The 57,671-nt window shown below is 64.7% G+C and carries 45 protein-coding genes, 2 tRNA genes and 2 pseudogenes (2 of these 49 cut by a window edge); 26 read left to right on the forward strand and 23 right to left on the reverse strand.

The genetic code is table 11. The annotated features are described in order from the left end of the window. Positions 1-273 carry the 5' portion of an RluA family pseudouridine synthase gene (locus AB870_RS18710; RefSeq protein WP_047905852.1) on the reverse strand. 732 nt of this gene lie to the left of the window's left edge, so the window shows 273 of its 1,005 coding nt (coding positions 1-273); its start codon is at positions 271-273; the stop codon falls past the left edge of the window. 621 nt (positions 274-894) lie between these two features. Between AB870_RS18710 and AB870_RS18715 the strand changes: the two genes are divergently transcribed. From AB870_RS18715 to AB870_RS18745, 7 genes are all read left to right on the forward strand, one after another. Then, positions 895-4,230, forward strand: coding sequence for an Rne/Rng family ribonuclease (locus AB870_RS18715; protein ID WP_047905853.1), 3,336 nt, complete (start codon positions 895-897; stop codon positions 4,228-4,230). 406 nt (positions 4,231-4,636) lie between these two features. Beyond that, the gene (moaA, locus tag AB870_RS18720; RefSeq protein ID WP_047905854.1) at positions 4,637-5,764 is read left to right on the forward strand and encodes a GTP 3',8-cyclase MoaA; all 1,128 of its coding nucleotides are present in this window, start codon (positions 4,637-4,639) and stop codon (positions 5,762-5,764) included. Positions 5,765-6,067: 303 nt separating this feature from the next. Further along, a complete protein-coding gene (locus AB870_RS18725; protein WP_064674869.1) occupies positions 6,068-6,832 on the forward strand; it encodes a hypothetical protein in 765 nt (254 codons plus the stop codon). A 39-nt stretch (positions 6,833-6,871) separates the two neighbouring features. Beyond that, positions 6,872-7,609, forward strand: coding sequence for a molybdenum cofactor guanylyltransferase MobA (gene mobA / locus AB870_RS18730; protein WP_047905856.1), 738 nt, complete (start codon positions 6,872-6,874; stop codon positions 7,607-7,609). Positions 7,610-7,707: 98 nt separating this feature from the next. Then, complete coding sequence (gene moeA / locus AB870_RS18735) at positions 7,708-8,991, forward strand: molybdopterin molybdotransferase MoeA (RefSeq protein WP_047905857.1); 1,284 nt, start codon at positions 7,708-7,710, stop codon at positions 8,989-8,991. A 131-nt stretch (positions 8,992-9,122) separates the two neighbouring features. Then, positions 9,123-9,407 carry a hypothetical protein gene (locus AB870_RS18740; protein WP_047905858.1) on the forward strand — a complete coding sequence of 95 codons (285 nt, stop codon included), beginning with the start codon at positions 9,123-9,125 and terminating at the stop codon, positions 9,405-9,407. A 94-nt stretch (positions 9,408-9,501) separates the two neighbouring features. Next, positions 9,502-9,990 carry a GNAT family N-acetyltransferase gene (locus AB870_RS18745; protein ID WP_047905859.1) on the forward strand — a complete coding sequence of 163 codons (489 nt, stop codon included), beginning with the start codon at positions 9,502-9,504 and terminating at the stop codon, positions 9,988-9,990. Here AB870_RS18745 and AB870_RS18750 read toward each other — a convergent pair. The 5 genes from AB870_RS18750 to pncB form a co-directional block, all read right to left on the reverse strand. After that, positions 9,987-11,450, reverse strand: a complete 1,464-nt coding sequence (locus tag AB870_RS18750) for a DNA recombination protein RmuC (RefSeq protein WP_047905860.1) — start codon at positions 11,448-11,450, stop codon at positions 9,987-9,989. The genes AB870_RS18745 and AB870_RS18750 overlap by 4 nt on opposite strands. A gap of 120 nt (positions 11,451-11,570) precedes the next feature. Beyond that, positions 11,571-12,560 (reverse strand): 2-hydroxyacid dehydrogenase, encoded by a 990-nt coding sequence (locus AB870_RS18755; protein ID WP_157112382.1) that lies wholly within the window; start codon positions 12,558-12,560, stop codon positions 11,571-11,573. Between the two features lie 41 nt (positions 12,561-12,601). Beyond that, a complete protein-coding gene (locus AB870_RS18760) occupies positions 12,602-14,020 on the reverse strand; it encodes a sodium:proton antiporter (protein WP_047905861.1) in 1,419 nt (472 codons plus the stop codon). A gap of 252 nt (positions 14,021-14,272) precedes the next feature. Then, positions 14,273-14,935 carry a LutC/YkgG family protein gene (locus AB870_RS18765; RefSeq protein WP_047905862.1) on the reverse strand — a complete coding sequence of 221 codons (663 nt, stop codon included), beginning with the start codon at positions 14,933-14,935 and terminating at the stop codon, positions 14,273-14,275. Between the two features lie 191 nt (positions 14,936-15,126). Beyond that, a complete protein-coding gene (gene pncB / locus AB870_RS18770; RefSeq protein ID WP_047905863.1) occupies positions 15,127-16,320 on the reverse strand; it encodes a nicotinate phosphoribosyltransferase in 1,194 nt (397 codons plus the stop codon). A gap of 403 nt (positions 16,321-16,723) precedes the next feature. On the opposite strand from pncB, the gene fdxA reads away from it, so the two are divergent. The 3 genes from fdxA (at position 16,724) to AB870_RS18785 (ending at position 17,391) form a co-directional block, all read left to right on the forward strand. Continuing rightward, positions 16,724-17,047: a ferredoxin FdxA gene (gene fdxA, locus AB870_RS18775; RefSeq protein ID WP_047905864.1), complete on the forward strand. Its 324-nt coding sequence runs from the start codon at positions 16,724-16,726 to the stop codon at positions 17,045-17,047. Positions 17,048-17,153: 106 nt separating this feature from the next. Then, positions 17,154-17,229: transfer RNA gene (locus AB870_RS18780), tRNA-Asn, on the forward strand. 86 nt (positions 17,230-17,315) lie between these two features. After that, positions 17,316-17,391 (forward strand) — tRNA-Asn (locus AB870_RS18785). A gap of 153 nt (positions 17,392-17,544) precedes the next feature. Here the strand turns inward: AB870_RS18785 and oxlT are convergent. Together oxlT and AB870_RS18795 are read right to left on the reverse strand one after the other, a co-directional pair. Beyond that, on the reverse strand, positions 17,545-18,870 hold the full coding sequence (oxlT, locus tag AB870_RS18790; protein ID WP_047905865.1) for an oxalate/formate MFS antiporter: 1,326 nt from the start codon (positions 18,868-18,870) through the stop codon (positions 17,545-17,547). A gap of 1,014 nt (positions 18,871-19,884) precedes the next feature. Then, positions 19,885-20,763: a FadR/GntR family transcriptional regulator gene (locus AB870_RS18795; protein WP_053059435.1), complete on the reverse strand. Its 879-nt coding sequence runs from the start codon at positions 20,761-20,763 to the stop codon at positions 19,885-19,887. 428 nt (positions 20,764-21,191) lie between these two features. Between AB870_RS18795 and AB870_RS18800 the strand changes: the two genes are divergently transcribed. The 8 genes from AB870_RS18800 to AB870_RS18835 all read left to right on the forward strand — a co-directional run bounded on the left by AB870_RS18800 (position 21,192) and on the right by AB870_RS18835 (position 30,456). Continuing rightward, entirely contained in the window at positions 21,192-22,667 is a 1,476-nt protein-coding gene (locus AB870_RS18800) for an FAD-linked oxidase C-terminal domain-containing protein (RefSeq protein ID WP_157112383.1), read from the forward strand. Beyond that, the gene (gene glcE / locus AB870_RS18805) at positions 22,667-23,800 is read left to right on the forward strand and encodes a glycolate oxidase subunit GlcE (protein ID WP_047905866.1); all 1,134 of its coding nucleotides are present in this window, start codon (positions 22,667-22,669) and stop codon (positions 23,798-23,800) included. Before AB870_RS18800 ends, glcE begins: the two co-directional genes overlap by 1 nt. Positions 23,801-23,817: 17 nt before the next feature. Next, positions 23,818-25,077: a glycolate oxidase subunit GlcF gene (glcF, locus tag AB870_RS18810; protein ID WP_047905867.1), complete on the forward strand. Its 1,260-nt coding sequence runs from the start codon at positions 23,818-23,820 to the stop codon at positions 25,075-25,077. Between the two features lie 234 nt (positions 25,078-25,311). Next, positions 25,312-25,716 (forward strand): DoxX family protein, encoded by a 405-nt coding sequence (locus tag AB870_RS18815; RefSeq protein WP_047905868.1) that lies wholly within the window; start codon positions 25,312-25,314, stop codon positions 25,714-25,716. Between the two features lie 79 nt (positions 25,717-25,795). Further along, positions 25,796-26,623: a dioxygenase family protein gene (locus AB870_RS18820; protein ID WP_047905869.1), complete on the forward strand. Its 828-nt coding sequence runs from the start codon at positions 25,796-25,798 to the stop codon at positions 26,621-26,623. Positions 26,624-26,706: 83 nt separating this feature from the next. Then, positions 26,707-27,618, forward strand: coding sequence for a LysR family transcriptional regulator (locus AB870_RS18825; RefSeq protein ID WP_047905870.1), 912 nt, complete (start codon positions 26,707-26,709; stop codon positions 27,616-27,618). A 208-nt stretch (positions 27,619-27,826) separates the two neighbouring features. Further along, the gene (locus AB870_RS18830; RefSeq protein WP_047905871.1) at positions 27,827-29,176 is read left to right on the forward strand and encodes a hemolysin family protein; all 1,350 of its coding nucleotides are present in this window, start codon (positions 27,827-27,829) and stop codon (positions 29,174-29,176) included. Positions 29,177-29,313: 137 nt separating this feature from the next. Beyond that, a complete protein-coding gene (locus tag AB870_RS18835) occupies positions 29,314-30,456 on the forward strand; it encodes a helix-turn-helix transcriptional regulator (protein WP_047905872.1) in 1,143 nt (380 codons plus the stop codon). A 69-nt stretch (positions 30,457-30,525) separates the two neighbouring features. Here the strand turns inward: AB870_RS18835 and AB870_RS18840 are convergent, their stop codons facing one another. The 3 genes from AB870_RS18840 to AB870_RS18850 all read right to left on the reverse strand — a co-directional run bounded on the left by AB870_RS18840 (position 30,526) and on the right by AB870_RS18850 (position 32,742). Continuing rightward, on the reverse strand, positions 30,526-31,293 hold the full coding sequence (locus tag AB870_RS18840) for a flagellar brake protein (RefSeq protein ID WP_047905873.1): 768 nt from the start codon (positions 31,291-31,293) through the stop codon (positions 30,526-30,528). A gap of 378 nt (positions 31,294-31,671) precedes the next feature. Beyond that, complete coding sequence (locus AB870_RS18845) at positions 31,672-32,319, reverse strand: LysE family translocator (RefSeq protein ID WP_047905874.1); 648 nt, start codon at positions 32,317-32,319, stop codon at positions 31,672-31,674. Positions 32,320-32,538: 219 nt separating this feature from the next. After that, positions 32,539-32,742 carry a cold-shock protein gene (locus tag AB870_RS18850; RefSeq protein WP_044456973.1) on the reverse strand — a complete coding sequence of 68 codons (204 nt, stop codon included), beginning with the start codon at positions 32,740-32,742 and terminating at the stop codon, positions 32,539-32,541. A gap of 503 nt (positions 32,743-33,245) precedes the next feature. Between AB870_RS18850 and AB870_RS18855 the strand changes: the two genes are divergently transcribed. After that, positions 33,246-34,013 (forward strand): peptidoglycan DD-metalloendopeptidase family protein, encoded by a 768-nt coding sequence (locus AB870_RS18855; protein ID WP_047908420.1) that lies wholly within the window; start codon positions 33,246-33,248, stop codon positions 34,011-34,013. 87 nt (positions 34,014-34,100) lie between these two features. On the opposite strand, the gene mdoH is transcribed toward AB870_RS18855, so the two are convergent. The 3 genes from mdoH to AB870_RS18870 form a co-directional block, all read right to left on the reverse strand. Beyond that, positions 34,101-36,527: a glucans biosynthesis glucosyltransferase MdoH gene (gene mdoH, locus AB870_RS18860; RefSeq protein WP_418304014.1), complete on the reverse strand. Its 2,427-nt coding sequence runs from the start codon at positions 36,525-36,527 to the stop codon at positions 34,101-34,103. 215 nt (positions 36,528-36,742) lie between these two features. Further along, on the reverse strand, positions 36,743-38,296 hold the full coding sequence (locus AB870_RS18865) for a glucan biosynthesis protein G (RefSeq protein WP_053059436.1): 1,554 nt from the start codon (positions 38,294-38,296) through the stop codon (positions 36,743-36,745). A gap of 356 nt (positions 38,297-38,652) precedes the next feature. Then, positions 38,653-39,303 (reverse strand): LysE family translocator, encoded by a 651-nt coding sequence (locus AB870_RS18870; protein WP_047905876.1) that lies wholly within the window; start codon positions 39,301-39,303, stop codon positions 38,653-38,655. A gap of 173 nt (positions 39,304-39,476) precedes the next feature. On the opposite strand from AB870_RS18870, the gene AB870_RS18875 reads away from it, so the two are divergent. Beyond that, complete coding sequence (locus AB870_RS18875) at positions 39,477-40,364, forward strand: LysR family transcriptional regulator (protein WP_047905877.1); 888 nt, start codon at positions 39,477-39,479, stop codon at positions 40,362-40,364. A 26-nt stretch (positions 40,365-40,390) separates the two neighbouring features. Here AB870_RS18875 and AB870_RS18880 read toward each other — a convergent pair whose 3' ends face one another. From AB870_RS18880 to AB870_RS18910, 6 genes are all read right to left on the reverse strand, one after another. Continuing rightward, entirely contained in the window at positions 40,391-41,932 is a 1,542-nt protein-coding gene (locus AB870_RS18880) for an MATE family efflux transporter (protein WP_084663877.1), read from the reverse strand. Positions 41,933-41,939: 7 nt separating this feature from the next. Then, on the reverse strand, positions 41,940-42,728 hold the full coding sequence (locus AB870_RS18885; RefSeq protein WP_047905878.1) for an alpha/beta hydrolase family protein: 789 nt from the start codon (positions 42,726-42,728) through the stop codon (positions 41,940-41,942). A gap of 353 nt (positions 42,729-43,081) precedes the next feature. Then, positions 43,082-44,380: a cyanate transporter gene (locus tag AB870_RS18895; RefSeq protein ID WP_064674871.1), complete on the reverse strand. Its 1,299-nt coding sequence runs from the start codon at positions 44,378-44,380 to the stop codon at positions 43,082-43,084. Then, complete coding sequence (locus AB870_RS18900) at positions 44,377-45,585, reverse strand: amidohydrolase family protein (protein WP_047905880.1); 1,209 nt, start codon at positions 45,583-45,585, stop codon at positions 44,377-44,379. Before AB870_RS18900 ends, AB870_RS18895 begins: the two co-directional genes overlap by 4 nt. After that, on the reverse strand, positions 45,582-47,057 hold the full coding sequence (locus AB870_RS18905; protein WP_047905881.1) for a sodium:solute symporter family protein: 1,476 nt from the start codon (positions 47,055-47,057) through the stop codon (positions 45,582-45,584). The genes AB870_RS18900 and AB870_RS18905 overlap by 4 nt, the downstream gene beginning before the upstream one ends. Then, the gene (locus tag AB870_RS18910) at positions 47,054-47,320 is read right to left on the reverse strand and encodes a DUF3311 domain-containing protein (RefSeq protein ID WP_084663879.1); all 267 of its coding nucleotides are present in this window, start codon (positions 47,318-47,320) and stop codon (positions 47,054-47,056) included. The genes AB870_RS18905 and AB870_RS18910 overlap by 4 nt, the downstream gene beginning before the upstream one ends. 454 nt (positions 47,321-47,774) lie before the next feature. Between AB870_RS18910 and AB870_RS18915 the strand changes: the two genes are divergently transcribed. From AB870_RS18915 to AB870_RS27565, 5 genes and pseudogenes are all read left to right on the forward strand, one after another. Next, on the forward strand, positions 47,775-48,575 hold the full coding sequence (locus AB870_RS18915) for a GntR family transcriptional regulator (RefSeq protein WP_237169988.1): 801 nt from the start codon (positions 47,775-47,777) through the stop codon (positions 48,573-48,575). Positions 48,576-48,745: 170 nt separating this feature from the next. Continuing rightward, positions 48,746-50,047, forward strand: a complete 1,302-nt coding sequence (locus tag AB870_RS18920) for a UDP-N-acetylglucosamine 1-carboxyvinyltransferase (RefSeq protein WP_047905882.1) — start codon at positions 48,746-48,748, stop codon at positions 50,045-50,047. A 444-nt stretch (positions 50,048-50,491) separates the two neighbouring features. Next, positions 50,492-51,280, forward strand: coding sequence for a response regulator transcription factor (locus AB870_RS18925; protein WP_237170144.1), 789 nt, complete (start codon positions 50,492-50,494; stop codon positions 51,278-51,280). A gap of 266 nt (positions 51,281-51,546) precedes the next feature. Further along, positions 51,547-53,346: pseudogene (locus tag AB870_RS27560) on the forward strand (sensor histidine kinase); the annotation flags it as partial. A gap of 204 nt (positions 53,347-53,550) precedes the next feature. Further along, positions 53,551-54,090 (forward strand): annotated as a pseudogene (locus AB870_RS27565) (response regulator); the annotation flags it as partial. Between the two features lie 49 nt (positions 54,091-54,139). On the opposite strand, the gene AB870_RS18935 reads toward AB870_RS27565, so the two are convergent. The 3 genes from AB870_RS18935 to AB870_RS18945 form a co-directional block, all read right to left on the reverse strand. Beyond that, a complete protein-coding gene (locus AB870_RS18935) occupies positions 54,140-55,489 on the reverse strand; it encodes an MFS transporter (RefSeq protein ID WP_084663881.1) in 1,350 nt (449 codons plus the stop codon). Between the two features lie 55 nt (positions 55,490-55,544). Continuing rightward, positions 55,545-56,198: a DUF4286 family protein gene (locus AB870_RS18940; RefSeq protein WP_047905883.1), complete on the reverse strand. Its 654-nt coding sequence runs from the start codon at positions 56,196-56,198 to the stop codon at positions 55,545-55,547. A 207-nt stretch (positions 56,199-56,405) separates the two neighbouring features. Further along, positions 56,406-57,359, reverse strand: a complete 954-nt coding sequence (locus AB870_RS18945; RefSeq protein WP_047905884.1) for a LysR family transcriptional regulator — start codon at positions 57,357-57,359, stop codon at positions 56,406-56,408. 292 nt (positions 57,360-57,651) lie between these two features. Here AB870_RS18945 and AB870_RS18950 point away from each other — a divergent pair, with 292 nt between their 5' ends. After that, positions 57,652-57,671: the start of a hypothetical protein gene (locus tag AB870_RS18950; protein ID WP_064674872.1), read on the forward strand. Its footprint extends 193 nt past the window's final position; the window shows 20 of its 213 coding nt (coding positions 1-20); its start codon is at positions 57,652-57,654; the stop codon falls past the right edge of the window.

A 57,671-nucleotide genomic window follows, 5' to 3' on the forward strand; every position in this document is an offset into this window, starting at 1 on the left:
GTCGAAATCGGGTGTCGCCGTTCGAACCGGCGGAATGCGCACGATATCGCCAAAGACGAGTCGATAGGCTGCGTCTACTCGCCCTTTGTTCACGCGGACTTCACCGCTACGCAAAATGCGGTAGACGTGGCTTTTCGGTACGCCTTTGCACTCGCGCAGGAGGAAATTATCGATGCGCTGACCGGCCGAACCATCGTCAACCTCGACGAGCCTGACCTGCGGCGCGGACGCCGGCGCAACCATTTTCTGCCGACTTTTGCCTAACTCATTCATTATGAATATAATTTGTCCGACAGCGGTGGTGGTAGCGGGAATCATGCCAAATCCCCATCGCTGTCCGGTGCATACCCCAAAACGGTATTTTACTTGCACCCCGGGCAGGCTGCTCGTCCGGTGACCCTGGAGCAGCGAGCGCACGCACGTCACGCAGCGACGGCAGGAAGTGGGCCCATAGGCCGCTTCGGCCGCAGCGCGCGGGACGCGGATAGAGTTGGTGGTTATAGAATTTTTTGGCGATCAGCCCGGGCGACATTGCCCGAGCTGATCGCTTTGTGAATATCGTTCGCGCAAGAAGTCGAAGTGAGGCGCCGTCACAAGAAGAATAAGTGTCGACAGGCGCCCCGAGAAAACCCTGATGAAGTTTCTCGTCCAGTTTCTATTGGTAAGGACTGCAAGCCCGAAGTGATCCGCGCCGAGCCGGGGTTTTCCGGTGGCCCGGCGGATCCGGGTGAGCGCGAAAACGTATTCCTGGCGCCATAGCGTCCGTTGGCCTCATCGCCCGGACCCCCCGGCAATTCTTCCACTCCCGGCTCGAACCTCGCGTGTTGGATAACTCGAGTGATACATGCCCGACGCACTGCGCATTGGCAACTGCGGCGGGTGGGAGTCGTTTTCATGAAACGCATGTTGTTCAACGCCACGCAGCAGGAAGAACTGCGCGTGGCAATCGTCGATGGGCAGAAACTCATCGACATCGATATCGAGACGGCCGGACGCGAACAGCGTAAAGGCAATATCTACAAGGGTGTTATCACCCGTATCGAGCCCTCTCTCGAAGCCTGCTTCGTCAACTACGGTGAAGGCCGCCACGGCTTCCTGCCGTTCAAGGAAGTCGCCCGTGCGTACTTCCGCGAAGGTGCCGATGTGCGCAATGCGCGCATTCAGGACGCCCTGTCCGAAGGTCAGGAACTCATCGTTCAGGTCGAAAAGGAAGAGCGCGGCAACAAGGGCGCCGCCCTCACGACGTTCATTTCGCTGGCCGGCCGCTATCTGGTGCTGATGCCGAACAACCCGCGCGGCGGCGGTGTTTCGCGTCGTATCGAAGGTGAAGACCGTCAGGAACTGCGTGAGACGATGGGTCAGCTCGAACTGCCGGAAGGCATGAGCATCATCGCCCGTACCGCCGGCATCGGCCGCTCGGCCGAAGAACTCCAGTGGGACCTGAACTACCTGCTGCAACTGTGGCACGCCATCGAAGGCGCCGCCCACAACATCGAACTGCCGCGCGACTCGGCCCTGATCTATCTCGAGTCGAGCCTCGTCATTCGCGCCATCCGCGACTACTTCCAGCCGGACATCGGTGAAATCCTCATCGATACGGAAGAAATCTCCGAACAAGCACGCAACTTCATGCAGGTGGTCATGCCCGACCACCTCAACCGCGTGAAGCAGTATCGCGACGACGTGCCGCTGTTCTCCCGTTTCCAGATCGAACACCAGATCGAGACGGCCTACTCGCGTCAGGTGCCGCTGCCCTCGGGCGGCGCGATCGTGATCGATCACACCGAAGCGCTCGTTTCCATCGACGTGAACTCGGCACGCGCCACCAAGGGCGCCGACATCGAAGAAACCGCCCTGCGCACTAACCTGGAAGCCGCGGACGAAGTCGCGCGCCAGTTGCGTTTGCGTGACCTCGGCGGCCTGATCGTCATCGACTTCATCGACATGGAGTCGGCCAAGAGCCAGCGTGAAGTCGAACAACGTGTGAAGGACGCGCTCAAGCACGACCGTGCACGCGTGCAGATGGGCAAGATTTCGCGTTTCGGCCTGATGGAGCTGTCGCGTCAGCGCCTGCGTCCGTCGCTGTCCGAAGGCACGCACGTGACGTGCCCGCGCTGCAACGGCACCGGCCACATTCGCGACGCCGAATCGTCGGCGCTGCAAGTGCTGCGCATCATCCAGGAAGAGGCGATGAAGGAGCACACGGCAGCGATCCACTGCCAGGTGCCGGTTGAAGTCTCTGCGTTCCTGCTCAACGAAAAGCGTCAGGAAATCAACAAGATCGAAGCCCGCTTCAAAGTTGGCGTGCTGCTGATCCCCAACAAGCACCTCGAAACACCGCATTACAAGCTCGAACGTCTGCGCTTCGACGATCCGCGCCTGGACGCCCCGAAGGCCAGCTACGCGCTCGCCGAAGAGGCTGCGCGTTCGCTGGAAGAAGATCCTGCCGGCTACAGCAAGAAGAAAGAAGACGCACGCCCGCGTCAGGAAGCTGCGGTCAAGGGCATCACGCCGGAGCAGCCGGCACCGGCGGCCCAGCCGCGTCCGGAACCGGTCGCAGTCGCGGCCCCGGCTGCTGCCGCACCGGCAAACGGGGGAGGTTTCTTCGGTTTCATCAAGCGCCTGTTCGGCATCGGCGCTGCCGCACCGGCACCGGTCAAGGCCGAAGAGCCGGCCAAGCCGACGGCCCGCCCGCCGCGTGAGCGCCACGAACGCCCGCATCAGCAGAACCGCAATCGCCGTGGCAATGTCCGCGACGACAACAAGTCCGGCAAGGACAACGCCGGCCAGCCGGCGCGCGAGGGCCGCGATGGCCGTGGTGCACGGCCTGAACGAGCTGAACGTGCAGACCGTGGCGAGCGCAACAGCGACCGCAATGAGCGTAACGAGCGCGGCAGTGATCGCAACGACCGTCAGGAAGGCCGCGACAAACGCGAGCGCGACGACGCGCAGCGTCAGCCCTCGCAGGACGTACGCGCCGAGGAAGGTCGCGAACCGCGCGAAGGCCGTGAACGTGGCAGCCGCCGCGAACGCGGCGAGCGCCGAGATCGTCGCCAGACGGAAGGCGCCGACGCTCAGCAAGCCGCGCCGCAACGCGTCGCACAGGTGGCAACGGCACCGCTGAACGCCGGGCAGGAAGAGCTCGATCAGGATCGCCTGGCTGCTCAGGCCGAAGGCGCGCCGCAAGTCACGGGCGAGGAAGGCGAGCAAGGGGGCGAAGAGCGCCGCCGCAGCCGTCGTCGCGGTCGTCGTGGCGGTCGTCGTGAACGCGAAACCGGAGAGCAGCAGGTGAATGCCGACGGCGAACACGTCGACATCGAGGCGCCGGAAGCCGTGGAAGGTGCGGAAGGTGCGCGCGCACCGGCACTGTCGGACAAAGCCGCCGAGAATGTTGCGACCGACACGCTGGTCCACGCCGCTGCCCCGGCCATTCCGGCACCGGCAGGAGCACCCGCGGTTGCCGCACCGGTTCCCGCTGCGCAGGTTGAGCCGACCCCGGCCCCCGTCCGTGCCGAACCTGCGGACGCCACCACAGCCGCCGCACCGGTCGCCACGGTGACCGAAGCCGCCCCGGCCGCAACGCCCGAAGTGCCGTCTCGTGTCGTGTCGGAGCCTGTGGCACAAGCCCCGGCGGCCGCGCCTGCGCCGGTCGCGCCGGCCAACGTCGCGCCGCTGCCCGCCGCGCAAGTCGCCTCGACGCCGGTCGTACCCCCGGTTAGCGCACCGCTGCCTGCTGCCGTTCAGATGCCGGCCCAACCGACGTTGCCTGCCGAAGCGCTGACCGAGATCGTCGCTACGGCCGCAACAGCCAGCGCACCGGCACCGGTTGCACAAGCGCCGCAGGCCTCGCAGCCGATGGAAGCCGACCAACCGGCGCCCGCCGTCGAGCCGCCAGCGCCGGTGGAGACCGCCCCCGCAGCACCGGTTCAGGCGAGCGCGGCCGTGCCGGTCGCACCCGAAGCCGCAGCGGCCGTGACGGAAGTCGTCACGCACAAGGCCGCACCGGTCGCCGTGACGCCGACGCTTGAGCGCGCCGCGCTGGAATCGACGCTGGCAAGCGTGGGTCTCGTCTGGGTCCATACGGACGCCGACAAGCACCGCGCCGCCCGGGAAGCCGCCGCGCAAGTCGCGCCGCCCCCGCGCGTGCAGCGTGAACGCAGGCCGTCGACGCCGCTCAACAGCGGCCCGATGGAGCAGGTGGAAACGCGTTCGACGAATCACGTTGCGTGAGGGCGTCCTGGTGAAACGTTCGGATCGCGGGTAACAGGTAACGCAGGTGGAGATGTAACGCCCGGGCGGTCCCGGCGTAATGCGGTCACGGCCCGCCCGTCGTCACCCGATACCCGACGTGACGTATTGCCAGAAAAGGAGGCTTCGGCCTCCTTTTTCGCTTTGTGGCCGCGCTTCAAGGATTGCATCGCGTTCAGGCGTCTTGCGGGCCTGGATCGTTTTCCGCGCCAGGAACCTCGCGTTGTCCCGACTTGTGTCCATGCGGTGCGGCCCGTATCGTCTGCGTTAGTACGAGTTTGACGTCTCACCGCGAGTACCTCGGTACCGATATCCGATGCCCGGCGATCCGGTGTCGGCGGCATTTAGGCCGATTCGTTAGAATGGAGACGCAAGCTAAGGCCCCACCATGACTGAAACGATCATCAGACTCACCGATCTGCGTAGTGACGCGCGCTATACGACGCATACCCCGCAGATTCCCGCACAGATACGCGCTGCCGCCGGTCATCTCGAAGATGCATTGGCGCGGCGGTTGCACGACCTGCGGATCTCGGTGACGGATCGTTGCAACTTCCGCTGCGTCTACTGCATGCCGAAGGACGTGTTCGACAAGGACTACGCCTTCCTGCCGCAATCCTCCCTGCTGTCATTCGAAGAGATCGAGCGTGCTGCACGCCTGTTCGTCGAACATGGCGTGGAGAAGCTGCGTCTGACCGGTGGCGAACCGCTGTTGCGCAAGCACATCGAGCGGCTGATCGAGATGCTGGCACGTCTGCGCACGCCGTCGGGCAAGCCGGTCGACATCACGCTCACGACAAACGGCTCGCTCCTCGCACGCCGGGCGCAATCGTTGAAGGATGCCGGGCTCACGCGTGTCACGGTCAGCCTCGACAGCCTGGACGACACGATTTTCCGGCAAATGAACGACGTCGACTTCCCTGTCGCGAAGGTGCTCGAAGGCATCGCCGAGGCTCAGCACGTCGGCCTCGGCCCAGTCAAAGTCAACATGGTCGTCAAACGCGGCACCAACGACGCCGATATCGTGCCGATGGCACGGCATTTCCACGGCAGCGGTGTCATTCTGCGCTTCATCGAATACATGGACGTCGGCACATCGAACGGGTGGCGCATGGATGAAGTGCTGCCCTCGGCCGAGGTCATCGCCCGAGTGAACGACGCGCTTGCCGTCGAGCCGTTGGAGGCCAACTACCCCGGCGAGACGGCGCAACGCTGGCGTTATCGTGACGGCGGCGGTGAAGTCGGCGTCATTTCCTCCGTCACCCGCGCTTTTTGCGGCACTTGTTCCCGTGCCCGACTGTCTACGGAAGGCAAGTTGTACCTGTGTCTGTTCGCCAGCGCGGGGCATGACCTGCGCACGCTGCTGCGTAACGGCGCAAGCGACGCGCAGATTTCCACCGTCATCGGCGACATCTGGCATGGGCGCACCGACCGATACTCGGCCTTGCGTACGGCGGCCACCGGCTTGCCGGAAAACGCACCACCGAAAGTGGAGATGTCCTACATCGGTGGATGAACATCCGGGACGCAGTCGTCCGATCCTCCGATCCTCCGATCCTCCGATCGACCGATCGACCGATCAACGTGACGACGGGCCTCTGTGCATCCACACCGCTTTCGCTTTATCGAACTCTCTTCTCGACTCATGATTTTTGACGCCCCGGACGCCACTCGCGCCCGAGACTGCCTCGCTGTCCCTTCTCATGCTTGCGCCAATGTACGAGCCGAACGTACCGGCGCGAACACCTCGTCCTTCACATCGCTCACATCGTTCCCGCTGCCCGCCGTCGGGCAACGGATCGCGGCCGGTCTGAGTGCGATGACCTTGCTGTTGGCGCTCGTCGTGCCGACCATGGCGCATGCGGATTGCGACCCGTCGGATCGCAACATCGCCAACCGCGTCATGACATACAGCGGTCAACTCGGCGAGCGTAACCCTCTGCGGCTCGTATTGCGTCCCACCTCCGGCGGCAAGCTGGAAGGCCGTTACGCCAACGCCTCGTCGCTCGGCGATACGCACCTCACCGGCCGGCTCGACAACAAGTCGCGCCTGCATCTGACCGAGTTCGACGCCGGCGGCATGCCGCGAGCGACCTTCGAGGGCGAATTCGCCTCGGCGGACGACGTCAATCGTCAGCAAGGCGTGTCGTCCTCCTGCGAAGTGATTTCCGGCCAATGGAAAGATCTGCGCAGCGGACGCTCGGTGCCTTTCGAACTGTCGCTGTCCAGTGTGCAGGCGGGCAAAATCGATCATCTGTACAGCGTTGCCGGTGTGAACGACGACGAAACGGTCAATCGCGCAGCGACGCAGTTCCGCAAAGGCGTGCTCGACGACCGGCGCGATGTCGTCGCGCAATCGATCCGCTATCCCCTGCACGTCTCGTTGCGCGGCAAGACGATGATTCTTCGGAACCCGAAATCGTTGCTCGCACGCTACAACGAGATCTTCACCGACGGTTTCGTACGTACCATCGGTGCTGCGGTGCCTCGCCTGATGTTCGCGCGCGATCAGGGCGTCATGCTCGGCGACGGCGCCGTCTGGTTCGACGCCGCCGGGCGGGTCATCGCCCTGAACCGTTCCTGACGAGCACAAGGCGTTTCCGAGATCGGGAACGCGACGCGTATGACGACTTCGACTGCCCCGACCATTCTCCGCAGCGACATGACCGGCCTGATCCTCGCAGGCGGACGCGCTCGGCGCATGGGCGGGCGCGACAAAGGCCTTCAGCCGTTTGCCGGACGCCCGCTGGCAGCGCACGCGATCGAGCGGTTGCGGCCGCAGGTCGGTGCGCTGCTCATTAGCGCCAATCGGAATCACGATGCCTATGCGGCGCTCGGCGCCCCTGTCGTGAGCGACGCCACACAGGATTTCGCCGGGCCGCTTGCGGGCATGTTGGCCGGGTTGCGCGCGGCATGTACGGAATATGTCCTCACCGTGCCGTGCGACTCGCCGTACCTGCCTGAAGATCTGGGTGCACGGCTCGGTTTGGCGCTAAGCGCTGCGCGAAGTGCGGCGCCCGGCAGCCTGCCGCATAAGGGGCCGCATAAGGGGCCGCATAAAGGGCCGCATGAGGGGCCGCATGAGGGGCCGGATACCGCAGAGGCCGGCGCCTCCGGCAGTGAAACCGAACGCCCCCGGGCCGCGTATGCCGCGACCGCACAAGGCCCGCATCCGGTATTCGCCCTTCTCCATCGCTCGCTTGCCGACGATCTCGCCGCCACCCTCGCGGGCGGCGAACACCGCGTGAGAGCGTGGTTGTCACGCCACAAAGCCATACAAGTTAACTTCGGTGACGAGCGTCCGTTTTACAATGTCAACACGCTGGACGACCTGCATACCGATTCGCCGCACGCCCCTTGAGATGCCGGGCACCGACGCGGCCCGATCCGTCGCCACCGCTTTTACGGGATTCATGCCGGGTTCGTGCCCGATACGTGCCGGATGACGACGCCACACCGATGACAACACTAGACGAAGCCCTGGCCGGCTTGCCGGACTACGACCCCAACCACATGACGGTCGAAGCAGCGCGTGCGATCATCGCGCGCACCGCCAGCCCGGTGTGCGCTATCGAGCAGGTCGCCGTGCGCAGCGCACTGGGCCGCGTGCTCGGCCGCGATGTCGTATCGCCTCTCGACGTTCCCGCTTTCGAAAACGCCGCCATGGACGGCTACGCGTTTGCCGGTACTGCGCTGGCCGCCGGTGGCGAAGTGCGGCTGCGCGTCGCGGGCCGCTCGTTTGCCGGCCATCCGTTCGACGGCATGGTCGCCGCTGGCGAGTGCGTGCGAATCATGACCGGCGCGCTGCTGCCAGCGGGTTGCGACACCGTCATTCCCCAGGAACAGGTCCAGCGCGAGGGCGATACCGAGATCGTCACCTTCGATGCCGGCGCCGTAACAACTGGCCGGCACGTCCGCCACGTTGGCGAAGATCTGGCCGCCGGCCATCCGGCGCTCCACGCGGGCAAACGCCTTCGTCCGGCCGCGCTCGGTTTGCTCGCGTCGCTCGGTATTGCCGAAGTCCCGGTGCGCCGACGCATCCGTGTGGCTTTCTTCTCGACTGGCGACGAACTCCGCTCCGTGGGTGAGACGCTCGCGCCGGGCAATCTGTACGACAGCAATCGCTATACGCTTTTCGGCATGCTGCAACGACTGGGCGTCGACGTACTCGATCTCGGCGTTGTGCGCGACGATCCGCAGGCCATCGAAGACACCTTGCGCACCGCTTGCCGCGAGGCCGATGCCGTGATCACGTCCGGGGGCGTATCCGTTGGCGAAGCCGATTTCACGCGTGAAATGATGGCGCGTCTGGGCAACGTCGTGTTCTGGAAGATGGCCATGCGCCCGGGCCGCCCGTTCGCCTTCGGCGAACTGGAGAGCGAAGGCAAACGAGCGCTGCTGTTCGGCCTGCCCGGCAATCCCGCCGCGGTCATGGCGTCGTTCTACCATCTGGTCCGCGACGGTCTGTTCGTGCTGATGGGTGCGGAGCCGCAGATCACGCCAAGCTTGCCGGTGCCCACGGCCACGGCCATCGCGAAGCGCCCCGGTCGCACGGAGTTCCTGCGCGGCGTTCTCGCCGCAGACGCTCAGGGACGCTGGCAGGTCACCGTCGCCGACGCGCAGAGCGCGGGCATCCTGCGCACGATGAGCGAGGCCAATTGCTTTGTCACGCTGAGCACCGAACGAGGCGACGTCGCGGCGGGCGAACTGGTCGATGTCATCGCGTTCGACGGGCTGGTTTGAGCGCCTGTCATACGCGCACCATCCCGAATCCCGGCGCACCATCCGAATAAGCGAAGCAACGAAGCAACGAAAGATCGCCGACGTCGGCGCTTCGACGACACCGGCACCACACACACCAAAAGCACACGGCAATGACAACGAAAAAACAGATCACGTACATCAGTCCCGGCCAGACGGCCAAAGCGCTGGTGCTGGTCTACCTCACCTTCAGCATTCCCCTGGTTCTGCTCGCCTTTCTGGCGGCGTTCATCCGCTACGGCGAATTGCCGGGGCTCGCGATCATTTCCGCGCTGGTGCTCAACGCCATCGTGGGTTTCGTGCTGCTCTGGATCGCCTGCCATCTTTACAACTGGGTGGCGGTCCGATTCGGCGGCATCGAGATCGCGCTGAGCGACGCGCCAGAAGAAGAGTACTGACGCGTACCCCGCACTTTCGTTCTGGCGGTGACTGACGGCGGACAAACGATCTCCGTCGCGGCGCCGCCTTTCGCTTTTTGGAGCCCCCTTCCCCATGTCCCTGACCCTGCGTGCAGCCACGGCCGACGACGTCGCCGCCATTCACGGCCTGATGCGAGAACTGGCCGTCTTTGAAAAGTTGCTGGATATTTTTGAAGCAACGCCCGAGAGCGTGCATGAAGCCTTGTTCGGAAGCGCCCCGGCGGCCGAGTGTTTGATGGCGGAATGGGAAGGCAAGCCGGTGGGCTACGCGTTGTACTTCCACAATTTCTCGACCTTTCTCGGCCGACGCGGCCTTTATCTGGAAGATGTCTATGTACAGCCGGCGATGCGCGGCCGCGGTGTGGGACAGAAGCTGCTGCGCCGCCTCGCGCGCATCGCCATCGAGCGCAACTGCGCACGCTTCGAATGGACCGTACTCGACTGGAATCAGCCGGCCATCGACTTCTACACGTCGCAGGGCGCGACGGTATTGCCCGACTGGCGCGTGGTGCGCATGACGGGCAATGCGCTGACGCAGTTCGCAAACGCAGAGGACGTTTAAGCGTCCTCGTCGCTCTCCATCTCCACACCGAGCAGTTCGACGGCCTGCTCGCCCGGCAGCGCCTCGACTGCCTTGAGCTGGCGGGCCATCGCGCGCGTTCGCACTTCCGCCTTGTCGATCGAGCGCGTGACCGTCTCCAGTTGCGATTTCGTCTTGGCGAGCACATCGCCGAACTTGGTGAACTCGGTCTTCACCGCACCGAGCACCTGCCAGACTTCGCTGGAGCGGCGCTCGATCGCAAGCGTGCGGAAGCCCATCTGAAGACTGTTGAGCAACGCGGTCAACGTCGTCGGCCCCGCCACCGTCACACGATATTCGCGTTGCAGCAGGTCGGACAGGCCCGGACGGCGCAGCACTTCCGCGTACAGTCCCTCCGTCGGCAGGAAGAGCAAAGCGAAATCAGTGGTGTGCGGCGGCGCGAGGTACTTGTCGGCGATGGTTTTCGCTTCCAGACGGATGCGCGCTTCGAGTGCCTTCGACGCCTCTTCGACTGCGACCGGATCGGCACGCTCCTGCGCATCGAGCAGACGCTCGTAATCCTCGCGTGGGAATTTGGCGTCGATCGGCAGCCAGACCGGCTTGTTGCTGTCGCCGTTCTGCCCCGGCAGCGCGATGGCAAATTCCACGCGTTCGGTGCTGCCCGGGCGCGTCGCCACGTTCTTCGCAAATTGCTCCGGCGTGAGCAACTGTTCGAGCAACGCCTGCAATTGCACTTCCCCCCAGATGCCGCGCGTCTTCACGTTGGTCAGCACGCGCTTGAGGTCACCCACCCCGGCAGCGAGGGTCTGCATCTCGCCCAGTCCGCGATGGACCTGCTCCAGACGATCCGAGACCAGCTTGAACGACTCGCCCAGGCGTTGCTCAAGCGTGGCGTGCAGCTTCTCGTCGACCGTGCGGCGCATCTCTTCGAGCTTCGTCGCATTGTTGACTTCGATGTCCTTGAGTTTCTGTTCGAGCGTGGCGCGCACCTCGGCCAGACGGCGTTCGTTGCCCTCCGCCAACTGCGTGAGCTGCTGATGCTGCGCTTCCCCGAAGCGGCGCAGTGTGGACGCCTGCTCTTCACGCATCAGTTGACCGCTTTGCACCAGACTCTGACGCACCGCCTCGATCTGCGCCGCGTTCGATTCGGTGAGCTTCGCGAGCTGTTGGGCGAAGCCGTCGATCTGATTGTTCTGAACGGTGGCGACACTCGTCATTTGTGCGGCGAGCGTTTGCTGGAACTGCGCCATCTGCGCGCTTTGTTCGCCGCGACCGGCACGCGCCGTCTCGGCGAACTCCTGACGCAGTCCACGCTCGCTGCGATCGGCCGCTTGCAGCAAATCGTCACGAACGCTGGTGAGCGAATCGACGAGCGTGGCACGCAACGACGCGTCGCCGCCGCGTTGCCAGACTTTCACCGCGATCGCGATCATCACCAACAGATTCAGCGCTGCCAGCGCCACCAACACCCTCTCGACCATCGCGTTACGACTCCCGTTGACGCCTTCTTTATGTTGCCGATTTTGCAGTAGAGCGGGCGCGGCTGCCACTCACGCCCGACGTTCCATCGCCTCGCCGACGACCATTTGCGCCCGGCGATCTCACGACTTCCGTGCGGCCGGGTTGAGCAAACACGGCGGCTTGCCCGCCGCCGCACCGAAGCCCAGCGCCGCGATCAGATTGTCGGCGGCCAGACTTGCCATGCCACGGCGTGTCGCAGCGGACGCACTCGCGATATGCGGCGTGAGTACGACGTTCGGCACCTTCAGCAGCTCGGGATGCACTTTCGGCTCGCCCTCGAAGACGTCGAGGCCCGCGGCCGCAATCTGGCGCTTCGCCAGCGCCACCGCCAGTGCCGCGTCGTCGACGATGCCGCCACGCGCGAGATTCACGAGCGTGGCCGTCGGCTTCATGAGCGCGAGTTCATCCGCGCCAATCGTGTGATGCGTCGACGCCGAATACGGCAGCACCAGCATCACGTGATCGGCCGTGCGCAGCAGTGCGTCCTTATCGACATAACCGGCATTGCACGCGGCTTCCGTCGCGGCATCGAGACGCGAGCGATTGTGGTAGACGACCCGCATGTTGAAACCCATCGCCCGGCGTGCAATCGCCTGTCCGATGCGCCCCATGCCAATGATGCCAAGCGTGCTGCCATGCAAGTCGGCACCGAGAAACATGTCGTAAGCCCACTTGTCCCAATGCCCTTCGCGCAGCCAGCGCTCCGATTCCGTGATGCGGCGCGCGGTCGCCATCAACAACGCCCATCCGAAATCGGCCGTGGTCTCATTGAGCACGTCGGGCGTGTTGGTCGCCATCACGCCAGCGGCCGTCATCGCATCGATATCGAAGTTGTTGTAGCCCACGGCCATATTGGCCACCACGCGCAGATTCGGTGCGCCGGCGAGTACCGAGGCATCGATACGTTCGCTCGCCGTCGTGATCGCGCCGACCTTGTCGGCCAGCCGCGCGCGCAGTTCATCGCGTGAAAACACCGTGTCGGCATCGTTGCGCTCGACCTCGAAATACTGCGCCAGACGCTCGATCACGTCGGGGAAAATGGCTCGGGCCACCAGAATCTTCGGTTTCACCAGTTGTCTCGCAAAGATTGGCCGCGTGGCAATGTCGCGGCTCAGAAGAATATCAGGGTCATCAGCACGAACAGCGGCAGCAAAATCGCGCCCGACCACAGCATATAGCCAAAGAAGCTCGGCATGCGAATGCCGCGCTGCTCCGCGATGGCTTTCACCATGAAGTTCGGTGCATTGCCGATGTACGTATTCGCTCCCATGAACACCGCGCCAGCCGAAATGGCCGCGAGTGTCCCGGCGCCGGTCGTCATCAACGTTGCCGCGTCGCCGCCGGCCGTATTGAAGAACACCAGATAAGTCGGCGCGTTGTCGAGGAACGACGACAACAATCCCGTCGCCCAGAAATACATGTCGTTGTCCGGCATCCCGCCCGGCCCCGTCACCAGACGGATCACCCAGCCCAGCGCACCGGCTTCGCCCGCGCGCAAAATGGCCACCACCGGAATGATGGTGAGGAAGATGCCCGCGAACAACTTCGCCACTTCCTTCATCGGCTCCCAGTTGAAACCGTTGCCGTCACGCGCGGTTCGCGGCGTGATCGCGAGCGAAATCAGGGTCACGACGACGAGCCCCGCGTCGCGTGCGAGATTCTGCAAGGCGACCGGCGTGCCGAACACGTCGAACTCCACACCCGGCTTCCAGATACCGCTCATCAGCACCAGCCCCACGGCAGCAGCCAGCAGAATGAAGTTTCGCTTGCCTTCGAGTCGCACCGGCGCGGCGTACGGCGTGGGGTCGAGTTCGTCGATCTGGCGTTCGGTTTTCTGACGGAAGTAATACGCGTCGATCAGGAAGAACAGCACCAGCAGCACGGCGCAGACGAACAGCGTCTCGGGCCAGATGTGTGCTGTCGTCCAGAAGAAATCGACACCTTGCAGGAACCCGAGAAAGAGCGGCGGATCGCCCAGCGGCGTGAGCGAGCCGCCCGCGTTCGCGACGAGGAAGATGAAGAACACGACCACATGGACGTTGTGTTTGCGATTGTCGTTCGCGCGAATGAGCGGACGAATCAGCAACATGGCCGCGCCGGTCGTGCCCATGATGCTCGCGAGCACCGTGCCGAGCGCCAGCAGACCGGTATTGAGCCATGGCCCGCCTCGCAGGTTGCCATGCACGCAAATTCCCCCTGCCGTCGTGAACAGCGCGGTGAGCAGGACCACGAACGGAATGTATTCGGCGACGACGGCATGGACTGCGCCGTACCACGCCGCCCCCACGCCGAAGGCCGCTGCGAACGGCAGCAAAAACGCCGCGCCCCAGAACGCGGCGATCTTGCCGAAGTGGTGGTGCCAGAACGCGGGCGCCAGCAACGGCCCGAGCGCAATCGAGAGCAACAGCCCGGCAAACGGCACGCCCCACCAGGCGGCGAGTTGTGCGCCGTCCGGTCCGGCAGCAAATGCCGCAGGGCTTGCCAATGCCAGTCCCGCCGCAGCCAATGCTCCCCAAATCCCCTTATGCATTGTTTCTGGTTCCTAGTGATGGATGGACGACTACGTATGAGTCGTCCTCAGCGCCGGAGTGCCCTCAGCGGCATTAGCTTGGGATATATCCCAAAACAAGGTGATGTATCCCCCGAAACGGCCAATGTCGCCGACATCCGGTCGTTTCCCGCAAGACATGCGGCCCGCCATCGTGAAGCGACACGGGCGGATGAGCGTCAGGGTCGATTCGTCGCCCCCCGCTTACGCAGCGACGCGACGACGCAGCGCGACTCAGGCGCCGTCGACAATGATGAGATGGACGCGATACGGGCCGTGCGCCCCCAATACCAGCGTCTGTTCGATATCGGCGGTACGCGACGGTCCCGCAATGAAATTGGTCGCACGCGACAACTGTCCACGCTCGCTGCGCATCAGGGCAAACCCGTCCTCGTGCCCCGCGACGACGCGCGACGCAGGCACGACTGCGATATGCGTCTCGGGCAGCAAGGTGGCCGACGCAAAGGTGTCCGGGCCCGATATCATCATCAGTGCCCCGGTCTCCGCAATCGCGCAGAAGCAGCCCGTGATACCGACGAGATCGTCGCCGTGCGGCTTGCGGAATTCCACCTGACACCCCGCGCCTGCCCAGTCGAGTTCGCGCAGCGTTGGCCATGCCACGGCCCGCGCGGTGAGGCCATTGGCCTGCAAATACGTTGCCGCAGCCGCCGGCACGTCGCCGATTGCCGGCACCCGGGTGATGGTCGTCGAGAGCGCTTCGGCTTTCGCAATGAACGTGGCGATCAGGTCTGCACTCATGGCCGGACGCGGTCCTTGCGGATGCCGCGCCAGATAGTCCTCGGCCGCTGCCTGCTCGTTCGCACGTGCGACATCGGGCCGATGCTGAGCGTTGCGAATGCGGGCAAAGATGCGATTGCGGGCGTCGGAGGTGTCCATGAGCTGTCCTGTGAAGCCAACGCGCCGGTCTGCGGCCGGCGTCGTCATGTGTCGTCTCTCGAGGCCGCCGGCGCACAGTCCGGCGGGCGATGCGCAATTATAGCGGCTGGCCCCGGGCGCGCACCGGGCGTTCGCGCACTATCGGAATCGTCCGCCCTCGCGCCCGGACACCACCGCAACGAACTTGCCCCTCAACCGGCTTTGGCGGGCTCGGGTGCAATGTCGAAGACCTGACGCAGGTAGGTCAGGTAGGCGTCGTCGTCGCACATGTTCTTGCCCGGCGAATCCGACAGCTTCGCGACCGGCTGTCCGTTGCAACGCACCATCTTGATGACGATCTGCAGGGGCTGGTAACCGAGGTCGTTGGTCAGGTTCGTCCCCACCCCGAAGGCCAGCTTGCAGCGATCGCGGAAGCGCTCGAACAGTTGCAGCACTTTCGGAATATCCAGTCCGTCGGAAAAAATCATGGTCTTCGTATGCGCATCGACACGGTTTTGCGCGTAATGCTCCAGCAGACGCTCGCCCCAGGCGAACGGATCGCCGGAATCGTGGCGCGCCCCGTCGAACAGCTTGCAGAAGTACATGTCGAAGTCGCGCAGGAAGGCGGACATGCCGTAGACGTCGGAAAGCGCGATGCCGAGGTCGCCGCGATACTCCTTCGCCCACGTCTCGAAACCGAAGATCTGGGAATCGCGCAGACGCGGACCCAGCGCCTGACACGCCTGAAGATACTCGTGCGCCATCGTGCCGAGCGGGGTCAGGCCGAGCTTCGCCGCGTAGTACACGTTGCTCGTGCCCGCGAACTGCTCGCCGAGTTCGTCACGCAAGGTGTGAATGACTTCCTCGTGCCACTCCTTCGAGAAGCGGCGGCGCGTACCGTAATCCGCGATTTTGCAATCGCGGTAATCGACACGCTCGGCCAGCATGCAGATCTTGTCCTTGAGACGCTGACGGCCTTCCTCGTATGCGGGTGTGAGTTGCGTATTGCGGAAATACACTTCGTTCACAATGGCGAGCACGGGGATCTCGAACAGAATCGTGTGAAGCCACGGCCCGCGAATCGTAATGTCGATCTCGCCGTTGCCTTTGGGCGAAGGCTGCACGGTGATGTACTTCTCGTTCAGATGGAACAGGTCGAGAAAGTCGATGAAATCGCTCTTGATAAAGCGCATCGCGCCGAGGTAGTGCAGTTCCGACTCGGTGAATCGCAGCCCGCACAGCAGACGGATTTCGTCGCGGATCTCGTCGACGTAAGGCGTGAGGTCGACGCCTTCGGTCCGGCATTTGAAGCGGTATTCGACCTGTGCGGCGGGGAAATGATGCAGGACGACCTGCATCATCGTGAACTTGTAGAGATCGGTATCGAGCAGCGACGTGATGATCATGACGACAGGCTCCGCGAGGAGCACTCACGAGAAGGCATCGAACGCGGCGGCACGTGCATTCGCACTTTTGCCGGACAGCGCACAGGAACATCGAACATCGTACCGCAAAGCGGTGTCAGTCATGACATGACGGGCGAATTGGCGCCCCCCTATTCCGCGCTGTTCCGCCCTCTTTTACCCTATTCCTTTCCCGGTTCGCGACTCGGCTCACGACTCGGCCCGCACCGCGGTCCGCATCTCGGTTCGCGGCACGGGGCCAGCCCCGCCGATGCGGCGCGTCGCCCCCTCCCCACACCGCTCGCAACGCCGTTCGGCTCTCGCACCTGCGGCGGCGGGCTGCGTTACAATACGCGTTTTAACGGCCGCTCGAAGCCGTTTCGCGCCCTACTCTGGAGTTGTTGGCATGACGCACGTTGTCACTGAAAGCTGCATCAAATGTAAATTCACCGACTGTGTGGACGTTTGCCCCGTGGACTGCTTCCGCGAAGGCCCGAACTTCCTGTCCATCGATCCGGACGAGTGCATCGATTGCGCCGTGTGCGTGGCCGAATGCCCGGTGAATGCCATTTATGCCGAAGAGGACGTGCCGGGCGACCAGCAGGAATTCATCGCATTGAACGCCGAACTCTCGCTGAACTGGCCGAGCATTACCAAGACGAAGCCGCAGTTGCCGGATGCCGACGACTGGAAGGACGTCAAGGAAAAGCTCCATCTGCTCGAGCGCTGAACCGCGAGCGCGACGCTGGCGGCTTTGCCACTGCGAACGCAGAAAAAATGCGTTCCGAGTGTTGACAGTGTGTAAAAGCCGCCTCTATAATCGCTTTCTCTTTTGATCCCCGATAGCTCAGTCGGTAGAGCGCCGGACTGTTAATCCGTAGGTCCCTGGTTCGAGCCCAGGTCGGGGAGCCAAGAATACCGAAGCGATGGCCTCGCTCACGCGAGGCCTTTGTTTTAGTCGATGCGTCGTGTCAGCGGCGCACGACTGCCAAGTTTGATCCTCGATAGCTCAGTCGGTAGAGCGCCGGACTGTTAATCCGTAGGTCCCTGGTTCGAGCCCAGGTCGAGGAGCCAAAAACACAAGAAAGCCCGTCTTAGACGGGCTTTTTTGTTTTCGTCTCCCGCGGCCACGCATACGCGTGCCCCAACGAAAACGGGGTGCCTTCCCGGCACCCCGCACTCTCACTTCAAATACCGCCGAAATCCTTTACCGCGAACTGCCCTCGCTTACTCGCTGGCAGGCGCACCGATGACGACCGACGGGCTCGCCGACGTCTTCGCGCTATTGCTGTTTTCGGACTCGATCCAGCGACGGCGCATCGGGGCGAGCACGAACTTCGCGCCAACGGCCGCCACGATGCTGATGCTCGCAGCTGCGATGAACACACGGTCCCAATGACCGCCGATCGCCAGCACCGAAGCCAGCGGCACCAGCAATGCAGCCGTGCCCTTGGCGGTGTAAAGCGTACCCGCGTTGGACGCCGCGTTCTTGCTACCGAACGTGTCCGCACACAGCGCCGGGAAGATCGAGAAGATTTCGCCCCAGCACAGGAAGGTCATCGCGGCGAAGAACACGAACATGTACGGGTTCTGACCGAAGTGCATCAGGCCGAGCATCGCCACCCCTTCCCCCAGGAAGATGATGAACATGGCGCTCTCCCGCCCGATCTTGTCCGAGACGAAACCGCACAGCGGGCGCGTAAAGCCGTTGCACAGGTTGTCGATCGACAGCGTCATCGTCAGCAGCGGCAGCGTGGCGCCGAACAGCGTCATGGGCATCGAGGCAATGCCGTAGTCCTTCGCGATCGGACCGATCTGTGCCGTTGCCATGAGACCGCCAGCGGCCACCGCAACGAAGCAGATGTAGATCACCCAGAACACGGGCGTGCGAATCATCTGGCCCGACGTATAGTCCTGCTTGGTCGCCAGGTTGCGACGCGACACCGTCGCCCCCTTCGGGGCACGCGGCTTGACCAGCAGCAGCGCGAGCAGAAAGATCGCCACGCCCTGCACGATGCCGAAGTTGAAGAACGCGGCTTCGTAACCCGACGAGCGGATCATGTTCGCAATCGGAATTACCGTGATGGCCGCACCGGCACCGAAGCCCGCAGCCGTCAGACCGGCGGCCAGACCGCGCTTGTCCGGAAACCACTTCAGTGCGTTACCTACGCAGGTGCCGTACACGCAGCCGGCACCGATCCCCGCGATGACCGCCGCCGCGTACAGCACGCTCAGCGATTCGGCATAGGAGTACATGATCCACGACAGGCCCACGCAAACTGCGCCGCCCGCGACCACGGGGCGCGGCCCGAAGCGATCCACCAGCCAGCCCTCGATCGGGACCAGCCACGTTTCCACGACGATGAAGATCGAGAATGCCACCTGAATGGCGGCAACACCCCAATGGTGTTTGGCCTCCATCGGTTCGACGAACAACGTCCACGAATACTGCAAATTGGCCACCAGGCCCATACAGATGATGCCGATCACCAGTTGTGACCAGCGCCCTCCCAGAAAAGAGGTCTTCTCCTCCGGTTGCGCAGCTGCTTGCATGACTTGCCTCCTGTTCCTGTCAGACGATTGACGACGGCCCGCGATTCGTTGTGCGGTGCCCGCCGTCATCGCGTGCGCCGCGCGCCCCAAGGGGGACTCGCGCAGACGGCACGCCTCCTGGCGTTGCGTGCGGCTCATGCGTGGCCGCTTGATCGCGGAGCACTGCCTGGCGGCAGGCTCGCAGGGCTTATGCCCCGGCTGACTGACTCTCGGAAGTGTCAAAGGACACTCCCGGCCCCCGCTTCGGCGCGGCGACGCAGACTTTTCAGGGTCCGCGCCGGCAAGTTGCCGGCTGCCGAAGGGTGACTGGTTATACAAATTCGAGTGAGGACCGGCCTGCGCTGTCGGCGTATCACGATGGACCGCACGGATCGCATCGCAAGCCTGGTCCCATCACTCAGGCGGGCGCGCCTCGCGGACGCGTGATCGCCAGATCGCCTGCCCACGGTTGGCGGCAGGGAGATGAGGAACGCCCCAGCGCACGAACGACCTCCGTGGACACTGACGGCGGATAGGACAGGGCAGCCGGTGCGCGACAAACGTCGCACGAAGACTGCCCGAAAGAAAATGCGTGCTTACCCAACTGATGTCTCCGATGAAATGCCATGCCGGTCCGGCCCACCCATCCGTTCCCGGCAATTTCACGGAAACTTCGGGGCCGTCTCGACACTTGAATTTGATATACAAGATTCAATATATCGAATTAAGTATTTTTTATGGTTCCAAAATTAGACGATGGCCGAACCACTGTCAACCCGATTGCGCCCGCATACGGGCCGGTAATGACCGGCCTCCGTCAGCCGCCGGCGCCTCGCTGGTAAGCGCTCGGTAACCGGCAAACCACGGTAAACCGCGCCGTTGCCGGGTATGGCGGCATGCGCAGACAGGCATGCCGCCCCCGGGCGACGCATGTCGCCGGAGGCAGAGGTCAGGGAAAACGATGAGAGTTTGACGGGTCCGGCCAATCGTTCGGCCAAGGCTTCGTTGGGAAACGAAGCCCCTCCGGCATCGGAGTCAGACAGTCTTTTGGGGACTTTCGGCGCGCGGATCGACCGGGTCGCCGGAATTGTTGCGGATGAAGGCCAGATGCTCGCGCAGCGACCGTTGCGCGCTGGCGGTGTCGTGCGACGCCACGGCATTGAAAATGCGGCGATGCTGATCGACCAGTTCCGCCAGATCGGCGCCATGGCCGACGATCGCTCGGTAGTTATCGACGACCGAGCCGCGCAGCAGCTCGAAGATCGCATGCATGAGATGCACGAGCACCAGATTGTGCGTGGCCTCGGCCAGGGCCAGATGAAAGTGCGCATCCAGTTCGGGCACACGGGTGAGCAACGACTGCCCGCGCGCGTCGCCCTCGCCGTCCAGCCCGTCACGCCCTGCCGCATAGGCCGCTTCCAACGCTTCGAGCGCCTGTCCCAGACGTGCAATGTCCTCGGGCGTGGCGCGCTGCGCGGCCAGTTCCACGGCCTTCGCTTCGAGCACTTCGCGCATTTCCAGCACGTCGTCGACGGTCTTGCTGTGACGCGACATCAATTGAGACAACGGCTCGGCAAGCAGCGGCTGACTCGCGTTGGCGACAAGATAGCCACCACCGGCGCGCCCGACGATCAGGCCGCGCGACTCCAGTCGCAACAGCGCCTCACGCAGCGACGGACGCGACACCCCCATCTGCTGCGCCAGATCGCGCTCCGACGGCAGCGCCGAGCCGGGCGCCAGCCGGCCTTCGACGACCATCGTTTCCAGTTGCTCGTAGACCATGTCGGACAGGCGCAGGCGCGGCGGCGGCGTGACCGGCGCAAAGCTGGCGACGGTGCCCGCCGGCCCAGTGGCGCCGGCGGAATCACTGACATTGGCCGATTCGCTGGCGAAGCGGGAAGAAAGAGAAGACATAGGCAGAGACGACTCGTTGGACGGCATGTCGGCTTCGGTTCTCGACAGAAATCACAGACGCCACGATACAGGATGCGGCATCGCTCAGGGCGCGCATGCCGCGCGTGCGCGGGTATGACTGGAGAATCCGATTCATTTAAGGGTTAACCCTCTAGTCGGAATCGGTTCATTCCCTTTACGATGACGTCATCCGACAACTGGTCGACCAGTCTACCAGTAGACCAGATCGACTCACCGTCATTACACGCCAACGATCGTCCGAGAGCAAGCCGATGGGATCGAATGTGTCGCCCGCTGCCGATACGCTGCGCACTCAATCGCAGCGTACCCAGCCAATCAATTCGCTGACGTCGCCGTCATCGCCACTTTCATCGCCGCCACCGTTGCCGCCTACTTTGCCGTTAGCCTCGCCCCCCGCCGATGAGCCCGTGTTCGACACGTTGAGCGCAGCCACGCGCGCCGCCCGCCTTGACGCCTTGCGCGCGGCAGTGCCCGACGCTCAATGGCTCACCGAACGGGAGCAGATCACGCCGTACGAGTGCGACGGTCTGGCCGCGTACCGTAAACTGCCGCTGGCCGTGGTGCTGCCGGCCGACGAAGATCAGGTGTGCCGCATTCTGCGGGCGTGCCACGCGCATGGCGTTCCAGTCGTGCCGCGCGGTGCAGGCACCGGACTGTCGGGCGGCGCAATGCCGATCACCGACGGCATCGTGCTCTCGCTGGCGAAATTCAAACGCATTCTGGAAGTCGACGCCTACGCCCGCACGGCCACCGTGCAGCCGGGTGTGCGCAACCTTGCCGTGTCCGAAGCCGCCGCACCTTACGGCCTCTATTACGCTCCCGATCCGTCATCGCAAATCGCCTGCACCATCGGCGGCAACGTCTCGGAGAATTCCGGCGGCGTGCATTGCCTGAAGTACGGTCTCACCGTTCATAACGTGTTGCGCGTGCGCGCCGTGACGATGGACGGCGAGATCGTCGAGTTCGGCTCCCACGCGCTGGATTCGCCGGGTCTCGACCTGCTGTCCGTGTTCATCGGCAGTGAGGGAATGTTCTGTGTCGTCACGGAAGTTACCGTGAAGCTCGTGCCGAAACCGCAGGTCCAGCAAGTCATCATGGCGAGCTTCGACGACGTGGAAGCCGGCGGTAACGCGGTTGCCGCGATCATCGCTGCGGGCATCATTCCGGCCGGGCTGGAAATGATGGACAAACCGGCGACTCAGGCCGTGGAAGAGTTCGTACATGCAGGTTACGACCTCAACGCCGCCGCCATCCTGCTGTGCGAATCGGATGGCACACCGGAAGAAATCGCCGAGGAAATCGCACGCGTCTCGGCGGTGCTGCGAGCGTCGGGCGCCACACGCATTCAGGTCTCCGCCTCGGAAGCCGAACGCCTGCGATTCTGGTCCGGACGCAAGAACGCCTTCCCCGCCGCCGGGCGCATCTCGCCCGATTACTACTGCATGGACGGCACCATCCCGCGCCGGACCATCGGTACGCTACTCAAGCGTATCGAAGCCATGGAAGTGCAATACGGCCTGCGCTGCATCAACGTCTTCCACGCGGGCGACGGCAATATGCATCCGCTGATTCTGTTCAACGGCAACGATCAGGACGAGTGGCATCGCGCCGAAGCGTTTGGGAGCGACATTCTCGAAGCCTGCGTGGAGCTGGGTGGAACGGTGACGGGCGAGCATGGTGTCGGCATCGAGAAAATCAACTCGATGTGCGTCCAGTTCTCGCCGCAAGAGCGCGATGCGTTCTTTGCCGTGAAGCGCGCCTTCGATCCCGCCGGATTGCTCAACGCCGACAAGGCCATTCCCACGCGCGCGCGTTGCGCCGAATACGGCAAGATGCACGTGCGCGGCGGGCTGCTGCCCCACCCCGATTTGCCGAGGTTCTGATGTCGCACGTCCCTCCAATCACGACCGAGACTCTACAGACGAGCGCCGCCGCCCAGACGCTTGCCGCGATACGCGAACGCGTACTCGCCGCCACGGCCGGCGGCACGCCGCTCGATATTCAGGGCGGCAATACGAAGCGCTGGTACGGCGAGACGCCCAGCGGCGAACCGCTCGACATGCGCGCGTATCGCGGCATCGTGTCGTACGACCCTGCCGAACTCGTGATCACCGCGCGCGCCGGCACGCCGCTCGCCGAGATCGAGGCGGCGCTCGCCGAGCGTGGACAGATGCTTCCATTCGAGCCACCGCACTTCGGTCCCGGCGCCACGCTCGGCGGCTGCATCGCCGCGGGACTTGCCGGTCCCCGACGTCCGCATGTCGGCGCGCCGCGCGACTTCGTACTCGGCGCCGTCGTCATGAACGGTCAGGGACAAGTGCTGCATTTTGGTGGACAGGTGATGAAGAACGTCGCGGGTTACGACGTCTCGCGTGTGCTTGCCGGTGCCCTCGGCACGCTGGGCGTGCTGCTCGAACTCTCGATCAAGGTATTGCCCTGCCCGGTCGCCGAAGCCACGCTGCGCTTCGCGTTGCCGCAGGCGCAGGCCATCGGGCAACTCAATCGCTGGGGCGGCCAGCCGCTCCCGCTCATGGGCTCGGCCTGGCACGACGGCGTATTGAGCGTGCGTCTCGGCGGGGCGGCGGCAGCCATCGACGCCGCGCGAGCGACGATGGGCGGCCATCAGGTCGACGCCATCGAAGCACTCGGTTTCTGGGAATCGCTGCGCGAGCAGACCCACCCATTCTTCGCCACGGCCCCCGTGCAGGGCGACGGCCAGCCGCTGTGGCGTCTTTCGGTGCCGCCGACCACGCCGCCGCTCGCGCATGGCGATGAACACCTGATCGAATGGGGCGGCGCGCAGCGCTGGTGGATCACCCCGCGCCCGGCCGCCGAAATTCGCGCAATCGCCGCAGCGGCCGGCGGGCATGCTACGCTGTTTCGCCACGGCAACAAGTCGGCGGGCGCGGCGAGCGTCTTCACACCGCAACCGGCGGCACTGCAAGCGATCGGCGAGCGTCTGCAACAGGCGTTCGACCCGAGCCGCATCTTCAACCGTCATCGGTTGTACCGGTAAATCGCTAATTCAGAACGATGCAAACCAACCTCGCAGAATTCCTCCGTCAGACACCGGACGGTGACGAAGCCGAAGCCATTCTCCGCAAATGCGTGCATTGCGGATTCTGTACCGCGACCTGTCCCACCTATCAGCTGCTGGGCGACGAACTCGACGGCCCTCGCGGCCGCATCTACCTCATCAAGCAGATGGTCGAGGGCCAGCATGTGACGCGCGAAACGCAGCGCCATCTGGACCGCTGCCTGACCTGCCGCAGTTGTGAATCGACCTGTCCGTCGGGGGTTCAGTACGGGCGTCTGGCCGACATCGGCCGTCGTCACATCGACGCCAGGGTGGGCCGCCCCGCCGGGGAGCGCGCCCTGCGCTGGACGCTCGCCCGTGTGCTGCCCAACCGTACGCTGTTCTCACCCGCGCTGCGCCTCGGCCAGCAGTTCCGCGGGTTGCTGCCGCGTTCGCTGCGGGAGAAGGTGCCGCACCGTCAACGTTCGGGCACCTGGCCGCACGCGAAGCACGCGCGTCGCATGCTCATGCTCGAAGGCTGTGTGCAACCGGCCATGCTGCCGAACGTCAACAAGGCCACCGCCCGTGTGCTCGACGCCCTCGGCATCGAGACGGTACGCCCCGCTTCGGCCGGATGTTGTGGCGCGATTCGTCTGCATCTGAACTACCACGACGACGGCCTGGACGATATTCGCCGCAACATCGACGCCTGGTGGCCCGAGATCGAAGCCGGTGCGCAGGCCATCGTCATCAACGCCTCCGGCTGCGGCGCGACGGTCAAGGAGTATGGCCATCTGCTGCGCCACGACGCGCAATACGCGGGTAAGGCGCAACGCGTCTCCGAACTCGCACGCGACTTGTCGGAAGTGCTGCTCGACAATCTCGACGCGCTGCAAAAGCGCGTGCCCCAGCGCCTGACGGGTAAAACCGGCAAGATCGCCTATCACCCGCCGTGCACGCTGCTACATGGCCAGCAACTCAAGGGCGTGGTGGAAAAGGTGCTCGCCGGTGTTGGCGTTACCGTCGTGCTGCCGCAGGACAGCCATATCTGCTGCGGCTCGGCCGGCACATACTCCGTCACGCAGCCGGACCTGTCCCACCAACTGCGCGACGCCAAGTGGAAGGCGCTCGACGCGCTCGATCCCGAACTCGTCGTCTCGGCCAACGTCGGCTGCATCTGCCATTTACAGGCGACGGCCAAGGGCGAACACGCCCGCGATCACGCGCCGGTGCAGCACTGGATCGAACTTCTGGACCGGTTGATCGCAACCGCCTGAGCCGTGGCGTCCGGGCGCGCCCCTCGCGCCCCCATCACCCTTCATCCCCCTCTCGCGGCGACTCTCCTCGCCGCACCTGATTGATTGTCCCGGCAACCGGGACAATCAATCCCTTCGCCGCTCGTTTATCTGCACGATCCCGCTCCCTAGAATCTGGACTGAGCCGGTCAACCGCGTCAGCTGTGGCCGGCGGTCGTCAAGTCCTTTCATCCGATACCCTCGCCGGAGCCTGTCATGATCGATACCAAAACCGCCCCGTACGCTGCACTATTGCTGCGCGTCTCGCTGGGTATCCTGTTCCTCGCCCACCTCTCGCTCAAGGTGTTCGTCTTCACCGTCCCCGGTTTCGTTGGGTTCATGGGGTCGCTTGGTCTGCCGCCGGTCCTCGCCTATGTCACGATGGCGCTGGAACTCGTCGGTGGCCTGATGCTCCTCGCCGGCTTTTACGCCCGCTGGGCGGCCTTGCCGCTCGCGGCACTGATGCTCGGCACCATCGTCTCGGTGCACGGCCACAATGGATGGATGTTCGCCAACAAGGGCGGCGGCTGGGAGTTTCCGGCGTTCTGGCTGGTGGCGTTGCTGGTCGTCGCGCTGCTTGGCGACGGTGCGTTCGCACTTCGCCGCACGCGCACTGCCTGATGGCCCCTATCTCCGGTTCGGAAGCCGGTTCGGAATCGTGACGTTTGTCGTTTAGCGTAGTTTTGCAGGAGTCATTGCCATGTCTGCCCTTCCCACCCTCTTCGTCTCCCACGGTTCGCCGCTGCTCGCGGTCGAGCCCGGCCGCACCGGCCCGTTGCTGACGGCGCTGGGGCGTGCGGTGCCGCGTCCGCGGGAAATCCTCGTGATTTCGCCGCATTGGTCAACGCCCGCACCGCGCGTGGGCAGTCTTGCGCAGCAACGCACGATCCACGATTTCGGGAGCTTCCCGCGTGAACTCTACGCCCTGGGGTATCCGGCGCCGGGCGCCCCGGCCCTTGCCGCGCGCACGGCGCAGCTTTTGCGCGACGCCGGGCTGCCGGCCGTCACCGACGACCAGTGGGGCCTCGATCACGGCGCATGGGTACCGCTCAGCTACCTGTACCCGGACGCCGATATTCCGGTCACGCAGTTGTCGCTGCAACGTCATATGCGGCCGGAATATCAGTACCGGCTTGGGCAGACGCTCGCTCAACTCGCTAATGAAGACGTGCTGATCGTGGCCTCCGGCAGCTTCACGCACAATCTGCACGAAGTATTTCGCGCCCCGTCGGAAGACCGTGCCGAGGCCCCTTACCTGGCCGAGTTCGTCGCATGGTTCACGGAGCATCTGGCGAAGATGGATCTGGACGCGCTGTTCGACTACCGCGCCCGCGCGCCGCACGCCGAGCGCGCGCACCCCACCGATGAGCATCTGCTGCCGATCTACGTCGCGATGGGCGCCGCGGACAACGCGCTCAGTCAGACGCACTTCGACACCGGCTCGACTTACGGGGCGCTGCGCATGGACGCCTTCGCGTTCGGCAGCGCCGCCCCGTCGCTCGCCCATGTGAGCCGACTGGCACAATAGCGGCATCGAGATTCGGGGCGGCCCGGATGCCCGCGCCCGGACATCCCGCCTTGTCGCGTCATCCAGAGGAGCCTCGCCCCCGCATGAACAAACTTCGCGAGATCGAATGTTTCATCGCCGTGGTCGAGTCGGGCAGCTTCGTCAAAGCGGCCGACTCGCTCGGCATCTCGAAGACCGCCGTCTCGCGCTACGTGGCCGATCTCGAAGCGCGCCTGGGAACGCGGCTGCTGCAACGCACGACACGCCGCCTCTCGCTCACCGAACCCGGCCAACGCTACGTCGAGCGCTGCCGCCAGATTCTGGCGGAACTGGACGAAGCCGACGCCATGGCCGGCGAACAGGACGGCGAGCCGACCGGCCCATTGCGTATCAACGCACCGCATACGTTCGGCGTGCTGCATCTCGCGCCACTCTGGCCAGCGTTTCTCGCGCAGTATCCGCAAGTCCTGCTCGACATCACGCTAAGCGACCGGCTCGTCGATATCGTCGACGAAGGTTACGATCTGGCAATTCGCATCTCGCGCCTGCCGGACTCGTCTCTCGTGCATCGCCGGCTGGCGGGCACGCGTCTGGTGTTGTGCGCATCGCCCGGCTATCTTGCGCAGCACGGCACCCCCAAACATCCGAGCGAACTCACGCAGCACGAAACGGTCGGCTACAGTTATTTCCTGCATCGCCGCGAATGGCATTTCGACGGCCCTGACGGCCCCGTGTCCGTGCAGACGCACGCACGACTGATCGCCGACAATGGCGATACCTGTGTTGCCGCCGCCGTGGCGGGCAGCGGCATCATCCTGCAACCGGCATTTCTCGTTCAGGATGCACTGCGCGACGGCCGGCTCGTCGAGTTTCTGTCCGAGTACACGCAAGGCGAGCGCGGCATCTATGTCGTCTATCCGTCACGCAAGTACCTGAGCGCCAAGGTGCGCGCGATGATCGACTTTCTCGTCGAAGCGTTCGCAATGCCCGGCTGGCATGTGCTTGAACGCAAGTGAGGGCCCGTAAATCGCGCAAGTGGCGCCACCCCCTTCGTGGCAAGGCCGGCCAAGGTATCCCGGCGCGCGCGAAACGTGCCTGCATCCGCCGCGAAAGCCCCCTGAACCGGTAGTGAACGGTCGATAAAACACCGGAATGCCACGGATATTTATTGGCGACGGTATTTGTCACTTATACTGATGGGCCTGTCGTCCCATTACCTTTATTTTGGAAAACTTCTTACTCATCGTCGCTGCGATCCTGCTGGTGTTGCTCAACGGCTTCTTCGTGGCGGCGGAATTCGGCCTCGTCAAACTGCGCCAGACGCGCGTTCATGTCATTGCCCGCCAACGGGGTTGGCGCGGCCGTATCCTGGCCAAGGTTCACAGCCAGCTCGACACTTACCTCTCCGCCTGCCAGCTCGGCATCACGCTCGCCTCGCTGGGCCTCGGCTGGATCGGTGAGCCCGCCTTCGCGCGCATTCTCACGCCGCTGTTCGAACTCGCCGGTGTGAGCTCCCCCGAGTTGATTCACGCGCTGGCGTTCTTCATCGCGTTCTTCACGATTTCGTATCTGCATATTGTCGTGGGCGAACTCGCCCCGAAGTCGATGGCGCTGCGCATGCCCGAAGCGATTTCGGTGTGGACGGCCGCACCGTTGTACGGTTTTTACTGGCTGATGTATCCGGCGATCTGGATTCTCAACCACAGTGCCAACCGCCTGCTGCGCTGGACGGGACTCGATCCGTCGCACGGCACCGACGCTCGCTATTCGGCCGACGAAATCAAGCTGATCGTGCGTCGGGGCGCGTCGAGCGAAAAGCTCTCGCGCGACGACTGGAACGTAGTGGCCTACGCCATCGACTTCAGCGATCTGACCGTGTCCGACCTGATGCGTCCGATGAGCGAAGTCGCGGCGTTCCGCCGTAGCGCCACGTTCGCGCAGAACATGGACACGGCGTACCGTCATCGCTACAGCCGCTACCCCTTCTTCGACACCGACGGCGAAACCGTGCTCGGCGTGGTCCACCTGAAGGATCTGTTCCTCGCGGAGCACCACGGCCAGTCCATCGAAGACCTGGGCGCCATGGCGCGCCCCGTCGAGCGCGTGAAGCCCGATATGCCCGCGCGTGAACTGTTCAGCCGTTTCCGTCGCGGCGCGCCGCACTTTGCCATCGTGGGATGGCCCGACCAGAAGCCTATCGGCTTCCTCACGCTGGACAACCTGCTCTCGGCGCTCGTCGGCAAGATCCGCGACGAATTCCGTCAGACGGAAGACGACTGGACGCGCATGGAGGACGGCACCCTGATCGGGCGCGGCAGTCTGCCGATCCTGACGCTGGAGCGTGCGCTGGGCCTCGAAATTCCGAGCGAGCACGCCGAATCGGTGGGCGGACTCATTATGAACGCCCTCGGGTATCTGCCGCGCGAGGGCCAAAAGGTCGACTTCGACGGCTTCTCGGTGGTCGTCAAGAAGATGCAGGGTCCGCGTATCGTACTCGTGCGTATCTACCCCGACGGCGTGCGCGAGGCCCGTGGCGAGCCGCCCGATGTGGCGGTGCAGCAACGCGAGCCGTAATCCCCGATTGATATCCGTCGTGTTGGCTTGTCAGAATACGCACTATGCGTGACCTCGCCCGATAGAGGCAAGACAAGGTCACGTGGGGGAGTGCGGGGCAAGGCAACACAAGAGTTCGTCAGAACAAAGCCGAGGCGATGGTGGACGACACGGGGAAGTTGTCTCTCGATGCGCTGATCAGCACCTGCTACGACGGGGTGCTCGACGAAGCGCGCTGGGATCAGGCGCTGCGCGATTTCAATCAGTGGGCCGGCGGCATGGGCTTCCATTCGGTGACGTGGGATCGCGCGCGTCACTGCGCCACGCGCGACTCGCATTCGCTGAACGCCTCGCCCGATCTCATTCGCGAGTTCGTCGAAAAGCTCGCGCCGACGGATCCGCGCGTGGCGCTCATGCTGCGTCAGCCGGTCGGCCACGCCATGCGGTGCCACCACCATCTGAGCGACCGCTACGTCGCCCGTAGCGAACTCTTCAACGAATTCCTCATTCCCAACGGCGTTCGCTACACCTACGGCCTGCATCTCGACGGCGCCGACGGCACCAGCGAATTGCTGGCGATTCTGCGCAGTCCCGATCACGCCCCCTTCGAAGACGCCGACAACGCCCCCGAGCTGGAAATGCTGACAAGGCACATTGCGCGTGCGGCGCGTCTGCGCGCGGGCACGCGCCATCTGCAAGCGCAGGCGGCGATGGGCATGTCGGTGCTCGATCATCTCGAGATGGCCATCGTCGTGACGGACGAGACGAGCCATGCGCACTATCTGAATGTCGCCGCCCACCAGATACTCGGCTCGACACGCAGCATCGGCATTCGTGGCGGAAAGCTCTCCGCGCTGCTGCCGAGCGACGATCAGGCGATGCGACGCCTGATCGTGAATGCAACGGCCGCAATGCCCGTCGCCGGAAGTTATCGTCTGCACAGTGACAATCAGCGCCATTGGGTCGTGACCGTGCTGCCGTTGCGCGAATCTCACGCTTGCGCCGCCCCCTGGCAGCGGCCCATGGCAATGCTGACGATCGGCGAACTCGACCGGCGGGTCGCGCTCGGACCGTACACGCTGAAAGTGCTGTTCGGGCTGTCGCCGGCGGAAGCCCGTCTCGCGCAGGCGCTGGCCGAAGGCCGCGAGCTGGCCCAATACGCGCAGGACGCCAATGTCGCCACCAACACCGCGCGCACACAGTTGCGTCACATCTTCGACAAGACAGGATGCCGCCGGCAGACCGATCTGCTGCGTTTGCTGCACGCGATACCGGCCTTGCGGATTCACGCGCCGGGGTGATCGCCGCGCCGCCAATGCAAGAAGGGCGGCCGAACAGCCGCCCTCAGGTGATCGACTCGATTCGCCGGCTTACCCGCGAGCGAATGCCTTGCGATTGAGTTCGAGCTGCGTGATGAGCTTTTGCAGACGCGATTCGGCGGCGCGCGACAGCGCGATGAAGCGGCATCCGATGTGATACTCGATGTCCTTCGCGAGCGGCACGGCGCGCACGGCGCAGACTTCCAGATCGACCTGCACGGTGCCGTAGTCGCGCAACTCCATGTCGACCTGCATGAGCATCGAGCCCTTCGGAATGTCGGCGGCCGCCGCGGCCTTCGTGCGCAGACCGACGCCACCGAGCGAGAGGTCGAACACCGCCAGCCGCATCGGCGTGTCGTCCGGGAATTTGACGGTGCACTGATACGGATCGAGGATCGGCGTCTTCACCCGGAAATAGTCGCGTCGTTGCAGGCGAACGAGCGTTTCCGGATACGACGAATAGAACGCCGGATAGCCTTCGTACTCGCGCTCCTCCACGTCGCCGATGGGGAAATGCACCTGAATGCCTTCGGGCACGCCAACGAACAGCGCACGCTTGTTGGCGAGCAACGCGCGGTTTTCCGTCTCGATCCCGCCCCAGTCGAAGTAGAAGCCGCGCGCTTGCGGTTCGACCTTGAGCAAACGCGTGACGAGCTGACGCTGGCCGTTCGCGAAGTACACCGTCATGAAGTCGCCGCGGGTCGCCAGGTGACGCAGCACGCCGCCGATTTCCAACGGGTTGCTGATGCGGTACGAGTCATGCAGTTGAGACTCTTCGTCCGTGGGCGCCGGTGTCACCTGCGGTTCTGTCGTTTCCATACCTGATCTTCTATTTGTCCCCGTGACGGCCCGCGCGCCAGCGCGCGACCCGTACGTAATAAAGCCGTTGCGACGCGCAATGACGAGGATCTTCGCTCTCGCATCGCGACGTAATCGCGACGTAATCGCGACGTAAGCGAGCGCCTGTCGGTACCCGCCTGCCGTCTCATGCATCTGGTCATGAACGTTAACGGTCACTGGCCGGGAATATTGAGCGATCCCGCGCACGCGCCTACCGCTCCCCGTGCCGTGCGCCACGCCCGGGCCTTCCCACAGCCCGCCTGCTGCCTGCTGCTGCCTGCTGCATTTCCTACCCTTGCTGCAAACTTCCTGCGGCATCTTCGCCGAGCCCGCCGAGCGGCGCCCCACCTCGTCCGATCAGCGGTGCACTGCCGCCATCAATGCGCCGAAGCCCATGAACACGCCGCCGCTGATACGGTTGAACGCCTTGAGTACGCGCGCCTCGCGAAGATACGGTGCGATTCGCAGGCCACCGGCCGCGTAGACCATGTACCAGCTCATCTCGATGACGGCAAATGTGCCGAGCAGAATCGAGAACTGCGGCAGCTTGGCGGCGGCCGGGTCGATGAATTGCGGCAGGAATGCCGCAGCAAAGAGAATGGCCTTGGGGTTGCTCGCGGCGACCAGGAAACCGGCCTTGAACAGCTTGCCGAAGCTTGAATCGGGCGCCAGCGCGGGCGAAGCAAGTCTGGCCGCCTCCTCTGTCGCGTTGTGCGTATTCACCGGCGAGCGCCAGCTCTTGTATCCCAGATAAACGAGGTAGGCCGCGCCGACGTAACGCAACGTGTCGAACAGCATTGGCCAGGCTTTGAGCACGGCGCCCAGACCGGCGGCGGAAATCGACATCATCGCGATGAGCGCGGTCATGCAGCCAGCCATCGTACCGAGCGACGGGCGCAGACCGTGACGCGCACCGTGCGTCATGACGAGCAGCATGTTCGGCCCCGGCGTTGCCGAGACGAAAAAAACGGTGACTACGTATAGCCACCACGTTTGCAGGCTCATGATTGCCCCGGAAAAAGCGTTACGCGAAATCGATCCGGCATTGTAGCGTCGAACCGTGACGGTAGCATCGTCCGCGTGCACGTCATGTGCGATTCAACACGCTCGCCATGACGCGGCACAAAAACAAACAGGCCCGATGACTTTCGTCATCGAGCCTGCCGGTCACGCGATACCGCCTCACCCGAGGGTCGAGGCAACATCACGAAAAGCGCTCAGCCCTTAGATGGGCTTGATGTTCGCAGCTTGCTTGCCCTTCGGGCCAACCTTGACTTCGAACGAGACCTTTTGGTTCTCTTGCAGCGACTTGAAGCCGTCGACCTTCACTTCCGAGAAGTGAGCGAACAGGTCTTCACCGCCGGCGTCCGGGGTAATGAAGCCGAAGCCCTTTGCGTCGTTGAACCACTTAACAGTACCGGTTTCCATGTTTTTTCCTAATAAAACAATAGCCTGAGGTCGGAATTGACCTCGTGATGCGCTGACAATCAAGGGAAAATGAAGGACTAGAAACCAGCGAGAAGCAGGAAAACTACGTCTGACAACAACTTCGCGGCTTGACAATCTGCAATTGGTTTTATACGTGTCGCGTCGACGCTTGTCAACAGGGGAAATACCGCAAAATAAGTAACAATTTCCGCAAATAACGGGGAATTTGGGCGCTCATTCCATGTCCGACCGGCCATCGCTGCCTGTACAATGGGCGTTTTGTCCCGCGTCCATGCCGTTGTCGCGCGTCCGGCCCGAGTTTTGTGCTGTCCGAAACCGTTTTCCGACGTTTTTCCCCTATTCGACGCACAGGCCTGCAAAGTGCCCACCGGCCGGCACGATTTGCGACCGTTAGCGGGTCTTTACCCTCAAGTTTTCCTGTCTGCTCACGGATGGAGCCTTATCGCCTCGCGCGATCCCTGCGATCGCAAACCGAAGTTCGCATGTCCGGCCAGTCGCATTGGCTTGCCCGGTGCCGCGCTCATCTGATCGGTCTGGCCGTTTGCGCCACGCTCGCCGGCTGCGCCGGATCGCCGGCGTACGGCCCGGTGCCGGCGGGCAGCTATCGCGTGCAGTCTGGTGACACCCTGTACGGTATTGCCCGCGCCAACAGCGTCAGCACGGCCGATCTCGTGCGCTGGAACAGTTTGCCCGACGCCGACAGGATCGAGGTCGGACAAGTGCTGCGCGTGGTACCGCCGCCCGGCTCGGCCAGCGCGCCCGCCACGGTGGCATCGTCCGGCGGCACCACGCCGCCGGCACGCCCCCGTGCACAGGCAAGACCGTCGAAACCCGCCTCGAAGCCCGCGCCTGCGCCGGCGGCGCCCCGCACAGCCACCAACAAGATTCCGATGACATGGCCCGCAACGGGCAACGTCCTCGCGAACTACAACGGCAGCAGCAACAAGGGGATCGATATCGGCGGCAAGTCTGGGGATCCGATCTATGCCGCCGCCGCCGGAAAGGTCGTGTACGCCGGCAACGGCTTGCGCGGCTACGGCAACCTCGTGATGATCCAGCACGAAAACGGCTATCTCACCGCATACGCTCACAACCGCGAGTTGCTGGTCAAGGAAGGGGCTGCCGTCGCGAAGGGCCAGACGATCGCCCGCATGGGAGACACCGACTCGCACGGCGTCGTGAAGCTGCACTTCGAAGTCCGTCAGAAAGGCACCCCGTTCAATCCAAGCGACTTCCTGCCGCCGCGCTGAACGACACGTGGGCGGAGCGACCTACGCACCATAAAAAACGGCAGGGCGACGCCTTGCCGTTTTTCTCGTTCGCGAACCGAAACGCTGTCACGCCGACGCGAGATACCCTTGCGACAGGCCGTTGGCACGCGCTTCACACCATTCCGGATGCGCGCGCGGATCGGTCCACGCGAGCAGATGCAGCGCCGCCAGGGCACGTGGGTCGTTGAGCAGTTCCCACTTCTGCGTGTTGGTCAGACGGGTCGGACCTCGCAGCAGCGCCGTCTCCACACGACCGGCACGCAGCGCGTCGCGCTTTGCGTCGTCGAGCGTCGGCTTCACGCTCGACGCCACGAGTGCATTGGCCATCGGATCGACCACGGCATCGACGAAATCGACATGTTTGCCCGTCTCGCTCGTGTACTTGTCCGTCATGCGCAGTTCCTTCGGCGGCCATGATTCCTCGGGAATGAGGAACAGGCGAGCGCGTTTCAGACCGCGGCCGAGCGAGACCCGGCTGGAGAAGACCGACACCGGAATCGAGATCATCATCGAGCCGACGATCGGCATCAGCCACCAGATGAAGTCCGGGTTGAGCCAATACACGACACCGCCCCAGCCCATGCCGATCAACGTGTGCAAACCGTGACGGCGAATGGCTTCGCCCCAGTGCGTTTCGGCATCTTCGCGAGGGGGCGACTTCCACTGGATCGCGATGCCCGTGAGCGCTGCCAGCACGAACTGCGTGTGGAACAGCATACGCACCGGCGCGAGCACGGCCGAGAACACCATCTCGATGAACATGCTGACGCTCACGGCGAACCAGCCGCCGAAGCGTTTCGCGCCCTTCACCCAGATCAGCAGCACGGCCAGTATCTTTGGCAGGAAGAGCAGCGTGGCGGTAGCCGAGAACAGCGCGAGCGCACGCTCCGGATGCCACTCCGGCCACACCGGAAACAACTGACGCGGCGCGGTGAAATACTCCGGCACGACAAGCGTGTGCTTGGCGAGCAGGCACGTCGAGAGAATCAGGAAGATGAACCACAGCGGGGCGGACACGTAAGCCATCGCGCCCGTGACGAACACCGCGCGGTGCACCGGATGCATGCCTTCCGCGAGGAACAGGCGGAAGTTCATCAGGTTGCCCTGACACCAGCGCCGGTCGCGCTTGAGTTCGTCGAGCAGGTTCGGCGGCATCTCTTCATAGCTTCCCGGCAGATCGTAGGCGATCCACACGCCCCAGCCCGCGCGACGCATCAGCGCCGCCTCGACGAAGTCGTGCGAGAGAATCGCCCCCGACATCGCGCCCTTGCCAGGCAACGGCGCGAGCGCGCAGTGCTCCATGAACGGCTTCAGACGGATGATGGCGTTATGCCCCCAGTAGTGCGATTCGCCAAGTTGCCAGTAATGCAGGCCAGCGGTGAAGAGCGGTCCGTAGACGCGTCCCGCGAACTGTTGCAGACGCGCGTAGAAGGTCTCGCGACCGGCCGCGAGCGGCGCCGTCTGGATCAGGCCGGCGCTCGGATGAGATTCCATCATGCGCACCAGCTTGGTCAGGCATTCGCCGCTCATGACACTGTCCGCGTCGAGCACGATCATGTAACGGTAATTGCTGCCCCAGCGGCGGCAGAAGTCGTCGAGGTTGCCGCTCTTGCGCTTCACGCGACGCTGACGGCGGCGATAGAAGATGCGCCCGAAGCCGCCGACTTCGCGGCACAGCGCCTGCCACGCGTCGACCTCGGCGGTACAGTTATCGGCCTCGTTGGAATCGGACAGGATGAAGAAGTCGAAGCGTTCGAGCGAATCGGTCTTGGCAAGCGATTCATACGTCGCACGCAAACCGGCGAACACGCGCCCCACATCTTCGTTGCAGATCGGCATGACGATGGCCGTGCGCGCATCGGGCGCAATGGGCGCATCGCCCGCCGCCATCTTCGAGATCATGTGACGCTCGCCGCCGAAGAGCAGGACGAAGAAGCCGAAGATGGCCGTCCAGAATCCGGCGGAGACCCAGCCGAAGAGCAGCACGAAGAGCACCAGGACGGAGAACTCGAGCGGATCGGCGCCGTGATACGGCAGCACGGACGCCATGAAGTGCGTGGCGAGAGCCGTTTGCGCAATCATCAGCGCGAGCAGCATCCAGCGGCGGCGGCGTCCCGCTTGCGACCACTTGCCCTTGGGATCGGGCGCGTCGCGCACGAGCGGGTCGGGGTCCTTGCGGCCGGCGAGCTTGCGCCACAGACGTGCGAGCGGATTGAGCGACCACGCACGCGGAATGAGCGACGTGCGGCGCACCGGCGGTGCAACACGCAAGGTCTGCACACCGCGCACCTCGTTGAGCCCGGCCGCCGCGGCCAGCGAGCCGCCTTCGGTGAGCGCGAGACGCACCGGTTGCGACGCGAGTACCGCGTCGCTGCCGGATTCGATCTCGGCGAGGTCGTGGGCGTGCCAAGCCGCCGTCGCCACCGCAGTGGCAGCGCCGGTGCTTTCGGTCGGCGCGTCTGCCACACCGGCAGCCTGAACGGCTGTCGCCACGGTGCTCTCGGGCGTCGAAGGACCATCGTTGGCCGAGGGCGCGCCATCGCCGGCGACATGGGTCGCGCGTGCGAGCAGGCGCTGCAAGCGCGTGAGGACGTCGAGCGCATCGCCGCCGTCACGCCTGGCCTGCGCGAGCAGGGCACGACGTTTCTCGGCGGGCAGGGGCAACCGGTCGACGTAAAGTTCGTCGACCGGAATGTCGGAGCGGTCGCTCACTCGGGGGGTAACAGGTAGCTCCACGTTTCGGATAAGGTGTTACTGCCGTTGCGCAGGTAAGCGCGCATTTCGACGGGTTTCTCGGAATCGAGGCGGCGCATGCGAAGCATGACGCGATAGCCTCCCGTGACGTCATTGCGCTGCGTCTGCACTTCGAGGATCTTGCCGTTGCCGTCGATGGACACATTGCCTTCGACCTTGGCGTCGTCCGGCAGTTTCTTGAGCGCCGGGCCCTCGAAATCCAGGGCGAACAGCAGACTGTCGTCTGGTTTTCCCCGGTAGCCGTGTCCCCGGCGGCTTTGCGTCACCCACGCCAGCGGCGGGCGCTTCTCATTGTCTTTTTGCCACGTGAGCCGGTATTCGAGCGAATAGGCCTGCTTCGGCTTCGGCGGCGCATCGGGCACCCAATAGGCGACGATGTTGTCATTGGTCTCATCCGGCGTGGGAATCTGCACCAACTCTACGCGGCCTTGTCCCCACTTGCCCTTCGGTTCCACCCAGGCGCTCGGACGCGACTCATAATGGTCTTCGAGGTCCTGGTAATTGTTGAAGTCCCGGTCGCGCTGCACCAGCCCGAAGCCACCGGGATTGGACAACGAGAACGACGACACGAGCAGACGCTTGGGATTGACCAGCGGACGCCAGATCCATTCGCCCGTCCCGGACTGTATCGACAGGCCGTCGGAGTCATGCACTTCGGGGCGGTAGTCGGGAGCGGGCGCCTGCTGGTTTTCGCCGAAGAAGAACATGCTGGTGAGCGGTGCGATACCGAGCTTGGTAACGTTCTCGCGCAGGAACAATTCGGATTTCACGTCGACGGTGGTGTCCACGCCCGGACGCAGCGTGAAGCGATACGCACCGGTCGCACGCGGCGAGTCGAGCAGCGCGTAGATGACGAGTTCCTTCGCACCGGGCGCCGGACGCTGAATCCAGAATTCGGTGAAGCGCGGAAACTCTTCGCCGGAGTTCAGCGCGGTGTCGAGGGCCAGACCGCGAGCGGACAGGCCGTAGGTCTGGTTCTTACCCAGCGCGCGGAAGTAGCTCGCGCCGAGGAACACCATGACTTCGTCCTTGTACTTCGGCGTATTCACCGGGAAGTGGATACGGAAGCCTGCGAAGCCGAGGCCACGCAATTGTTTCGGGTCGACCTTGAGGGCACCGAAGTCGAACATGTCCGGGCTGTAGCGGATTTCGCGCACGCTGTTGCCCGCCAGTTCGTTGATCTTCACGGGGCGGTCGTAGTACGAACCTTCGTGGAAGAACATCAGTTCGAACGGCAGCTTCTGCGCGCGCCAGAGCGCCTTTTCCGGCTTGAAGCGGATGTTGCGGTAGCGGTCGTACGTAAGATTCTGAAGCTCTTTGGGGAGATTCGGATCCTTGGGCTTGTATCGGCTGTTTGCGAGCGTACGGGCTTGTCTGGCGACGTCGTCGAACGAAAAAGCATGCGCTGCCCCCGAGACGAGCGCGCAAACACTGAGCACACTGGCGATCGCCAGGCGCAGGGCACGGTGGGAAATCATGCGGGAAACCGCGTTGGGCAGGAATTCCATCGGCAGTGGGAAGGGCATGTAACGCGCGTGCTGACCGTAGCCAGCGTGCGCCGAACGCGCAATTTTACCCGTTCATTCACCGATTGACTAAAGATGCATCGGCAAAACCTTCAAAGCGGGTGCTCACATTACCCCAATCGTCTGCTGTGACGGTGCTTCCGCCGAGTCACAAATTTGTGACTATTTGTGACTAACGGGTCATTCGAAAGGCATTGGAGAGAATTTCATCGCCTTTTCTGTCGATTTTTTGCCATTTTTACGACAGTCCCGCGCCATTTTCCGGCCATTCATTGCGCTTTCATGCCGATGGGCCCGAACGCGCCCTCGCTCCCCGATGCGTCTGCCCTGCCCGCGGGCTATCGGCTCGTCACGGCAAGCAGTCCCCCCAGCGTCATCAGCGCGCCGCCAATCGTACGCCTGACCAGATGCTGCCGGTGCAGCATGGCCGCACGCATCCATCCCGCCGAGAATCCCAGCGCCACCAGGCTGAACCACGCCCAATGCGCAAAGGACATGAACGCTCCATACGCCAGCCCAAGCGTCCATCCCGTGCCGGGTTGGACGACTTGCGTGAACGTGCTCACCACGAACAACGTGCACTTCGGGTTCAACGCATTGGTGAAAAAGCCGGTACGAAAGGCTTGCGCCGCCTCGCGCCATTGGGCGGGTTTGCGTGCCGGTTGCGCGGCGTCCGGCACCGTCGACGCTTGCATCACATCCGCCACCGGGGATCGATCTCCCAACGTCCGCCAGCCGATGTAAATCAGATACACCGCTCCGGTCCACTTGATGGCCATGAACAACCACGGCAGTTGCGCGATGAGCAGCCCCACACCCACCAACGTGTACGCCACGTGGACCTGCACTCCCGCTGCAATTCCCCACGCCGCCCATAACCCCGCACGCCTTCCGTGGCGCCAGCTCTCACGCGTGACCATCGCGAAATCGGCCCCCGGACTGATCACCGCCAACACGGTAATCGTCATGACCGCCAACATCTCTTGCATGATGAATTCTCACTGATTCGCCCACGCACTTTCATGGCGTCCGGCGTGGTTTCATAGTCGGCACCGATGGAACCCGTACCCTCGTTTCCCGTATTTTGCTTTGCCTTTTTCTCGAAGAAAAACGATGGTTTCGACGCGATATCCGTGATAATTTCTCACGAATGAGACCCGCCATGCCTCTGAACGCCCTCCACGTCTTCGACGTCGCCGCCAGCGAACTCAGCTTCGCCCGCGCCGCCGACCGCCTGTTCGTCACCCACGGCGCCGTCAGCCGGCAAATCCGCACCCTCGAACTTGCCCTTGGACTTCCTCTTTTCGAGCGTCGCAACCGTGCCGTCTTTCTCACCCCCGCGGGGATTCGACTGCATGCCACCACGCGGCAAATGTTCGAACAACTCGCCGCGACTGTCGCCTGCCTCCACCCGCCCGCTGCCACCGTTACACTCGTCGTCTCGTGCGAACCCACCCTCGCCATGCGGTGGCTCATTCCGCGGCTCGGTGCCTTCGCTCACCTTCACCCCGGCATCGCGCTGCACCTGCACTCCGCCGGCGGACCGCTCGACTTCGATACCACCGGTGTCGATGTCGCCATCCGGCGCAACGACTTCTTCTGGGGTCACGCGCTCGCAGCCGAACCTCTCGCGCACGAATGGATCGGCCCCGTCGGCCTTCCCGCCGCCTTCGACACGCCTCGCCTCACCACCCTCGGCACGCGCACGCGCCCCAACGCCTGGCACGACTGGCAACGGGCCATGCGCGCCGCCGCGCGAACGCTGCCGCCCTTCGAGACGAATGGGACGACGCCTCTGTTCGAACACTTCTATCTGAGCTTGCAGGCAGCCGGGGCCGGACTGGGGGCCGCCATCGGCTCGGTCTATATGGTGAGCGACGAACTCGACGCCGGACGCCTCGTCGCGCCCTACGGATTTGTGCGCGACGGCTCGGGCTATGTCGCGCTCTCGCGCGAACCCTTCGCCGCCGATCCGGCCAAACATGCCCTGCTGGAGCGGCTACGCGAGGCGCTGGCGCAAGCCGCGGCGCCGTGGATCGCAAACACGTAGCGAAATCGCCTTACGCCGTTCGCTGCTCACGTGCGCGGGTCGCCACGCGAAGTACCGGGCGCAGCGTCGGCGGACCGGGAAGCAGGCCGGGATGCGGACTGCGAATCCGACGGTGAGTCCGCGAACGTCGAAGGCGGCACCGGCACGGGTGCCGGTCCTGCCGCGGCGCTCGCGGCATCTTCGGTTTGTGCGACGGCAGGCGGGCCTTTCGGCAACATCCGCGCGCCCCGCCAGTTGCCCCACTTGTAATAGCTCAACGCCATGACGAGCGACACCGCGAACCCGAGCGGGAAACTCCACCAGATCGCCTCGGCGCCCCACGTTTTCTGCATCTGCCAGGCGCACGGCAACCGGATCACCCACTGCGAGACGAACAGGATGACGAGCGGCGCGGTCACCGCCCCGGTGGCACGCACGACGCCGAACAAGACGATGGTCACGCCGAACAGCACGAACGACCACGCGACCACCGCGTTGATGTGCTGCGCGACGGAAATCGCGTAACCGTCGCCCGGCAAGAAGGCATTCATGAATTGCCGGTTGAACAGCAGAATGGCGACGACGAGTGCGCCGGTCATGACGAAGTTCAGCCCCACGCCCACGCGCCCGATGCGCGAGACGCGGTCCCACAGGCCCGCCCCGACGTTCTGCGCGGTCATGGACGACACGCCGGCGCCAATCGCCAACGCCGGCATTTGCACGTACGTCCACAACTGCGACGCCACACCATAAGCCGCGGTGGTCCGCGATCCGTAACCGTTCACGAAGCCCATCATGACCATGGCCGACGACGAGATCACGACCATCTGCAACCCCATCGGCAGGCCCTTCACGACGATCAACCGCAACAGCCCCATATCGATACGCAGGTACTTCCAGTCCTTGCGCGTGAGCCACAGCGGATCGCGACGCCGGTACAACGTGTACATCAGTGCCGCGAGGCTCAGGGTCTGCGCGACGAGCGTGGCGCCTGCGGAGCCGGCGATGCCGAACGGCGGGATCGGCCCCCATCCGAAGATGAGCAACGGATTGAGCGCCACGTCGAGTCCCGCCGACAGCAGCATGAAGCGGAACGGCGTGCGCGCATCCCCCGCTCCCCGCAGCGCCATCATGACGAAGTTATAGAAGTACATCACCGGCAACGCCACGAAGATGATGCGCAGATACGCGATGGCGAACTCGCGCGCATCGCCCGGCGTGCCGAGCGCGCCCAGCAGTTCCGGCGTGAAGACGTAGCCGAAAACCGAGACGGCAACGGACATGAGGATGAAGAACGTCGCGCTCGTCCCGACGATGCGTTGCGTGAGGACATGGTTCTTCGCCCCGATGGACTGGCCGATGAGAATGGTGTTGGCCATGCTGATGCCGAACACGACACCGAGCAGAAAGAACAGCGGAATGTTGGCATTGGACGCTGCCGTCAGCGCCGATTCGCCAAGGTAATGGCCGATCCACATGGCGTTGATCGACGCATTGAGCGACTGAAGAACGTTACTGCCGAGCACCGGCAGCGAGAACCAGAACAGGGTCTTGCCGATGGGTCCGCGCGTGAGGTCCTGTTCGGCCATGTCCGCCCTATTTGGTATCGAACTTCACGCCGGACGCCGGCGTGGGCACGGTACATCGATGCCCGCGGACGTTATCGAGAAAGCGCTGGATCAGCGGCAGCACCTTGGCCTCGATATCGCCGTGGCCGTAACCGAAGCCCGCAAAGTTGAAATGCGTCGCACCATCGACCACCGCCAGCCAGTGACACCCCGGCGGCATGTCGGCGAACGGCTCGATGCGTGACTGCCACTTACCGTCGATCGGCTCGTCGCGCGTGCCGGTCACGAGCAGCATGGGCTTGCGGATATCGTGCCACGCGCCGGCCGGAAAGATCGGCCCCTTGCCCTGCGGAGAGAGGGCGATGTAGCCGTCGAAACGATCGCCGCCATCGACGCCCAGCCTGTTCTTCGCCCCCGCCTCGATCATGACGGTGGCCGCGCCCATGGAATGCCCGGCCAGGACTGCCGGGCCGGCATGGCATTGCCCCCGCGCCCAACGCAACGCCGCACCGGCATCTTCGAGGCGGTCGTCATACGATTCGGGATCCGTAGTGAGCGCAAGCAAACCGTCGCGCAGGCCACCGGTGCGGACCCGGTCGCGCAGCGAATCGCGCCCGCTCTCCTTGTGCGCCATCGTCACCGTCAGCCAGCCATACTTCGAGAGTGCGCGACCGAGCCACGACAATGCGTCGCGGTCGTCACCCGCGCCCGGACTGAGCACAGCCACGCCGTTGCAGGCGGACACCGGACGAAAGACATGCAGGCTGGCGTACGCGCCGTCGCTGCGCGGCACGCGCTGATCCGAGCCCGTCGCCATGGAGGCCGCCGCCGGTTCGGGGGAAGCGCCGGGAGCGGTAGAAGCGGCGGAAGGCCTGGAAGAGGAGGAGGCAGCGGAAGTGACCGGCGCGACAGTGTCGGCAGCCAAAACGTGGGAGGGGAACGTCGCCAGCAGGGGCGCGCCGGCGCCGCAGGCACCGAGCGCGACGAGTAACGTCCCGAACGATCGTCCCACGGCCCTGCGCGACTTTCCGAGCATCCGTTCTCCTCTGGTATCCGGCAGCGCGCAGCCAACCTGGGCCCGAACGGGCGAGTTCGATCCCGCCGAGGGAACAGGTCAGGCCGGGAGCGCCGGTCTCGCGACGAGGCTCCGCTGCGACCTCAAATGAGGAGTCATCTTAGCGCGGATTGCGTATCTTGCTCGCATGAATTTAGCATCGTTCCTCCCTGTGTCGCGTGCGCAACGCGCACGGCGCCGCCTTGCCTTGCATCGAACGCCGAGGCATACCCCTGAGGGTCGAACCGCCATGTCAGCGCGATCAGCGCGACGTTGAGCACGATGAGTGCGACCCACGATGGCACGAAGCTGCCCGTGAGCGCCATGACGGCACCCGCCGCGAACGGCGCCAGCGCCGCGATGCAAAAGCCCACGCCCTGCATGAACGCCGCCAGCGCGGCCGCGTGACGCGGTTGCGCATGGTGATCCAGCGCCAGCACCAACCCGAGCGAGAACGTGCCGCCCAGTCCGAAGCCGATCCCGCCGATCCACCACCACGGCGCCGCATCCGGGGCGGCAACCAGTCCCGTCAGGCCGCCCAGCGTCGCCGCGAGAGCCAGCGTGAGCCAGCGGCGCCGGTCGACGTGGCGACGCGCAAGCCACGGCAACATCAGCGCCGCAACGACCTGACACGCCGTCAGTCCGGCGAGCAACGCCCCACTTTGTGTCGCGCTCATGCCACGCTGCTGATAGAACGGCGGCAGCCACGCCACCATTGCCGTGTAGGTACAGTTGACGAGACCGAAGTAGACGGCCAGCGTCCACGCACGGGGCTTGCGCAGCAAGTTCAGCATCGACGGTGCCTTCGCGTCGACATGCGTGCCCCCGGCGTGACATGCGACGCGCAAGTCGCCGCCGGCAGCTGCGGCGGCCCGGGCCAAAGGCGCCCGCCACCACGCCAACGCCGCCGCACCGACCACTGCGAGCCACATCCCCAGGCCGGCACGCCAATCGCCTGCCTCCGACGCCGCCCACGGACTCACCGCCGCGCCCAGCCCGCCACCGCCCATGAGCGCGGCCGAGTACAGCCCCATCATCGACGTCATGCGCGCTGCGCTGTAGTTCGCCTTGACCACGCCGGGCAGCAGTGCCTGCACGATGGCGATACCGGTGCCCGACGCGAGCGCGGTCGCGATCATCGTCACCGTGTCGCCGGCGACGAAACGCACGCCGCATGCGAATGCGAGCGCCGCGAGCCCGAGCAACACGCCGCGCCGCTCGCCGAAGCGACGCGTCAGCCCGCCCGCCGCGAAGGCCCCCGCGCCCATCGCCAACACCGGCAGCGACGTGAGCAGCGCCGCGACGGGATACGTCATCCCCGTCGCTTCGCGGATCTGCGGCAACAACGGACCGATCGACGTGAGCGTCGGGCGCAAGGTCAGCCCGACGGCCACGATGGCCAGCCAAAGCGTCATACCGCCACGCCCTCGCTCACCACGAGCCGTCCGTTTGCGACCACCCAGCGGCGCGGTGCACGCGTGACGATCGCCTGCGCCGCATTCAGCGCATCGACCAGCACCAGATCGGCGCGTGCGCCGACGTGCAGACCGTAGTCCTCGAACCAGCAGGCGCGTGCGCCCTGATACGTCACGCAATCGAGCGCGATATCGAGTTCGTCGTCGCGGCGCAGGTTGTAGCGCAGGCCGATCATCATGGCGCGCTCCAGCATGTCGGGCGAACCGTAGGGCGTCCAGGTGTCGCGAATACCGTCGTTGCCGCCGGCCAGCGGCACGCCCGCGCGACGGCAGGCCATGAGCGGCGGCACGACGCGCGATGGCGGCGCGGTGGTGACGAGCGCGACACCGGCATCTGCCAGACGCGCGAGCAAGGCGTCGGCGCGCGCCGCGTCCAGTTCGCCAAGACAGAAGGCATGCGACACCACGACCTTGCCCTGCATGCCCAGCGCCAGAATTCGTTCGAGCATCAACTCGAACGAGAACACGCCCATCTCGCCCGGCTCGTGCAGGTGGATGTCGACGGGACATCCATGCTTGTCGGCCAGCGCAAACATGGCGTCGAGCGACGCTCGGGGATCGCGGTCGATGGCGCACGGATCGAGCCAGCCGAGCACGTCGGCGCCGCGTGCGAGCGATGCGTCGAGCCATTCGACGGTGCCCGCACGGTCGAGCACGCCCGACTGCGGGAACGCCACGATCTGCATGTCGAGCGTGTCGGCGAGTGTCTCTCGCGTGGCGAGCACGCCATCGAGATGACGCAGCCCCGCCTCCGTGTCGATGTCGACGTGAGTCCGCAAGCGCGTAGTGCCTGCCGCGAGGAACGCACGGCCGAGCGCAAGCGACGCCTCGCCCGCGTCGTGCCCGGTCGCGGCGCGCCACGTCCGTTCGTTATCGATGCGGTCGATGAGTCGCGAGCCGCATTCGTTGACGTACCAGGGCATGCCCCACGTGGTCTTGTCGAGATGCGTGTGCGCCTCGACAAGACCGGGCATGAGCAATGCGCCGCGCGCGTCGATCTGCTGCGTGGTGCCGTCGGTGCATGCCGGTGACGCCGCCAAGGCGGGCAAGGAGGACCCGATGGCAGCAATCTTCCCGTGCTCCACGCGCACGTCCACGGCCTTGCCGTCCAGCGTGCGTGCGTTGCAAATTTCCAGTGTCGTCATACCTTCCTCAAAATGCCCGGCTGCACATTACGCGAGCGTGTCAGCATGCTCACCGCCACGAACGTCGCCGCATTGACGGCCAGCGCGACCAGCCCCATGTTGATCGACGCGACGGTATTCGATGCGCCCGGCAACAACGTGCGCAGGTTGACGTCGAAGCCGACCGCGGCGAGCAACACGAGCGCGCCCGCGCCGATGCCGGCGAATGCGCCGTATTTGTTGCCGAACGGGCGCGGCAGCAAGCTCGCCACGAACGAGGGGAACAACTGCGTGAGCAGACTCGACGCGAACAGTGCCAGCGCAACGAACGTCGCGCCACCGCGCAGCACGAAAAACACCGCAACCAGACCGAACACCGGCAGGATGCGCTTGGCCAGCTTGCCGACGAACGCCTCGCTCGCGTGCGGCGCGAACCCGTCGCGGTAGATGTTCTTTGCGATCAGCGTCGACGCATTGAGCAGAATCATCGAACCCGGCACGAGCGCGGTCAACACCCCAACCCCGCCGATCACCCCGACGAACCACGGCGAGAACGTCTGCTTGACGATGCGCAACAGCGCCAGATCGGAGTCTGCACCGGCCAGCCCCGGCACTTGCAGGATCGCCGCGAAGCCGACGAAGAACATGAACGCGATGACCATCTGATACAGCGGCATCAGGATCGTGTTCTTGCGCACCGCGCTCTCGGTCCTGGCCGCATACACCGACGTGAAGACGTAGGGGTACAGGTAGTAGCCGAGCGACGTGAGCAGAATCGTCGAGTTGTACCAGGACAGTGTCAGGCCGCTCGCCGGCATTTCCAGGAATCCCGGTCGCGCCGCTTCGATCCTGTCGAACATCTCACCGAACCCGCCGAAGTAATGCAGCGGCAGATAGATGCCGAGGAACACAGCGATCACGAGAATCAGAATGTCCTTGTAGATCGCGATGCTCGCCGATCCGTGGATGCCCGACACCGTAATGTAGAGCACCATCGCAATCGCCGAGCACCAGATCGCCACGGCCGGGGCAATCGTGCCGTACGACGCCTCTGACACGATGATGCCCAGGCCGCGCAACTGAATGATGAGCAAGGCGCTCATGCCCAGCACCGCCACCACCGATACCACCACGCCCAGCGCTCGCGAGCGGTACGCCGTTGCGAAAAAGTCGGAGAACGACACGCAGTTGTGCTTCGTCGCATGACGCCACGCGGCGGGCAGCATCCAGTAACCGAGCAGATACGCGAGTGCGCCGTACGCAAGGATGTAGAACGCGGGCGGTCCCTTGCTGTATGCCCAGCCGCTCGCGCCCAGAAACGTGAAAGTCGAAAACGCTTCCCCGGCCATGAGCAGAAACACGAGCAGCGTGCCGAAGCCGCGGCCGCCCACAGCCCATTGTTCGAGGCTCATCGTGCGCCCGCGGCGCGCGCGGATCCCGACGAACAGCGCAAAGGCGAGAAACGCCGCAATGACAGCGAGTGCGGCGTTCATGATGCGGCTCCGTCGCGATCGGCGGTGTTGGCGGCATTGGCGGCATTGGCGGCGTTGGCCGCCGCCGGGGCGCGAGCGGCATCGCGCGAACCGTCGAACCGGAACATCACCACCATGACCACCGACGTGAGCAGCAGCCAGGCAATGTTCCACGTCATCAGAAAAGGCAGACCGGCGAGCCGGGTACCCACGTGTTCGGCGAGCCAGCCGCCGCTGTAAAAGGCCGCGACGGGGAGCGCGGCCAGACAATGCACAGGTTTCATGATGTCTCCAGACCCAAGGGATTCATAGGCACGGGCGCACGGGGGCAGCGATGACCCGTTTTGCGCAGCCCGACGGCCCGATGGCTTCGGCCATTTCACGGGGCATCCGGTGGGCTGACATGCCGGTTGAATTTGACATATCATCAACCAAATACTACAAAATGGTTAACCATTTTTGTTGACCATTATCGGTAACGATTTGCCGAAATGCAAGGTCGCGTTGGGCCGAAACGAGGAAACGGCAAGAAACCGAGGGTTTCCGAGAGGGAGCCGGGCGGATGGACGATCGACATTGAGAAAAGGTGGTGCGGGGAGGGTGCGAGAGAGGAACACGCCGCGTCGCGGGTACAATTCGCCCCAGACCCGGGATGCCCGCCACACCCGCGACACCCGCCGCGACATTCGCGACACCCGCCGCGTCCCCCTCGAAACGCGAACGCCAAGGAGATCAGGCTTGAGCCGCACCGCCGCACCGCCCTCGCCCCTGCCGCCGGCAACGGGCATGCCGGAAGACGCCCCTCACGCCGGCCCCGCGCCCGCAGGCGACGACGCACCGGGCAACGCCGGACAGCAGATCGAGGCACGGGTCTATGCGGCAATCTCGCAAGCGTTGCTCTCGGGCAAGTTGCGCCCGGGCATGCCGTTGCGCGAGCGGAATCTCGCACAGGCTTTCGATTGCACGCGCGGAGCGGTGCGCAAGGTGCTCGCACGACTCGGCTTCGAAGGCAAGCTGGTGCTCGAACCGAACCGCGGCGCGTTCGTGCCGAAACCCTCGCTCGACGACATCCGTCAGACGTATCGCGCGCGTCGCGTGCTGGAAACCGGCGTGATCGCGAGCCTGTGCGGCAACCTCGGCGAAGCGCAACTCGCGGCGCTCGACGCCCATGTCGCGACCGAAGTCCGCTCCCACGCCGACGGCACGCACGAGCGCTCGATTCGCCTCGCGGGGGAATTCCATCTGGTATTGATCGGCATGGCCGGCAGCGCCGAACTCGATGCATTCGCGCGGCAACTGGTCGCCAAGACGGAGCTATACAAGGCGCTGTACGACCCGGCGGAATTCATGCATTGCGCACCGACCGAACACGCCCGGCTCGTCGGCCAGTTGCGCGACGGCAAGACGCAGGCCGCCATCGCGCTGGCCACCGCTCATCTCGACGAACTCGAAACGCGGGTGCTCACGCGCGCGGCCGCGGCAGAGACGCCGGACTTCCGTGCGATCTTTGCCGAAGCCTTTGCCGGTGCGGCGACCTAAATCGGGGTATATTGCGCGTGATCGCGACGGGTCAGCGGCCCGTCTGCCATTTTTGCCCCCGTTTGGCACGTGCCGTTCCAACGCCCGCGAGAAGACTTCAAGAAGCCTCGCCAGGGCCGCGACGACGCGCCTGCCAAGCTGTTACGACGCACGAAGCCCGAAGGAAGCCCATGTCCCATCTGGTAGTCCACGGCGGCCAGCCGCTGCGCGGCCGCATCACCCCCTCCGCCAACAAGAATGCCGTTCTCCCGGTGCTGTGCGCCACGCTGCTGACCGATCAGCCCGTGCGCCTCGTCGGGGTGCCCGAGATCACCGACGTTCGCAAGATCCTCGACATCTTCCGGCAACTCGGCAGCGACGTGAGCGTCGACTTCGACGCGGGCATTCTCGACGTACATCACCTGAACACGAAGTTCGACCCGCGCACCGACCATCTGCCCGAAGAGATGCGCTCATCGATCATGCTGGTGCCGCCGCTGCTCGCGCGCTTCGGTGTTGCGCGCATCGAAGACAACATCAAGGGCTGCACCCTCGGCGTGCGCGAGATCGATCCCCACATCGAAGTGCTGCGCCATTTCGGCGGACGTGTCGAGCGCACTTCCGGCTCCTTGCTGATCCATGCCGACGAAGCGCGCCCCGCCATCCACCACTGGCTGGATTACGCCTCGGTGACCACCACGGAGAACTTCGTGCTGTGCGCGGCGACCGCCAACGGGCGTTCGCAGTTGAACAACGCCGCATCGGAGCCGCATGTGCAGGAGTTTTGCCGCTTCATGCAGATGCTCGGCGTGCCGATCGAAGGCGTGGGCACGTCGCAGCTCGCCATCGAAGGGGTCGAGCGCTTCGGCGGTGGCGAATTCCGCTTCGCCGAAGACTTCCACGAAATCACGACATTCCTGGCGCTCGGCGCGATCACCGGCGGCGAGATCACGGTCAAGAACTCGGCGCCCGAGCAATTCCCGCTGATCGACCGCACCTTCGCGAAGTTCGGCGTCAAGGTCGAACACCGCGACGGCTGGTCGACGGCGACCGCGCAGGGCAAGCTCAAGGTGCAAACGCCGTTCACGCAGAACATTCTGACGAAGGTGGAAGCCGCACCGTGGCCGTATTTCCCGGTGGACCTGTTGCCGATCTTCATCGCGCTGGGTGTGAAAGCCGAGGGCAGCGCCATGTTCTGGAACAAGGTATATGACGGCGCCATGGGCTGGTCGACGGAACTGTCGAAGTTCGGCGCGCACGTGTTCCAGTCCGATCCGCATCGTCTGATTACGTTCGGCGGCGTGCCGCTCTCGCCCGCAGTGGTCGAGAGCCCGTACATCATCCGCGTGGCGATCGCCTTGCTGATGGTGGCCGCCAGCATCGACGGCCAGTCGACCATCAAGAACGCGCAGCCGATCCGCCGCGCGCATCCGCACTTCGTCGAAAACCTGTGCTCGGTCGGCGCGAACGTCGTCTGGACGACGCCGGAGTAAGCCACCCGGGCCGAGGCAGCCCCGCCGAAGCCGTACCCCGGCGGCCCCCCCCGGGGGGGGCCGGGCTCGCGTTGCGGTACGCGCCAGCGGCGAACGACCCCCCGATCGCCCACGCGCCGGTCGTCGCCGCGGCGAACCCGACGGTTGACCTTACCCGAGCCGGCCCGGCGAGCGAGGTCCTCGCCTTTGCCCGACGGCATCCGGTGTTTGCCCGACGGTAAATTATTTCCCGCATGCCGGCATTCGCACCGGTTCGACGCGGCACCGCCGGGGGAATGTGAAAGAATGGCGACCATCATGAGCGATCGTTACCTGCCCCCGCAGTCGTTTGCCGCCCCCGCCACGACATCTCCCGGTCCGGCCGGCGCATGGCCCGCGTCGCCGCATGCCCGTCAGTTATCGGGTGTGCGCGTGCTTGTGGTCGACGACAATCAGGAAGACCGTATGCTGCTCATGGACTTCCTCAGCCAGCAAGGCTGCCGGGTCTATATCGCGCAAGACGGGCGCGACGGCTACACCAAGGCGCGCACGGTACAGCCCGACCTGATCCTGATGGACATCCGCATGCCGGTCTGCGACGGCCTCGGCGCGTGCCGCCTGCTCAAGGCGGACCCCGGCACCCGCCACATCCCGCTCATCTTTCTGACCGCCGCCGCCCTGCCCGGCGAACGCGTGGCCGGGCTCACGGCAGGCGCCGTCGACTATGTCACCAAGCCCTACGACTTCGAAGAAGTGCGGCTGCGTCTTTCCATCCATCTGAAAGCGAGCGCGCCGGGCGACGGCAACAAGCTCGCCCCGCTGCCCGTGCAGGCGCATACGCTCGACGCCGTACTGTTTCGCGCCACGCGTGCGCTGCTGCTCGACCAGTTGAGCACGACGCCCGAACTCGCCGGACTGGCGAGCGCGGTCGGCACGAACACCCGCCGTCTCAATCTTGCGTTCCGGCGCTGTGTCGGCGTGACGGTGTTCGACTTTCTTCGCGAAGAACGCATGAAGGAAGCGCGACGCCTGCTCTCGGAGACGTCGCTCGACGTGCGGGACATCGCCGGGGCCGTCGGCTTCGCCAGCGCCGCCAATTTCGCTACGGCCTTTCGCGAGCGCTTCGGCATGCCGCCCAGCGGCTTTCGCGAGCAGGGGGCGTCGCCGGATCTCCCCCGAGACCACTCGGGCATGCAGCCTACGTCGCCCACCTCACCCACCTCGCCCACCTCGCCCATTTCGGATACGCCATGACCGATGGCTCATCGGGCCCGACGGTGCACGCACTGCGCCGGACCGGCGCCATCTGGCGCGCGGCTGTCGCACCCGCGCTGCGAGGGCCGGTCGCACGGATTGCGATGATCGCCCTGACCGCACTGATCGGCCTTGTTGCAGCGGCGTTGCCGGCTGCAGCTGGCGTCGCCGCCCCGGTGCCGTCCACCGGACTTTCCACCTCATCGACCTCGCCCATCGATCTCGCCAGCGCGCCCTCGCCTCTCGATCTGGGCACGCAGCTGCGCATGCTCGAAGATCCGACACAGCGCCTCGACGCCGCGCAGGCGCTCGCCGCGCCGGGTTGGCACGAGGTCGCTGCAAGCACGCTCAACGCCGGCTACAGCCGCTCGGCGTTCTGGCTCACGGGCAGCGTTGCGAACCCCGGCGCCACGGCGCTCACGCGCTGGCTGAGCATCGGCATCGTGCGACTGGAAGACGTGCGCTTCTTCGCCATGCCGGCCGGCGCGGCGCAGCCCGCCGTCAGTTGGCGCTCTGGCCATACGGTGCCGCTCGCGCAACATCCGGTCGCGTCCGAAACCGCCGTCTTTCCGATCACGCTCGCGCCGGGCGAGCGTCTGACGTTCCTCGTGCGCGTGCAGACACGCTCGATCGTGAGCCTCGTGCCGCAGATGTGGCGTCCGGACGACTTCCGCATGGCGGAGTCGCATAACGCGATGATTGCCATGCTGCTTGCCGGCTCGATGATCTCCATCGGCCTGTATGCGTTCGTGCTGGGCGTTGCACGCCGCGATCCCGTTTTCGTGCTGCTGGCGCTCACGACCGTCACGCAGGTGGCGCAGGACATGGCGTTTCAGGGGTTCCTGTATCGCTACCTGCTGCCGCAGGGGGGCGAGTTCATCGTGCGCGCGCCGAGTTTCTTCTCGACACTGACGGCCGGGTTCTTCAGCGCGATGCTGATGATTTTCTCGGGCCTGTCGAGCGTGGCGCTGTGGCGCTGGACATACCGTGCGATGGTCGGGCTCATGGGCTTCATGACGCTATGGGTGCTGTTCGGCGATCACCGCGTGGCCGCCTTCACGCATCTGCAGTTGCTCACGGTCTTCAACGTCGTGTGGGTCGTCTCGCTGATCGACGGCTGGCGACGCGGCTTCACCAATGCACGCCTGAGCCTGCTGTCGTTTTCGCCAGGCTGCCTCGTGCTCTTCTGGCGCCTGGCGATCATCAACGGTCTGCTGCCGGAGGACTGGCTGGCCAATACGGCGATGGGCTGGAGCACGAACATCTCCGTGCTGCTCATGCTGACGATCATTGTGGCCGGACGCTCGCGCGAGTTGGTGCGCGAACAGCGCGCCGCGCAGCGCGAGTTGCTGCAAACGCGTCGTGAAGAGCAGGCGCGTCTGGCGAATGCGGTGGACACCCGCACGCGCGAACTGCAAGCCGCGCTCATCGCCGCCGACGAAGCGAACAGCGCGAAGAGCGACTTCCTCGCGCGCATCAGCCACGATCTGCGAACGCCGCTCACGTCGATCATCGGCTTTGCCGATCTCGTGCAGTCCGGCGGTCGCGAAGACGCCGACCGGGGCCGCATCATCCGCCGCAGCGCGCATCACATGCTCGCGATGGTCAACGATCTGATCGAATACGCGGGCGGGGGGGCGGCCGACACCCTGCATGTCGCTCCCGTGTACACGCACGCGTTCATCGACGGCATGGCGCACGAAGGCATGAGTCTCGCGCGCAAGCACGACAACGCCTTTCTGCTCGACGTGCGCACGCCGCTCCCGCCGCTGCTCGCATTCGACGCCAAGCGCGTGCGTCAGGTGCTCGGCAATCTGCTGGACAACGCCGCGAAGTACACCTCGGACGGTGCGATCACGCTGTCGTTGTCCGCCACGCCGGACGCCACGCATGCGGACATCGTGCACCTGCGCTTCGGCGTGGAGGATTCCGGCTGCGGCATCGCGCAAGACGATCTGCCGCGCGTATTCGAGCCGTTCGCCCGGTTCGACCGCGCTCGGCGCCTGCCGGGCGTGGGCCTCGGACTCGCCATCGTCAAACAGTGGATCGAGCGCATGGACGGCGCGATCGCCATCGACAGCACGCTGGACGTCGGCACACGGGTGACGTTCGCGTTACCGGTGCGCGTGGCCCGCGAGGCCGATCTCGTGCCGCAATCGTTCGCCGGCGCCACGCACGCGTTGCCGCCGCTCGACGGCACAGGGCATCACATCTGGCTCGCGGAAGATTCGCCCGAAATCCGGCAATTCCTGCATGACGAACTCGCGAGTCTCGGCTTCTCGGTAAGCACCTTCGGCGACGGTGTGGCGCTCATCGCCGCGCTGGGCGATGCCACGCTGGCGCAACCGGATCTCGTGCTGACCGACCACATGATGCCCGACGCCGACGGCCTCGCCGTGGCGCGCGCCATGCGTCGCCGTTGGCCGGACGTGCCGGTGCTGGCGGTGTCCGCGTCGCCGCAGGCCGTGCTCGGCGCCGAAGCCGGGGGTTACGACGCGTGCCTGCTCAAACCCGTCGAACTCGTCGACCTGCGCAATACGCTCGCGCGTCTGCTCGATCTGCAACGTGGCGACGCCGGCGAGATCCCCGAGGATCCGCAGCGCACGGCGCTTGTGCGGCCGCCGCGCGAATCGCTGGCCGAGGCGCGTCAGCTGATCGCGATGGGCGCGATCACCGACCTCATGGACTGGGCGCGTCACCTGAGCGTGCTGTCGCCGCAATACGAGGGCTTCGCGCATCACGTCCGTCATCTCGCGCAGCGGGGCGATCTCGCGGGGCTCGCGGAGCTGTGCGCGTCGCCCGCGCAATAACGGCGAAGCAAATCCCCGGTCAGTTCGGGGATTTGGCGAAATCGCCCCGTCAGTCCCGCAGCGGCTTGTGCGCGGTCTCGCGTGCGGCGAACAACGCAATGGCCGTGACCGCGAGCGCTGCCGTCACATACAGCGAGACCGAGAGTGTCGTGCCGTACTCCTTGTACAGACTCACGATGATGAGCGGTGCAAAACCACCGCCGAGAATGCCCGCAAGCGTGTAGGCCAGCGACGAACCGGCGTAGCGCACACGTGTCGGGAACTGCTCGGTGACGAAAGCTGCCTGCGGGCCGTACATGACCGCGTGGATCACCAGACCGATCACCACCGACACCACGATCAATGCCGGATTCGACGTATCGAGCAGCACGAAGAAGCCATAGGCCCAGATCACGGCGCACAGCACGCCGAAGCCGTACACGGGACGTCGGCCCAGCTTGTCGGAGAGCGCGCCGAACAGCGGCACGCTCAGGGCATTGAAGGCCGTGCCGACGAGCACGGCGCTCAGCGCCAGCGGCCGCGACAGGTGCAACGTGCCGGTCACGTACGTCAGCGTGAAGACGACCATCAGCGCGTAAAGCACGTCCGAGCCGATACGCGAGCCGCCGGCAATCAGCAGATTGCGCCAGTGGTTGCGAAAGACATCGGCAATCGGCAGGTCCGCCTGACGCTCCGCATGCTGCATCTGCTCGAACATCGGCGTTTCTTCCACGCCACGGCGCACCCACAGACCGAACGCCACGAGCGCGAGACTCAGCAGAAACGGTACGCGCCAGCCCCAGGCAAGGAAGTCGTCCGGCGAAATCGCCAATGTAATGAGCGCGATCAGCCCCGTCGCGAGCAAGGTGCCGAACGACGGGCCGACCTGCGTCCACGACGCGTTCAGTCCGCGTTTGTTCTGATCGCCGTGCTCGACCGAGAGCAGCACGGCCCCGGCCCATTCGCCGCCGAGCGCAACGCCTTGCACGAACCGCAGGGCCACGAGCAGCACAGGACTCCAGATGCCGATCGAAGCGTAGGTCGGCAGCAGCCCCATCAGACCGGTGGTCAGCCCCATCACGACGAGCGTGAGCACCAGCACGGCGCGCCGCCCGATCCTGTCGCCCAGATTACCGAACACGAAGCCGCCGAGCGGGCGCGAGACGTAGCCGACGGCATACGTCGACAACGCCAGGATGGTGCCGGCCAGCGGATCGAGCGACGGAAAGAACAGATGGTTGAAGACCAGTGCAGCGAGCGTGTTGTAGACGGTGAAGTCATACCACTCGAGCGTCGTGCCGACCATGCTGGCGGTCGCGAGACGGCCCTTGTTGGCGCCGTGTTTGCCGCTCACGGCGTGGGCGGCAGTGGACTCGCCGTCGTTGGCGCGGACGTCGCGGGTATTCGAATACGTTGTCATGGGTGTCTCCAGGGGGCCGCAGGGCCGGCCGGCCCTGCGAGTGGGCGGCACGACGTCAGTCGTCGTTGGCACCGAGGCGCCACAGCATGGCGAAGCAGGTCACACCCGCGGCGGGCACGCCGTGCGCGGCGGCAAGTGTCTCGGCTGCGGTGCGTACGGCGTCCGGGTCGGTGCCTTCGATGAGCACGACGGCGTCGGCCGGTGGCAGCGCGGCGTCTTTGGCGGTGAGCGAGACGGAGAGCGCCGGTACGGTGACTTGCAGCGTGGCCCGCACGATGCCGTCGCCCCGCGTCAACTCGTCGAGCTGGGTATCAAGACGCGGGCGGGCCTGCGCAAGCGCCGCCGGCGTGAGCACGAAAGCGGCCAGCACCCCGCCCTGCCCCTCACCGGCTTCGACGTCGAGCGTGCCGACGCGGCGCTGCGTACCCTGCATGCGCGCGAAGTTGCGCAGCGACCATTCGGTCTGATGCTGGAAGGCCTGCGCGTACGGCTCGCTCGTAAAGACGGCGGCGTCCCGGGTGCAATAGAGCGCGAGGTACGGGCGGGCGCAGTCGTGCAGCGCCTTGAAGCGACGCGCGAACCGGAAGCCGGGAATCGCCACTCGCTCCTGCATGTGTTCGCGGTCGTACCAGCGGTTGAAGTCCGCTTCGAAGGCCGGATCGATATTCGTCCAGATACAGAGTTGGGCGCGCGGGGCAATCACAGTCATGGGGCATCCATCGGTTTCGACAATCGGGGGGCGGCCGGGACGACGCCGCGAGGCGTGCGTACGGCTCGACCGTTGCATCGAGTGTGCAAAACGACGGAAAAGGCGTCCAACAAGAAATCAAATTCGCCATGACAGCAAATTCTTATGACTGCCCGAGGGCCGTTGACGGACGGGGCTGCGCCCGGTGCACGGGAGCGCCGGTGCGTCTCAGGCGTCGTTCGCGCCCCAGGCGGGCGCGGTCATCACGGCGGCGGGCGGAATGGCGATGTCGGGTCCCATGTTCAGGGCGAACTCGCTGGCCGTACGTTGCGCGAGACGCGCCACGTTCTCGGCGAGCAGGGCGCCCGTGCGGAATGACCCGACGAGCGGGAGATTGGGGAAGTTGGCATTCACGCGCAGTAAATGCAGGCTGTGCTCGCCGAGTTCTCGCTGGATGATGGCCGGTGGCAGCATCGCCACGCCGAAACCGTCGGCCACCAGTCGAATGATTGCGGCCACCGAGGTCATGCAATTGACCCGCACGGGCCGCTCGGCGGCCACGGAAAACATCCGCTCCAGCGTCTTGTGTGGGCCTGAATTACGCGAAAAGCTCACCAGCGGGTATGCCGCCAGATCGGCCACGTCGAGCGTCTCGCCTTCGAGGTTCAGTTTTGGACTGGCGACCCAACGCATCGGAAACTCGGCCAGCGGCAGGTTCTCCACGCCGGTGCCGTGCTGGATGTCCGTCTGCAAGACGAGATCGAGCGTACCGGCTTCGAGTTGCTTGCACAGATTGATGGTCGTCTCGCTGGTGACCTCGATCTCCAGTTGCGGGTACTCGCGGTGGATGCGTGCGGCGAGATCGGGAAACCAGCTGTGCACGATCGACTCGACCACGCCGATCTTCAGCACTCCCGGCGGCATGTCCGGGTCGCTCAGTTCGCGCTTCATCTCCTGCCCGAGCATGACGATGCGCTCGGCATACGCCAGCGCCTTTTGCCCCGCGGCCGTCAGCGTGACCTCACGGGCGCTGCGGTCGAACAGGCGTACCCCGAAACTTTGCTCCAGCGACGCGATGCGGCTCGACACCCCCGCCTGCGTCGTGTGCAGCCGCTCGGCCGTGAGCCGGAAATTGCGCAGCTTGGCCAGCCAGACGAAAGTTTCCAGAAAACGCAGGTTCATGCGGAGTGACGGACAAGGTTCATGGGAAATAGCCCATTTTAGCGGCAACACAAAGAACGCTACCAAACGCAGATTGCGTTGCCACCGGGGACGTCGCGCGTTACGGCGCCACGTTCCCATCATGTTTCGACACGTTTCGTTTTCGTAACGTTTTCCAACACCTGCAATTTCGCGGCAGCGTCCCACCCCTTACAAATCAAGCAGTTAAGACACTCAAAAGGATTGGCACGGGACTTGCTGAAGAGAGACAACGGCCCGTCGAGGCCGGAGGGCCGAATCTCTGGAGACTGTCATGTCAACCGCCCATTTCCG

The organism is Pandoraea faecigallinarum, from assembly GCF_001029105.3.
Classification (GTDB): domain Bacteria; phylum Pseudomonadota; class Gammaproteobacteria; order Burkholderiales; family Burkholderiaceae; genus Pandoraea; species Pandoraea faecigallinarum.

Coding starts and splice junctions, on each gene's coding strand:
- AB870_RS18925 (WP_237170144.1), top strand. CDS start 50,492: ATGCTGCTCATGGACTTCCTCAGCCAGCAAGGCTGCCGGGTCTATATC.
- AB870_RS18795 (WP_053059435.1), bottom strand. CDS start 20,763: ATGTCTTCTCTTTCTTCCCGCTTCGCCAGCGAATCGGCCAATGTCAGT.
- AB870_RS18895 (WP_064674871.1), bottom strand. CDS start 44,380: ATGACGCTTTGGCTGGCCATCGTGGCCGTCGGGCTGACCTTGCGCCCG.
- AB870_RS18715 (WP_047905853.1), top strand. CDS start 895: ATGAAACGCATGTTGTTCAACGCCACGCAGCAGGAAGAACTGCGCGTG.
- AB870_RS18815 (WP_047905868.1), top strand. CDS start 25,312: ATGATCGATACCAAAACCGCCCCGTACGCTGCACTATTGCTGCGCGTC.
- oxlT (WP_047905865.1), bottom strand. CDS start 18,870: ATGCAAGCAGCTGCGCAACCGGAGGAGAAGACCTCTTTTCTGGGAGGG.
- fdxA (WP_047905864.1), top strand. CDS start 16,724: ATGACGCACGTTGTCACTGAAAGCTGCATCAAATGTAAATTCACCGAC.
- AB870_RS18910 (WP_084663879.1), bottom strand. CDS start 47,320: ATGAAACCTGTGCATTGTCTGGCCGCGCTCCCCGTCGCGGCCTTTTAC.
- mobA (WP_047905856.1), top strand. CDS start 6,872: ATGACGACTTCGACTGCCCCGACCATTCTCCGCAGCGACATGACCGGC.
- AB870_RS18745 (WP_047905859.1), top strand. CDS start 9,502: ATGTCCCTGACCCTGCGTGCAGCCACGGCCGACGACGTCGCCGCCATT.
- moeA (WP_047905857.1), top strand. CDS start 7,708: ATGACAACACTAGACGAAGCCCTGGCCGGCTTGCCGGACTACGACCCC.
- AB870_RS18935 (WP_084663881.1), bottom strand. CDS start 55,489: ATGACAACGTATTCGAATACCCGCGACGTCCGCGCCAACGACGGCGAG.
- AB870_RS18820 (WP_047905869.1), top strand. CDS start 25,796: ATGTCTGCCCTTCCCACCCTCTTCGTCTCCCACGGTTCGCCGCTGCTC.
- AB870_RS18760 (WP_047905861.1), bottom strand. CDS start 14,020: ATGCATAAGGGGATTTGGGGAGCATTGGCTGCGGCGGGACTGGCATTG.
- AB870_RS18725 (WP_064674869.1), top strand. CDS start 6,068: ATGACCTTGCTGTTGGCGCTCGTCGTGCCGACCATGGCGCATGCGGAT.
- glcE (WP_047905866.1), top strand. CDS start 22,667: ATGTCGCACGTCCCTCCAATCACGACCGAGACTCTACAGACGAGCGCC.
- pncB (WP_047905863.1), bottom strand. CDS start 16,320: ATGATCATCACGTCGCTGCTCGATACCGATCTCTACAAGTTCACGATG.
- AB870_RS18945 (WP_047905884.1), bottom strand. CDS start 57,359: ATGAACCTGCGTTTTCTGGAAACTTTCGTCTGGCTGGCCAAGCTGCGC.
- AB870_RS18870 (WP_047905876.1), bottom strand. CDS start 39,303: ATGCAAGAGATGTTGGCGGTCATGACGATTACCGTGTTGGCGGTGATC.
- AB870_RS18885 (WP_047905878.1), bottom strand. CDS start 42,728: ATGGCGACGGGCTCGGATCAGCGCGTGCCGCGCAGCGACGGCGCGTAC.
- AB870_RS18875 (WP_047905877.1), top strand. CDS start 39,477: ATGCCTCTGAACGCCCTCCACGTCTTCGACGTCGCCGCCAGCGAACTC.
- AB870_RS18905 (WP_047905881.1), bottom strand. CDS start 47,057: ATGAACGCCGCACTCGCTGTCATTGCGGCGTTTCTCGCCTTTGCGCTG.
- AB870_RS18765 (WP_047905862.1), bottom strand. CDS start 14,935: ATGGACACCTCCGACGCCCGCAATCGCATCTTTGCCCGCATTCGCAAC.
- AB870_RS18940 (WP_047905883.1), bottom strand. CDS start 56,198: ATGACTGTGATTGCCCCGCGCGCCCAACTCTGTATCTGGACGAATATC.
- AB870_RS18840 (WP_047905873.1), bottom strand. CDS start 31,293: ATGGAAACGACAGAACCGCAGGTGACACCGGCGCCCACGGACGAAGAG.
- moaA (WP_047905854.1), top strand. CDS start 4,637: ATGACTGAAACGATCATCAGACTCACCGATCTGCGTAGTGACGCGCGC.
- AB870_RS18845 (WP_047905874.1), bottom strand. CDS start 32,319: ATGAGCCTGCAAACGTGGTGGCTATACGTAGTCACCGTTTTTTTCGTC.
- AB870_RS18850 (WP_044456973.1), bottom strand. CDS start 32,742: ATGGAAACCGGTACTGTTAAGTGGTTCAACGACGCAAAGGGCTTCGGC.
- AB870_RS18825 (WP_047905870.1), top strand. CDS start 26,707: ATGAACAAACTTCGCGAGATCGAATGTTTCATCGCCGTGGTCGAGTCG.
- AB870_RS18865 (WP_053059436.1), bottom strand. CDS start 38,296: ATGGAATTCCTGCCCAACGCGGTTTCCCGCATGATTTCCCACCGTGCC.
- AB870_RS18855 (WP_047908420.1), top strand. CDS start 33,246: ATGTCCGGCCAGTCGCATTGGCTTGCCCGGTGCCGCGCTCATCTGATC.
- AB870_RS18750 (WP_047905860.1), bottom strand. CDS start 11,450: ATGGTCGAGAGGGTGTTGGTGGCGCTGGCAGCGCTGAATCTGTTGGTG.
- AB870_RS18880 (WP_084663877.1), bottom strand. CDS start 41,932: ATGGCCGAACAGGACCTCACGCGCGGACCCATCGGCAAGACCCTGTTC.
- AB870_RS18920 (WP_047905882.1), top strand. CDS start 48,746: ATGTCCCATCTGGTAGTCCACGGCGGCCAGCCGCTGCGCGGCCGCATC.
- AB870_RS18900 (WP_047905880.1), bottom strand. CDS start 45,585: ATGACGACACTGGAAATTTGCAACGCACGCACGCTGGACGGCAAGGCC.
- AB870_RS18740 (WP_047905858.1), top strand. CDS start 9,123: ATGACAACGAAAAAACAGATCACGTACATCAGTCCCGGCCAGACGGCC.
- AB870_RS18835 (WP_047905872.1), top strand. CDS start 29,314: ATGGTGGACGACACGGGGAAGTTGTCTCTCGATGCGCTGATCAGCACC.
- glcF (WP_047905867.1), top strand. CDS start 23,818: ATGCAAACCAACCTCGCAGAATTCCTCCGTCAGACACCGGACGGTGAC.